Here is a 55,052-nt window from a genome sequence, read left to right on the forward strand (position 1 = left end):
TCTCTCGTTCTTCAATGGAGACCCCTGCGTGGTGATGGGACGACTAGGCATCGCCACCGTCACCACGCAGGGCCCCCACGGGCTGCTGCGACACGCGAAGAACGAGGGGCGGGGACTTCTATCTGGCCATCACCGGGGACCGGCATGGCCACCAGCGGGGACCGCTACCTGGCCACCAGTGGGGACTTTTTCATGGCCACGGACAGGCCCCACAGGGCGGATCACGGAGAACCCACGATCTAAAGCGCCCGAGGTCGCATCGCAAGGGTTTCGTGCCCCCGCAAGGGGGGAACTCAAGGGATAAGAGCGGGGCTCGCGCATCCAAGCGAACCGGATTGCGAAGGCCCGAGACCCTTCGAACGGTCGCTTCCCCGCAACATAGAACCGCCCCGGACCGACAGCCGGGGCGGTTCGTTGTGTCGCGCGAGAGGAGGCAAACGTCAGGTCGTAGCCGTTCGCCGCCGAGAGCTCAGTTGGGGGGTCGAGTATGGCTGGCATCTTGGATTTGTTCACGAGAGATAGCTCCTCGCGCGGGGAGCCTCCGTGACGCAGACCCCACTCCTGCGCTGCCAGGCCGAGATGGACCGTCGCGACAATTGACCGAGTGCGACGGCCCCGGGCGGCATCGATCCCCGGATCTGCTCTTGGGTCAATGCCACAAGCAGTCGCGAGTCGTTCGCTGCGAGGGCGCGTCTTTCCTTCCGGGTACGACCTGCTGCATGGCCCCGATGCCCGTGGAGCGGCATTGCGCGAGAGACGGTGCGTGTCGAGCAGTCTAGCTGACGGTGCGCGTCGAACAACCCTCATGGGGCGAACCACGTCCCCGTCCGGAGGAGGGAACCAGATGAAGCGCGTTGCTGTATCAGCCTGCATCGCCGCTCTTGGCACGCTCGCCCTGGCCGCACCAGCCAACGCTGAGCCGCGCGAAGCTGCTTGCTTCGGGCAGGTACACAAGTCGGTCAACTACGGAGGCCTTCCCTGGTTCAGCAATGTCGGCGAACTCGTCAAGGCGCTCGGCGGTCAGGGCAAGAACGCGGCCGCGAGGACTCTTTGCTAGTTCCGTAACGTCTAGCGGCGCGAGCGGCGCGGCTCGATCTCCCCCCTGAGCCGCCGACCGCTCTCGCCCGGTGCCGTGCGCGTCGCCGCGCCATCGACGGAGACTACCCGGCTGTCGACTTCCGGCTGTTGAAGATCGGCTGGTGCGCGTCGTGTCGGCACCGCCGTCGTGCGCGGAGCTGCCTGGCGCTGACCTGTCACCCATTGACCTAGCCGGTTAACGCGACGCCGGCGGCGGCGGATGAGTTCGTCAGGATGAGCTGCTCCTGATCCACCACCGCCGCCGGCTAGTCGATGTGGGCTGGGTGCTGTGCCACGGCTGTGCCACAGGGTGATCGGGTGGTCCGCCGCAGGTGGCGACCGGACCTGCTCACCGCGCTGGTATTCAGGTCCGGCACCGCAGGGCCCGCTCCCGGCTGGATACCGTGCCTTGGCGAAAGGTCGACGAGCGTTGTCGGCGTCATGCCAAGCGTGGGAAAATATGCAGCGCTACGCTCCGGCGCTCCGGCGCTCCGGCGCGGGCGGAGGGCGGAGGTGTGCGCTGATGGTGGAGGGTGCAGACGAGTCACGCCGCCTCCAGCGCGGTCTTCGCCTTGACGTTCGCCGCTACCCTGACGGTCTCGTCCTTGCCATTACCGGCGAGCTCGACATCGCCGAGGCGGGCGTGATGCGCGAGGTCTTCGAAGGCCTCAGCCAGGAACGACTTTCTCACCTCATTGTCGACCTCACCGACCTTACCTTCACCGATTCCACGGGACTTGGAGTACTCATCCGGGCACACAAGATGGTTGAACCGGCCGGTACCAAGCTCACCGTTGTCTGTCCACCCGGCCGCATCCGCAGGTTGTTCGCGCTTACCCACCTCATCAAGGTCCTCCACGTCGTCGACACGCTCGAGGAGGCACGGGCCGTCCAGGAGGAGCCCGCCACGAGCACGCCCGTCACAGCAGCTCCGACCTCCGAGGTCGCGACCTGAGCCTCACTTACTTCTTGCCTCCCCGTCGCACATCGCGGTGGCCTCACCGTCGACCCTGGGTGCCGCTGATCAGTACACCGGCTGCGGCGAGAGCGAGAGCCGCAAGGACCGAGAACCAGGAAAGGTCGAGTACGAGCGACCACGCCACGCAGGCGAGGCCGAGGATGGTGCCCTTCCCCGGCGTCGCGGCTCGATGATGCAGGTGCCCCGCAGCATCGCTCACTTGATTCGGCGAAAGTAAAGAAGATGCCCGCGGTGGGGCGCCGTGTCGCTACGCCTGAGGGGGTGGGATCTCACTCAAGTTCGAGGAGATGTTCGAGTCCTGCAAAGCGGAGCAGCCGCGCCGCAGGTGTGTCCCTGCCACATCGAACGGTGAGCGGGATCTCTCGCGCCGCGAGATGCTTGCGTACGCCGACCAGGCACGCCACACCAGAGGAGTCGAGGAAGGACAGTTGCTCGACATGGAGCACCAGCCGGGCCACTCCCCTCCTCGCCGCTTCGTCGACGGCGGCACGCAGCACTGCCGTTGTGGTCACATCCAGCTCGCCGCTGACCGCGACGACCGTCTGCGACCCCTCAATCGTCGTCACGACCGCCAGCCCCGGTGAGGTCGATGCGTTCACGCGCGCTCCTCGTCCTCCGCGGCCCTCCCGGTGCCGCCGGCAAGATCGCACCTCAGGCCGTTCTCTTACCCGCACCGGGGCGTTCGGTCGAGTATGTTACTCATGTTGGGCAAGAAAAACGGTGCTGCCAAACGCGGCCGGTGCAGAACGTGGGTGCAGGCGGTCCGCCGCGTCCAACGTCCCCCCATCCAGTTGGAACATGCAGACCGCCCGCCAAAGTAAAATCGCGTACTGGCAGCGGGGTGCGCATCACCCGTACGGACAATCCTGCGGAAGTCCGGTCACCGCGTAGCGCGGCGTGCGGGTGACGCTGGGTCTACCGGTCTACCGGTGCCAGTCCACGACGAGGTGCTCGACAAGGTCGCTGTATGGCGGTTCGATGTCAAGCGTCAGGATCGTGCACCGGCTGAACAATGACCCCTGCACCGCGGCCCGGATCGCTCGGTTCCGGCCGCGGCCCCCGGGAACGACGAGCCGCGGTCCGCGCATCAACTGCGCCTGCATCGCGGGGTCGGCGCCGGTGCGTGCCTGTGCCGGTCGTGCAGTGCCCTCCAGATGTGGTCAGGGCTCGTCGTTCGTCTCCGAGAAACTGAGAGAACCAGGCGCGGTCGAGTCTGCTTCACCACCGTCGATGTGAGGCGGTCGGGCTTCGATCAGGCTTCGATCGGCTTCGATGGCGTGTTTCTCGGTGCTGCCCTGCACGGCGTCTTGAGCGCTCCCGATCTCGATGCGATGGGCTTGGGCCTACTCGTCACGGGCACGACCAGCCGCGGCACCGCGGCGTCGCAGGAAGCCTCGATGTTGCTCGATGTCGAGGCTGGCACCCAACATCAGCTGCCGGCTGAACGCGCCGTACGGCCCGCTCACTGGCCAGCACCTTCCCGTCGCCGTGACCAGGGACGCGCCCGGCGCGGACGGTGAGCACGTTGCGCTCGACATCCAGGTCGATCGTCTCCTCGGCGACCCCAGGCAGATCGAACTCGATCTCGACCGATCCCCTTCGCGCCCGGCGTCCATCGGCATCACCGCGGGACCGCTCGTGGTACCGAGCACGTGCTGAGTCAGGCGGTCGAAGTAACGGAACGGATCTGCGGTGCGCAGCAACAACGCGTGCTCCTGATTCGGCTTCGGGTGGGCCGCTCGATCCACGATCTCTATCGTTCGCGACAAAGTTCTTGTAACGGGCAGGCCGATGAAGTCAAGCTCCGCCGCAAGGTTCCTCGACGGTCAAGCGTGCAGCCGTCCCGCCGCGCTCGAAGCCGGCGGGTTAAGTCGTCACCATGTCAACGGGGGCGCCCAAGAGGCACGCTCATTGAGGTTGTGTCGTCTGAGCCAAGGCGAGCACATCCCCGAGTCCGCCGTTCCCCAGGCACGCTGCCAGGTTGCGTCAGTTCGCCGCTAGGGGGCGCAGTCAACTTCCCCTGAGCCGAATAGCGAGCAGCCCTGCAACGGCCTTTCGGTCGACGGGTGACGTGGCCATTGAAGCGGGCGGGACTGTCGTCGCCCGACGACTGCGAGCCCACATACGGGTCTACGTGGCGACAGGCCCAGGCGACCGGTCACCCGGAAAGGGAGGTCTCAGCCCGGCATGTCACTCCGCGTCAGGGGCACCGGCGCGCATGACCAATCTGCGCGCTCTCGTCCTCGTGTGCACCCTCAAGCCGTCACCGGCGGAGTCGAGCTCGTCCTTGCTGGGCACGCAACTGCTGGGCGAACTTGAGCGCCACGGCGTCACGGGGGAGGTCGTCCGCGTCGTCGACCACCACATCAAGTTCGGCGTCAGCACCGACGAAGGCGAGGGGGATGAATGGCCGATGCTGCGCCAGAAGATGCTGAGCAGCGACATCCTCGTCCTGGCCAGCCCCATCTGGCTCGGCCAACCCTCGTCGGTCGCCAAGGTGGTGCTCGAGCGACTCGATGCCGAGCTCTCCGAGACCGACGAGGAGGGCCGCATGTCAACCTACGGCAAGGTGGCCGCTGTCGCCGTGGTCGGCAACGAGGACGGCGCCCACCACGTTGCGGCCGAGGTCCAGCAGGCCCTCAACGAGGTCGGGTTCACGCTGCCCGCCAGCGCCGTGACCTATTGGGTCGGTGAGGCGCTGGGCAGTGTCGACTACCAGGACGTGACGCCTGAGCCGGAGCAGACGGCCTCGATGACGAGGACGGCCGCTGCCAACACCGCCCACCTCGCCCGGCTGCTCAAGGACTCGGCCTATCCGCCGGCGTAAGGGCGAGCAGCCGTCAGGAGTGGCTGGCCTTGCCGCCCTTGCGGCCGGCCTTCTTCTTCTGCGCGGTGGTGCCGCCCTGGCTGCTGTCGCCGCCCTTCCCGGACTGCTGGCCACCGTGCTTGGAGGCGTCCGGTGAGTTCGCAATCTTGGCGGCGCGCTGCTTGGACATGCCCTTGTCCTTGAGCGCTTCGTACTGCTTCTCGTTCTTCACGTTCGATGACTTGCCCGGCATCGGAACCTCCTCGGATGGCGTATTCGTCGGTACCCCACGCTGCCGTCGTGATACCGGCGGCACCTGGATCAGACCGCGCCTGAATAGGGCCTCGCCCCGCGAGCGCGGGGCGTGCACGACGTCGACCGCCCGGGTCTGGTCGCCCCCTCCACTGAACGGACCCGTGCCCGCCCAAGCACCCGGCTCTGGAGAGACGTTCAGCACGACGACTGCGCGTAGCAGCGGTCCGGCCCGCGATTCGGCCGCCGTCGCCCCAGTCGCAGGGGGACCGCCGTGCCGTCGACCTGCCAGCGGCCGGAACTGCTCCTGTCGTAGCCGTCAGACTCGTGGCGCGCGAGCCAAAGTCCGGGAGCGTTCCCATTCCATCAAATGGAGTGATCACGCTTTCAACCATGGTTGTGATCGTCGTCACACTCCGATAGGAACATCCCGACGAGGCGTTCGGGGATCTGTCCCTTACGCAGCGGATCGTTCTCCGAACGCCTCGCCTCACCCGGTAAGCGACCTTCTCCCCGGCAGGCTGGCCGGCATGACTCGCCGGCCGGCAGACAGAGAGCCGGCACGACGTCCACAAAGCTGTGGAGGCAAAGTGAGCGAGAGAATGACAGCGACGGCGAATGTAGTTGCCCCGACCAACGGGGTCCTCGACGCGACGGAACGAACCGCAAGCACCACGACCGACGCTGGAAACCGGTGTAGCAGCCAGTGGCGATACGCCTCGGGGATCGAGGCAGCGCGGGCCCTCAACGCCCGTGTGAACAGCCACTAAAACCCGGCGGGATGCGCACTCGCCTCATCGCCGGTCTGCGTACGCGCCGTCAGCCGTCAGCCGTCAGCCGTCAGCCGTCAGCCGTCAGCCGTCAGCATGATCCAGGCCTCCGAGACCAGCGACGTCAGTGGGCGGTGGACCGCCGGCCCTTGGGAGATCCCGCTGGCGACACGGAGGCATAGGAGGATGAGAGCTGGCCGAAGTCGTTCGCCGTTTCCGGACCTCTTGAACGCCTTCTGGATCGGATGATCATTCGAGTTCGTGCCCGCCGGGGCCGACAGCCCCTGCCGTGAGACCGGCGGTCGGCCGTGTGCGTCACATCGCCGGGGATGTCCTGCTCGCCGCCCTGGGTGTGGGGTGCTCCGCCGACGGCGTGAGCAAGGATCGGCTACCTGCTCGCGGACGATTCGTTCGTCACGCAGGACGAGATCATGGAGGCCGCCGCCGAGTACGAGGCCCATGTGAACTCCTGACTGGAATCAGCCACTTCAACCGTCAGGCTCGGTCCACACTGGGGCGCGTGACTGATCCGGCCTGTCAGGCAGTCCCGAAGGACGAGGCTGCCACGACCTCGGACGGGGCGCAGCCCGCCCCGGTAGGCCCTGAGGGCATCCTCTTCATCCCCGGCGCTCAGTTCCAGATCCGCGATCTCACGTTCACCTTCGACAACAACGGCGACCTGGCATCCACATCGATGCGCCCGATGATCGCCTGGGACATCTGACGGCTGTGGCTCCGCGTCGGGATCGAGCACGAGGTGGCGGCGCGACGGTATTGGGCCGACCTGCTGGCCGCTGACGGCCCCGACAACGACGAGCTCGGCGGGGCGCTGCTCGAGGAGGACACCCGCGCGGGCATGGTCGCCATGGCTGCGGCGGCCTTCACGCTCGAGGCCTTCGCCCGGTCGGCGGCGACGAAGGCCGGGCTGCCGCACGGGATCGGGACTCGCTCGGGCGCGCGGCGCGGATCGCCGAGACACTCAAGCAGTGCTTCGCGATCCCCGAGGCCCAGTTTGGGCCGTGGCGCACGGGGCTCAAGCAGATCTTCTGGGCGCGGAACGAGGCGGTCGACTCCGACGCGGGATTCCAGGACCCGCTGCCGCACCCGGCCGTCCGGGCTGGGTGCCCCGGCCTGCGCACGTGTTTCGGTTCGAGAACGCGAGCTCGGCGGTCGAGGGTGCCCTCGGGACGGCGCTCGCACTGAGCCAGATCCCGCGCGAGCGGCACGGCAAGGCCTTCCGCGAAGCGATCGCGCAGTGGAGGCCGATGGCCGAGGAACTGCGCGACTTCCGGCAAGGGCTCGTCCCGAGCCCAGCTCCGAGTCCGCCGGCCCAGTCGAGCGGACCGATACTGACTGATTGACCGGACCACGACACGCTTGAGAGCATGACTCGCCCCGACGCGAGATAGGCCAGGCTCCCGGGTCCTACGCCGACCCGGCACCGTGCCGCGCAGGCTGCTCAACCTCGAGTCCGCGGGCGCCGAGGTCGCCGTCTCGCGGGTGACCGCTTGGACGTGGGCGCGGGACGGCCGACTCGGGGCGGTCTGCCAAGGGCGGCGGGTGTTCGTCACCGCGTCGAGCGTGGCCGGGGCAGCCGAGGTGACGGCGCTCATCTGAACTTCCCCAGTTCTGCTCACTGAAATTCCCCACCTCGTGGCTCCGCTGGAAGCGGCGGGGCTCCTTCGAAGATGGCGGTCTCTGACCACACGCCGTCTATCGAAGGAGCCCTCGCTTCCCATGTTGACACGGGAGGAAGACATCGACGCTCACGCGTTGCGCCGGCAGGGCTGGACGATCTCTGCGATCGCTCGGCACCTGGGCCGGGACAGGAAGACCATCCGCACCTACCTGGCCGGTGCGCGGGTCGCCGGCGTGCGCCAGCCTGCCGAGGACGATCCGTTCGAGCCGTTCCTCGACTACGTCCGCGAACGGCTCCGTGAGGACCCGCACCTGTGGGCGGTGACCTTGTTCGACGAGGTCACCGGACTCGGCTATGACCGGTCGTATCCGACGTTTACCCGCCAGATCCGCAGCCGGGGTCTGCGGCCGCACTGCGAGCCCTGCTCGGCGACCAAGGGCCGCGCAGCAGCGGTCATCGAGCACCCGGCCGGTGAGGAGACCCAGTGGGACTGGGTCGAGCTCCCCGACCCGCCCGCGCACTGGGGGTGGGGCAAGACCGCCCACCTGCTCGTCGGCGCGCTGGCGCACTCGGGCAGATGGCGCGGCACGCTCGCGGCGGCTGAGGACCAGGCCCAGTTGATCGACGCACTGGACAAGACGACCCGCAAACTCGGCGGGCTGACCAGGCAGTGGCGCTTCGACCGGATGACCACGGTGTGCCACCCCGAGTCGGGGAAGGTGACCGCGACGTTCGCCGGGGTCGCGAAGTACTACGGCGTGTCGGTGGCGATCTGTCCACCGCGACGCGGGAACCGCAAGGGCGTGGTGGAGAAGTCCAACCACACCGCCGCCCAACGCTGGTGGCGCACCCTGCCCAACGAGGTCACCATCGAGCAGGCCCAGGCGTCGCTGGACAAGTGGTGCGCCCCAGCGCGGGGACGCCCGACTCCGGGCCGCCGGGCCGGGCGGGAAGGCCAGCGTGCTGACCATCGCCGAACGAGAGCCCCTGGCGCCGGTCCCGGCAACGCCGTTCCCCGCGACCATCGCCGAGGAACGCCTCGTCTCGGCCCAAGCGCTGGTCGCCTGGCGGGGGAACTTCTACTCCGTGCCACCTGAGCTGGCCCGCGCCACGGTCACCGTGTCCCAACGACTCGGCACCCAGCATGTCGACATCGCCACCAGCAGCGGGATCGTGATCGCTCGACACCAGCTCGCTCCCGACGGGGCCGGGGTGATGGTCCGCGACCACGGCCACGTGATCGCCCTCGAGCACCTCGTCCTCGCCGGCCACGACACCTCCCGCCCACACCGACGCAAGGAACGCATCCCACCTGGCCCCGCGGCCCGCGCAGCCGCCGAGCAGCTGCGTGCGCGCCAGCAACCCGACGCCGTCACCGCCGTCACCGTCGTCAGCGACGACGTGGTCATCGACTTGTCCAAGTACGACCGAGCAGCAACCGGAAGGAACACCCTCACATGACCAACACCACGATCGCCGCGCTGATGGACACACCGATGACGGGGACCCAGGCCAGCCTCTACCAGCAGCTACGCGGCCACCTCGCCGCGCTAAAGCTCACCGCCGCGGCCGAGCACCTCCCCTCCGTGCTGGCCCAAGCAGAAGCCGAGCAGTGGTCGATGACCGCGACTCTGGAGCACCTCCTCGGACGGGAGGTCGAGGCCACCGAGGCCCGCAAGCTGGCCGGCCGACTGCGGTTCGCCTCTCTTCCGACACCAGCGACCCTGGCCGAGTTCGACTTCGACGCCGCCCCCGGCATCGACCGCAAGCTCCTCGACGAGCTGGCCACCTGCCGCTACCTCGAATCCGCGACCAACGTGCTCCTCATCGGTCCACCCGGGGTCGGCAAGACACACCTCGCGGTCGGGCTCGGCAGGGCTGCGGCCGAAGCCGGCTACCGCACCTACTTCACCACCGCCGCCGACCTCGCCGCCAAGTGCCACCGCGCCGCGATCGAAGGCCGGTGGGCCACCACCATGCGGTTCTTCGCCGGTCCCACGCTCCTCGTCATCGATGAGCTTGGCTACCTCCCGCTGCCCGGCGAGGCCGCCTCCGCGCTGTTCCAGGTCGTCTCCCAGCGCTACCTCAAGACCAGCATCGTGCTGACCACCAACCGCGCCGTCGCCTCCTGGGGCGAGGTCTTGGGCGACACCACCGTCGCCGCGGCCATGCTCGACCGGCTCCTGCACCGCTCCGTCGTACTCAACCTCGACGGCGACTCCTACCGCCTCCGCAATCACCACGCCAAGAACGACACGCTCCGACACGCCGCGACCGGCACCCGCCGACCGCTACAGTGACCACCGCCCAGGGTGAGGACTTTCGATGAGCATCACTGGGGAATTTCGACGAGCGCCATCAGAGGCTCTGGGCCGACCTACGCGGCCGACCTGCACGGTCTGGCGGCTAGTGCGGCGTCGAATGCGGCAACCGTCGCTATCGCAGAAACCCACTGGGTCTCGTCAAGTGTCTTGGCCCCACTGATCGGCACGAATGTCGGCCCCGGACGGGTGACCGCTGCTGGCCGGCGTTGTTGGCACGTGAGGTGTGCGGCGTGCTGGTGGGCGGCGTCGATCGGCGCCCCAACATCGGCGGATGCGATGCGGCTGCGCCTCCACCCATCTACCAAGGGTGCACTGGCGCGCTGGGTTTGTGCCTCCGAGGCCGACCAGCAGCCCAGGGTGGCTGTCGACTCGGGAGGCCAAGGGTCTGAGACCAGTATGTCCACAAGCTCTGCTGCCCCTGGTGCCAAGCGGCGCTCTCCTCGGCAGTGAACTCGCGCCTGGTGTCTGCACCCTCGGGCAAGAAGTCGGCGCGATGCAGCGGCGCTGCTTTGGCGACGATAAGCGTACTAGCACTCGGTGCGAGCGCGGTGATAACCCGTGCGTCTGCCCAGGCTCCGATACCTCTTCGGCGCGCTTGCGGATCGAGTTCGGTCTCGTCCATGACGAGGATCTCGTCCACGTATTCGTCTTCGATGACCTCGAGAACCTCCTCGATGAACATGTCGGGTGAATTGACGTCAAGCATGGGGCACACGGTAGATGCCAGCCCTTGGGAGATTGCGTCAGCGGCCTCGAAGAGGCCCCAACCGGTCTCGACCTTCTCGGCGCCAGGCGTCCGCGGCTGGTTGCCGAACCGGATGGCGTGCGCGGAGATGCGGCCCAGCGGAAGGATGAGTTCGTCCTCATCAAGCACCGCCTCGCTTCCGCGCCAGCCACGCGTGGTCGCGTCCGGCGCGCGCTCGATGAAGTGGTCATCGCCCTCAGCGATGCCGTCCTCGTCCCGTCGATACGCCAGATGCCGCTGATGAGGCCGTCCCAGCTCTGCCAGCCAAACTCCTCCATCTGGCTCCACACGCTGCTGTGCAACTTCGTTCGCAGCTCGACGCGCAGCCCGTCCGGCCGACGCCACGACGGCTGACTGACGCGCTGGCCGTCCCCATCAAACGGGGCGGTAGAGGTCATGTCTGGACGGTAGCGGCAACCTACGACTCACCGCCGCGACCGCGTCGGATTGCCGCCGTGGGCGGGCTGCGGACTGAGCGGTGGACTCGCCGACGACAATAACGGGGACCATCATCGTCATAACGGCTCTCTTCCTCTATCAGCACTAGTGCCAGATTGGCGCCTTCTCGTGGACTGGGCTCCGGGAACACCGCCAGCACCTTCTGGTGACGTCGCCCCGTTGCCCACACCTACCGACAACCACGGCAGTTATCCACAGGGCAGCGGCAGGACCCACCAAAGTTCGCCGTCTGTGGATAGATGGCCATCGGGCCACACCGACCAACACCGTCCGAGAACCAGCGAGCCGACCCAACCGCTCAACACACATCCCAGAGGACCGCGATGCCCAGCACCGCTCGCACCGACCTCACCTGGCGCCGTCTTGGCGAGACGGTGGCGCTTCTCCACCGCGCCGCGGAGCTTCGCGCCGCCTGCCGAGAGCTCACTCACACCGGCGACCACCTCGTCGCGACGGACGCGATCGCAGGCCGGATCGACCTGGGCACCACCACCCTGTCCGCCGGAGCGATGGAGACCGCCGTCGACATCGCCGAGTCAGCAAAGGTCCCCCTCGTTGACGGACAGACCCTGACCGGCCCGGCTCGCCGACTCGACGCCCGCCTCAAAGGCGAGGCGGATGAGCTCCGAGCCGCCGGCCACCTCCCCACCGATGACGAGGTTCATGTCGCGATCGGCGACAAGCTCCACAACCGCACCATCATCATCCCCGAACCGCTCCTGAGCGCCATCCGCTCATCCGCGACTACCGCCGCCCTGGCCGCCAGCACCGCCGCAGCAGCACTCGGACACGCCGAGCAACCCCGAGTCCATCCAACGCCCGACCCCAGCCCCGAGCAGAGCCGCCCAACCCCCGGCGCCCACCGACCGACCCCACCGATCCCCGGCATGGCGCCGAGCATCGACGCCGGCATGCAAGCAGGACGTGCGCAATGACGAGCACCAACGACACAGGCGCAACCGGCGCCACCCAGATGGGCACGAGCAGGCCGGGACTGCCGTCTGGTTTGCGACCACGTCCGTGACAACCGTCGCCAGCCGACGAGGAGGACCAGATGACCACGTACCCCCATGTTGAGCAGCCGATCATCCCGCCGCGGGCGACCCGCGCGCATTTGAGTGTCTCCGACTTGTGTGAGGAGCTCGGCATTGCTCGCTCGACGTTTTACGACTGGCGGGCGGCCCACAAGGCGCCTCGCTGCATCAAGCTGCCCAACGGGGCCCTCCGCATCCGCCGCCGAGACCTCGATGAGTGGCTTGAGGGCCGAGAGGAACCTGCATGACGTCCGACCTCGGGCAGACGGCCAGCGGCCACGGCCCGACCAGCTACGACGTCCGGATCTGGAACATCCTGTCCTACAGGGGTGTCAAGCGAACAACGTACGTAGTGCGCTGGACAGTGAGCGGCGAACAATTTCGCCGCACATTCGGAACCAGGAAGCTTGCCGACTCGTTCCGCACAGACCTGGCCACTGCTACCAAAGAGGGCAAGCCGTTCGAGCTCGCAAGTGGTCTCCCCCAACAACTAAAGCATGAGCGTCGCCCGGTCTCCTGGCTCGAGTTCGCGATGGCATTCGCGAAGTCGAAGTGGCCAGAGGCCTCACCGTCGCACCGCCGCGGCATCGCGGAAACGCTCACCGACGTAACGATCGAGCTGACCGGTCAGCTCACCTCGATGCCGCTGCCGACTGCGGACGACCTGACACTCGACCGGCAGCCGAAGAGCAGCCGAACCGAGCACCTTCGGCGCGCCCTCTATCGGCACGCCTTCACGATTCATCCGCTACCGCCCCAGTCCTATGAGCAGCGCCTCCTGACGTGGGCGATCAAGCACTCGATGCCGATCACCGGCCTGACCGAACCCTCCGTCCTCCGACGGATCAACGCGAGGTTCGGCACGCTCCTCGATGGCAAGCCCGCGTCACCGTCGACGTTCGCCCGCAAGCGGGCGATCTTCCACGGCGCCCTAGAATACGGTGTCGAGGAGCGAGTCCTCGACACCAACCCACTGGACGCCGTGAGGCTGTCACGACCCAAGACCAAGGAGGTCGTCGATCGGGGCGTCGTCGCCAACGCCGATCAGGCCGACGCGCTCCTCGCCCAGGTGAGGTCCATACGGCCCGAACTCGAGGCGTTCTTCGCCTGCATCTACTACGCCGGCCTCAGACCTGCGGAGGCGAAGAACCTCAGCGAGCATGACCTGACATTGCCCGCACGGGGCTGGGGCCAGATTCTGCTGTCGGGATCACAGCAGAGTTCCCACGTCCGGTGGACCGATGACGGCAATCCCCGTCAGCAGCGACAACTGAAGCACCGCGCAGTGCACGAAACGCGTCGAGTCCCGGCACATCCGAACCTCGTCGCGATCCTGCGGCACCACATCGCGACGTACCCTCCCGGTGCAGAGGGCCGCCTGTTCGTGGCCAGGACGGGGCGAGGGGGCGTCGTCCTCGCGCCCCCGCACCGGGACCTGATTGGCCACAACACGATCTACCGGGCCTGGGACGCGGCGCGTCGGGCCGCACTGCCCCTGGCCCAGTACCAGAGCCCGCTGGCACGACGGCCCTACGATTTGCGTCACGCCTGTCTCTCGACCTGGCTCAACGGCGGCGTGCCGCCAACCCAGGTCGCCGAATGGGCCGGACACTCGGTCCAGGTGCTCCTGCGCATCTACGCCAAGTGCATCGACGGGCAAGAGGTGATCGCCATGGAGATCATCGAACGGGCTGTCCCGCCGAAGCCGCAACCACCGCGGCACGAGTAGGACCCATGCTCACCCTCGCCGCCGCAGACCGGGCTGGACTGCGTGACAGGAATACTGCTGTGCTCCCCGAGGCGTTCAGCGCACCGCCTCGGCGAGGATCGGTGTCGACGTGGCGTGGACGCTAGCAGCGCAAATTTCGACGCGTATTCGACGCAGACACCCGTACCAAGCCGGATCCAGCCGGACGAAACCAACAACACAAGAAGGGCCTGTGACTTGCGTTTCCGCAGGTCACAGGCCCTTTCGCCGTTCCGTGGCGGGTGAAGGATTCGAACCTTCGAAGCTTTCGCGACGGATTTACAGTCCGCTCCCATTGGCCGCTCGGGCAACCCGCCTGGGACGTCACCCCGGGGTTGGACCCGGCGCAACAGGACGGAACAATAGCGCAGGCAGCACGACTCGAGAAAAACGCGGAAGAGGGACGTCCCATGGCCGACAGCTCGTTCGACATCGTCAGCAAGATCGACCGTCAGGAGGTCGACAACGCGCTCAGCCAGACGGCGCGTGAGGTGAGCCAGCGCTTCGACTTCAAGGGCACCGGTGCCACGATCGAGTGGAAGGGCGAGGCCGCCATCGAGATCTCGGCCTCCGCCGACGACCGCGCGAACGCCGTGCTCAGCGTGTTCCAGGACAAGCTGATCAAGCGCCAGCAGTCGCTCAAGATCCTCGACGCCTCCGAGCCGCGCCAGTCCGGCCAGACCTCGAAGATCTCGATCACGCTGAAGGAGGGCATCACCTCCGAGAACGCGAAGAAGATCACCAAGCTGCTCCGCGACGAGGGCCCCAAGAGCGTGAAGGCCCAGATCCAGGGCGACGAGCTGCGGGTCTCCTCCAAGAGCCGCGACGACCTGCAGGCCGTCCAGCAGCTGGTCAAGGAGCAGGACTACGACTTCGCGGTGCAGTTCGTGAACTACCGCTGAGGGCCGTTGGGTCAGCGCAGCGGAAGTCGACGAACCCAGATCCGGTCGTCCGCAAAGACCACGACCGCTCCGGCCTCGAGGTCCGCTGCGACCTCGCCCAGGTTGGCAAGGAGCATGGCCGCTCGATGCTCGGGACTTCGGTTTCCCTGCCGGAACAGGACGAAGCTCGGCACGCTCGCTCCCGATCGAGCCAGGATCTCGCCGAAGTCGGTGCCTGCTGAGACCAGGATCCGACCTTCATCGCGCGCCAACGCCAGGACCTCGCTGTCGACGTGGCCCTGCAGTCCTCGATCTTCAACGTGGATAGCGTCGTGGCCGTCGGTCGCCAACTGCGGCATGATCCTGGCACTGATGCATTCGTCGATCAGGAACCTCAAGCCGGAGTCCGAAGTGGGAGCTGACGCTCTGAAACGGCTGCGGCCGCGAAGGCGAGGGAAGCGCGAACGTCCTCGGTCGCCAGTTGGGGATAGTCTGCGAGGACCTCCTCAACGGAGTACCCCTCCGCGATCAGCCCGACGATCGTGGCGACCGGAATCCTGGTGCCGCGGATGCACGGCACGCCGCCCATGATGCGGTGATCAGCGAAAATGCGATCCTCGGTCATGGAGCCAGTGTAGGACCCGCGACCGACACCCCGTGCCGATCGACGGTGCGCTTCGAATGCCCAACAGTGAGGTCACCCCAGCCCCACAAGGTCGTCGGTCATCAAGAGTCGCAATGGCGTCACAGTCGGGTGAGTCGACCATTTCACTCGACTCGTCTGAGACACTATGTCGCGTGCGAGTCTCTGCGAAGTCCGACTACGCCCTCCGGGCGCTCATCGAGATGGCCGCGCGCGAGGATGGCCGCGCCGTCAGCGCCGAGGAGCTGGGCCGCCTCCAGGACATCCCCCACGGCTTCCTCCAGGCGATCCTCGCGGACCTGCGCAAGGCGGGCATCGTCATCTCCCAGCGCGGGCAGTCGGGTGGGTGGCGGCTGGCACGTACGCCGGACGCCGTCTCTGTGGCTGACGTGATCCGTGCCGTCGACGGACCGCTGGTGTCGGTCTACGGTCTCCGGCCCGAGGCGGTCACCTACAACGACCGTGCCGACGTCCTCCAGCACGTCTGGATCGCGGCCCGCGACTCGCTGCGCGAGGTGTTCGAGTTCGTCTCGATCGCCTCGCTGGCCTCGCGAGAGCTCCCCGAGACCGTCACGAAGCGGACCGCCTCCGAGGACGCCTGGCAGCCCCACTGAGCGGTGAACGGTCGCAGATGACCGCGGGCGTGTCCGCGAGTTGTCACATCTCGCCGACCCGCCCGCGGTCATCTGCGACCGTTCACCATCCCGGAGGTCAGACCGTCGTCGCTCCCGGAGCGGCGTTCAGCCAGACGGTGAGACCTTCGGACAGACCCAGCGACCGAGCATGCGTGCGCGTCATCTCGACCGCGACCTCCTCGCCGGCGTCGGTCAGGATGGTGAGCCGCACCTCGAAGCCGACGCGCAGCATCCGCGAGATCGTCCCCTCCACCGACTCGTGCGACACCGGAGAGGTCCGCACCTCCACGTCGTGCGGCCGCAGCAGGACACCCCCGAGCCGGGTCACCTCGCCCAGGAAGCCCATGACGAAGTCGTTGGCGGGGGCGTCGTACAACGTGTCGGGCGCCCCGACCTGCTCCACCCGGCCCTGGTTGATGACGACGATCTCGTCGGCGACCTCGAGGGCCTCCTCCTGGTCGTGGGTGACGAAGACGGTCGTCACGTGGACCTCGTCGTGCAGCCGGCGCAGCCAGTCGCGCAGCTCCTTGCGCACCTTGGCGTCCAGGGCGCCGAACGGCTCGTCGAGCAGCAACACGGACGGCTCGACGGCCAGAGCACGCGCCAGCGCCATGCGCTGGCGCTGTCCGCCCGAGAGCTGCGACGGCATCCGGTGGGCGAACTGCGAGAGGTGCACGAGCTCGAGCAGCTCGCCGACGCGCTTCTTCACCTCCGCCTTCGGGCGGTGCCGGATCTCGAGGCCGAAGGCGACGTTCTTCGCCACCGACATGTGCTTGAAGACGGCGTAGTGCTGGAAGACGAAGCCGACGTTGCGCTTCTGCGGCGGGAGCTTCGTGGCGTCCGTGCCCTCGATCGACACGGCGCCGGAGTCGGCGGAGTCCAGACCGGCGATGACCCGCAGCAGGGTCGACTTGCCGCCACCCGAGGGCCCCAGCAGGGCGGTCAGCTGACCGGTGGGGATGTTGACGGAGACGTTGTCGAGGGCGACGAAGTCGCCGTACGTCTTCGTGACGTTCGAGACGGAGATGCTCATGAGCTCACTTCGCTGACGTGGGTCGGAGGAAGGCCACGACGACCAGGCACGCGATCGACACGAGGACCAGCAGGAACGCGATGGCGTACGCGGTCGGCTGGTCGAACCCCTGATACTTGGCCTCGACGGCGAGGGTGGCGGTCTGGGTCTTGCCGGACAGGTTGCCCGAGACGACCTTGACGGCGCCGAACTCGCCCACCGAGCGGGCGAGGGAGAGGACGACGCCGTAGACGACCGCCCACTTGATGCTCGGCAGGGTGATCCGCCAGAAGGTCTGCGGCCCGCTGGCACCGAGGGACCGGGCGGCCTGCTCCTGGTCGCTGCCGACCTCCTGAAGCGTCGGGACGACCTCGCGGACGACCAGCGGCAGCGCGACGAAGCAGGTCGCCATCACCAGCGCGGGCGTCGCGAACATGACCTGGAAGCCGGCGGACTCCAGCGACGGGCCGAACCAGCCGGTGCGGCCGTTGTAGACCAGCAGCAGAGCGAAGCCGACCACGACCGGCGACACGGCGAGCGGCAGGTCGATGAGCGCCGAGAGCATCCGCTTGCCCGGGAACTCGTAGCGCACCAGGAGGAGCGAGATCGTCACACCGAAGACGAGGTTGATGACGACCGCGACGAGGGCCACGCGCAACGTGAGCAGGAGCGCGTTCTGCACGCCGGGGTCCGACAGGGCGTCAGTGAGCGTGCTGACGCCGTTCTCGAAGGTCCGCTGGACGAGCATGCCGAGCGGCCAGGCGACGAGGAAGAAGACGTAGCCGACCGCGACCACGCGCAGCAGCCACTTGACGGGGGTGGGCAGCTCAACCAACGCGGGCCACCACCCTCTGCACGAGATCGATGGCGACGATGACGACGAGCGCGACCGCGAGCATCAGCGACGCGACGGTCGCCGCCGACGCGGTCGACCCGTTCTCAATGAAGGTCAGCACGCGCACGGCGACGACCTCGGTCTGATACGGCTTGTTGCCCGAGAGCAGCACCAAAGAGCCGTACTCCGAGATCGCTCGTGCGAACGACAGCGCCGCACCGGCGGCGACGGCGGGGACGAGGGAGGGCAGGAGGATCCGGCGCAGGATCGTCGTACGCCCCGCGCCCAGCGAGGCGGCCGCCTCCTCGACGTCGGCGTCGAGCTCCTCGAGGACGGGCTGGACGGTGCGGACGACGAACGGCAGGGTGACGAACGCGAAGGCCAGCAGCACCGCGTTGGGCGTGAACGCCCAGTGCACGCCCATCGGGCTCTGCGGCCCGTAGAGCGAGAGCAGCACGAGGCCGGCAACGATCGTCGGCAGGGCGAACGGGACGTCGATGATCACGTCGAGCAGCTGCTTGCCGGGGAACCGGTCCCGCACCAGCACCCACGCGATGATCGTGCCGATGACGACGTTGACGACGGTGATGATCGCGGCGTCGAGGACGGTCAGCGAGACGGCGGCCCAGGTCTGGCCGTCGCGCACGACGTGCCAGTAGTTGGCCCAGCCCCCCTCGGCCGCCTTCGCCACGATCGCAGCGAGAGGCAGGAGGACGAGCAGGCTGAACCAGATCATGGCGAGGCCGAGGCTGATGCCGGCCCCGCGGGTCAAGGTCGAGCGCGGCTTCCGACGAACGCGCCGAGGCCGGCGCCCCCGCAAGGGCACCGGCTCGGTGATCACGTCGTCCGCCGTCTCCAGGTGGGACGGGGCCTGTGTCATGACCCGTTGGCGCCCTTGCCGGTCGCCTGCTGGATCGCGGTGATGAGACCGAGCGGCTTGCCCTGGGTGCCGTCACCGAAAAACTTGTCGGCCGCCTGGCCCCAGCCGCCGAAGGTGTCCTCGATCGTGAACAGCTTCGCGGGAGCAGGGAACGGGTTGGACGGGTCGTTCGCGCCCTTCACCTCGCCGACGTCGACGCCGTCGATGACCGGCCGGAAGCCGGACTGCGCGTAGGCGGCCTGACCCTCCTTGCTGATCTGGAACGCGAGGAGGTCCTTCGCGGCCTGCGGCGCGCCCTTGGTGACGGCTGCGGGGTTCTCGATCTTGAGGGTGTCGGCGGGGACGACGTAGTCGAGGTCCGCGCCGCTCTGCCGGGCGAGGATGGCCTCGTCCTCATAGGACAGGAGCACGTCGCCGGAGCCAGCGGTGAAGGTCGTGGTCGCCTCACGACCGGAGCCGGGCAGCGCGATGGTGTTCTTCAGGAGCTTCGTCACGTACTCCTTGGCCTGCTCCTCGCTGCCGCCGTTGCCCGTGATGTGAGCCCACGCGGCGAGGATGTTCCAGCGGGCGGAGCCCGACGAGCCGGGGTTGGGAGTGATGATCTGCACGCCCGGCTTGACCAGGTCGTCCCAGGTCTGGATGTGCTTCGGGTTGCCCTTGCGCACGACGAAGACGACGAGGCTCGAGGTCGCGATGCCCTTGGTGGGTCCGCTGTTCCAGCTCGAGTCGACGATGCCGTCCTTGACGAGCCGCGTCACGTCGGTCTCGAGCGAGTAGTGGACCAGGTCGGCCTTGTTGCCAGACTCGACGCCGCGGGACTGGTCACCGGAGGCGCCGTACGACGTCTGGAACTGCACGCCCTTGCCGGCGTCGGTCTTGTTGAAGGCGTCGAAGACGATCTTGTTCGGCTGCTCCAGCGTGGAGAAGCCGTTCACCCGGACGGTGGCGGCGCTGGAATCAGCGCCGTTGGACGAGCTGCACGCGGTCAGCGCGAGAGCACCCGCAACCAGGACCGACGCGATCTTGATGAGCTTCATGACATGCACCCTTTGTTCTGCTTCCCGAGCCACCAGATCGGGCTCGTTATGTTGAGCAGATTACTGCAATTACCCGAGACGAGTGAAAATGTCCGCATGGCGGGCGCGTCGGGTCTCGATACGCTCGCTGGCGCTCGCTACTCGACCAGCGACGGGAGCTGGCGCTCGCTACTCGACCAGCGGCGCAGCGAAAGATCGGTGTCCGATGTGTGGACGACGGCGGTTTTGACACGCGGGCCACTAGGCTGGCGAAGCACGGAACACGAGCTTTGTCGAGGAGTGCCACGGTGCCGGAACAGGTCACGCGTCTCGATCGCGTCGTCATTCGCTTCGCGGGGGACTCGGGCGACGGCATGCAGCTCACCGGTGACCGCTTCACGCAGGAGTCCGCGGTCTTCGGCAACGACCTGATGACGCTGCCCAACTTCCCCGCCGAGATCCGCGCCCCGCAGGGCACCATCCCCGGGGTCTCGTCGTTCCAGGTCCACTTCGCCGACCACGACATCCTCACCGCCGGCGACGCGCCCGACGTGCTGGTCGCGATGAACCCGGCCGCCCTCAAGGCCAACCTGCCGGACCTCCCCAAGGGCGCGACGATCATCGTCGACACCCACGACTTCACCGCGCGCAACCTCGCCAAGGCGGGGTACGACGCCGACCCGCTGACCTCCGGGGCACTCGAGGACTACCTCGTCCAGCAGGTCGACCTGACCGGGCTGACCGTCGAGGCGGTCAAGGAGTTCGGTCTGTCCCGGAAGGACGCCGCACGCGCGAAGAACATGTTCGCGCTCGGGCTGCTCTCCTGGCTCTACGGGCGACCGACCGAGTCGACGATCGGGTTCCTCGAGCGGCGCTTCGCGCGGGCTCCCGAGATCCGCGACGCCAACATCACCGCGTTCACCACCGGCTGGAACTTCGGCGAGACGACCGAGGCGTTCGCCGTGCGCTACGAGGTGCTGCCAGCCCCGCAGTCCCCCGGCACCTACCGCAACATCACCGGCAACCTCGCGCTCGCGCACGGCCTCATCGCCGCCGCGGTGCGCTCGGACCTCCCGCTCTTCCTCGGCTCCTACCCGATCACGCCGGCCTCCGACATCCTTCACGAGCTCTCCAAGCACAAGGGCTTGGGCGTCACCACGTTCCAGGCTGAGGACGAGATCGCCGGCATCGGGGCGGCGCTCGGGGCGGCGTACGCCGGCGCGCTCGGCGTCACCACCACCTCCGGTCCCGGCATCGCCCTGAAGTCCGAGACCATCGGGTTGGCCGTCGCCCTCGAGCTCCCGCTCGTCGTCGTCAACGTCCAGCGCGGCGGCCCGTCGACCGGTCTGCCCACCAAGACCGAGCAGGCCGACCTGCTGCAGGCGATGTTCGGGCGCAACGGCGAGGCGCCCGTGCCGATCATCGCCCCCTCGACGCCGTCCGACTGCTTCGCGGCCGCGCTGGAGGCGGCGCGGATCGCCATCACCTACCGCACACCGGTCATGCTGCTCTCCGACGGCTACCTTGCCAACGGCTCCGAGCCCTGGCGCATCCCCGACGTCGAGGACCTGCCGCTCATCGAGCCCGCCTTCGCGACGCAGCCGAACCACGTCTCGACGAGCGGCGCGGCCGACACGTTTTGGCCCTACCTGCGCGACGAGGCGACGCTGGCCCGGCCCTGGGCGGTGCCCGGCACGCCCGGCCTCGAGCATCGCATCGGCGGGCTGGAGAAGGGCGACGGTCACGGCAACATCTCCTACGACCCGGACAACCACGAGCTGATGGTCCGCACCCGGGCGGCCAAGGTGGCCCGCATCGCCGACAGCCTGGCGCCGCTGGAGGTCGACGACCCGACCGGTGCGGCCCGTGTGCTGGTCGTCGGCTGGGGGTCGACGTACGGGCCGATCGGAGCCGGCGTACGCCGTGCCCGCCAGGCTGGCCGCGAGGTCGCGCAGCTCCACCTGCGCCACCTGAACCCGCTCCCCGCGGACCTGGGCGACATCCTCCGGCGCTACGACCGGGTGCTCGTCCCGGAGATGAACCTCGGCCAGCTCTCGCTGCTGCTGCGGGCCCACTACCTCGTCGATGCGGTGGGACTCAACGTCGTGCGAGGGCTGCCGCTGACCGCGGCCGACGTGGCCGACGCGATCGAGGAGCTGATGAAGTGACCATGCGCTTCGGGTCCGGCCTCGAGCTCGTGCCCCTCTCGGACGAGCCGCAGACCGGCAAGGACTACACCAGCGACCAGGAGGTGCGCTGGTGCCCCGGCTGTGGTGACTACGCCGTGCTGAAGGCCGTGCAGGGGTTCCTGCCCGACCTGGGGCTGCGGCGGGAGAACATCGTCTTCGTCTCCGGCATCGGCTGCTCCTCGCGGTTCCCCTACTACCTCGACACCTATGGGATGCACTCCATCCACGGACGCGCCCCTGCGATCGCCACCGGCATCGCCACCTCGCGGCCCGACCTGTCGGTGTGGGTGGTCACCGGTGACGGCGATGCTCTCTCGATCGGCGGCAACCACCTCATCCACGCGCTGCGCCGCAACGTGAACATGACGATCCTGCTGTTCAACAACCGGATCTACGGGCTGACCAAGGGGCAGTACTCCCCCACCTCCGAGACCGGCAAGGTCACCAAGTCCACGCCGATGGGGTCGGTCGACCACCCGTTCAACCCGGTCTCCCTCGCCCTGGGCGCCGAGGCGACCTTCGTGGCGCGGACGGTCGACTCTGACCGCAAGCACCTCACCTCGGTGCTCTCTGCGGCCGCCGCGCACCGCGGCACCGCGCTGGTCGAGATCTACCAGAACTGCCCGATCTTCAACGACGGTGCCTTCGACGAGCTGAAGGGCACGGGGGCCGGCGACCACCTGCTGCGGCTCGAGCCGGGGGTCGAGGTCAGCGCGGGCGACCGCACGTGGCAGCACGACCCGACTGCCGAGGACCCCTCGGACCAGTTCGCGCTCTCGCGGATCGAGGGCCCGGTGCCGGTCGGGATCTTCCGCCAGGTCGCACGGCCGACCTACGACGACCTCGCCCGCGAGCAGGTCGGCACGGCCGTGGCCTCGTCGAACGCCTCGCGGACCGACCGGCTGACGTCTCTCCTCCACGGCGGTGACACCTGGACGGTCGTCTGAGGTCGCGCCGAGCCCCGGGTTGTGGTCCGCCGAGCCCCGGGTTGTGGTCCGCCGAGCCCCGGGTTGTGGTCGGGGCGATCAGCGCATGCGGTCGGGCCGGGCAACAACCCGCAGTTCGGTGGACGACAACCCGCGGTTCGATGCCGCCTCGGAGGTGAAGACCGCAAGCGCGATCCACACCAGCCCGAAGCCGATCCAGCGTCCGGGAGGCATCGCCTCGTGGAAGTAGAGGACCCCGAGAGCGAACTGGAGGACCGGGGTGAGGTACTGCAGCAGCCCCAGCACGACCAGCGGCACCCGGATGGCGGCCGCCCCGAAGCAGATGAGCGGGACCGCGGTCACGAATCCTGCTGAGATGAAGAGGGCGGTGTGCCCGATCCCCTCGGAGGTGAAGTGGCCGGCGCCGGTCACACCGAGCCAGGCGACGTACACGACGGCGATCGGTGCGACGACCGCCGTCTCGAGGGCAAGGCTCTCGATCGCGCCGGCGTTCGCCTTCTTCTTCAGCAGCCCATAGGTGCCGAACGAGAACGCCAGCAGCAGGGCGATCCACGGCGGCCGCCCGTAGTCGACCGCGAGGACGAGCACCGCGACGGACCCGATGCCGACCGCGACCCACTGAACGGGCCGCATCCGCTCGCGCAGGATCAGCACGCCCATCAGCACCGTGACGAGCGGGTTGATGAAGTAGCCGAGGCTGCTCTCGACGACGTACCCGTGGTTGACGCCCCAGATGTAGCCCGTCCAGTTGATGCTCACCGTCACGCCCGCGGCCGCCAGCAGGGCCAGGGTCCGAGGCGTCTGCACGAGCCGCCAGAACTGCCTGGTGCGCCGCATCGCGACGACGAGGGCGGCCATCACGACCATCGACCAGATCAGTCGGTGCGCGAGGATCTCGAAGGCGCCCGCCGGCTCCAGCAGCGGCCAGAACAGCGGGAAGGCGCCCCACATGACGTACGCCGCCACGCCGTACAGGACACCCGTGCGCTGCTCGGACCGCTCACTCAACCGTGATCACCACTCGAGGCTAACCGCGAGGCGGCGAACCGAACGCATCGAGAGGTCGCCCGCTGGCGAAAGGACGAACGAGCACACCGAGCAGGCATCCGATCGAGCTAGCCGAGATCCAGGGCGGACGCGATCGGCACACCTGGTCGGTAGGCGAGGTGCAGGTGGCTCGGCGCGTCGAGGATCGCCCACCCCTCGCAGGGCAGTTGAAGAGACGCTGCCGCTTCGTGAACTGATTCACGAAGCGGCAGCGTCCACCCTCTCCCACCGCCGCAGCGACGTCACCCCGCCTCGGCGGCCCGGCGGTGCCAAGACGCACCAGCTCGGGGGCCTACCGATGCGCAGACACGCCGACTTCGGGCTCATCAGGCCGACAAGAAGTGCCGACTCAGCGGCCTGACGGCGCAACGACACGCCGACTCGGCGGGCAGGCGATCAGGCCGTCCGCGTCGCCACGATGTCCGCGAACGCCTCCAGCGCGTCCCGCACGGGGCCGGCGGGCACGGGACCGAGACACGCCTTCGCCCGGCGGGCCTCCTCGAGGACGTAGGCACGGGCCTCATCCATTGCGGGGTGCGCACGGAGCAGAGCAAGCGTCTCGGCCAGGTCGTCGTCAGACGCGGACAGATCCGAGTCGAGCAACGCGACGAGCCGGGCGTCGGAGGGGCCCGCCGAGCGCCGCGCCATGAGCACCGGCAGCGTCGGGACGCCCTCGCGCAGGTCGGTGCCGGGCGTCTTGCCGGACACGTCGCCGTCCGAGGCGATGTCGAGGATGTCGTCGGAGATCTGGAAGGCGGCGCCGACGATGTCGCCGTACGCCGTCAGCGCCTCCTCGACCTCCTTCGGGGCGCCGCCGAAGAGCGCGCCGTATCGTGCGGAGGTCGCGATGAGGATGCCGGTCTTGCCGGCGATGACGTCGAGGTGATGGTCGACCGCGTCGTCTCCGGGCAGCGGCGCCTGCGTCTCCATGATCTGGCCCTCGACGAGGCGGGCGAAGGTCTGCGCCTGGATGTGCACGGCCTCGGGACCGAGCTCGGCGGTCAGCTCGGAGGACCGCGCGAAGAGGAAGTCGCCGGTCAGGATCGCGACGTGGTTGTCCCATCGGGCGTTGGCTGAGTCGGCGCCGCGGCGCAGCAGAGCCTCGTCCATGACGTCGTCGTGGTAGAGCGAGGCCAAGTGGGTCAGCTCCACCACGCAGGCGGCGGTGAGCACGTCGTCGCTGTCGGGGCGGTCCCCGCACTCCGCCGCGAGCAACACGAGGAGCGGGCGGAACCGCTTGCCGCCGGCCTCGAGGAGGTGGGCGGCGGCCTCGGAGACGAAGGGCGCACGGGAGCGCACGTGGTCGGCCAGGGCCTTCTCCACGAGCGCGAGCCGGCTCTTCAGCCGCTGCGCGAGCTCAGGGTCGGCGACCGGGAGGGCGAGGCCGGGTGCGGAGTCGGGTGTGCTCACCTGATGAATGATCCCGCATGCTGCGCGAGATCCAGAACCGGACCCGGGACGATGCCCAGCACGAGGGTGGCCACCGCGGTCACGCCGATGACGCCGGTGGTCAGCGGAGAGGCGATCGTGACGGCCGCCCCGCCCTCGCTGTCGGTGAAGAACATCAGCAGGATGAACCGGACATAGAAGAAGACCGCCACGATGCTCGACGCGATGGCGACCACGACCACGGGCCAGGCGCCCGCCGACAGAGCGACCGAGAAGACCGCCCACTTCCCGATGAACCCGGCGGTCAGCGGGATGCCCGCCATGGAGAGCAGGAACAGGGAGAAGGTGGCGGCCGTCAGGGGCGCACGACGCCCGAGTCCGGCCCAGGCGTCGAAACGGCTGTTCTCGCCACTGGCGTCCCGCACGACGCTGACAAGGGCGAAGGAGCCGACGATCGCAAGGCCGTACGTCGTCAGGTAGAATAGGACCGCCTCGAGGCTGCTGATCTCGTTCTTGCCGAGGTCGCCGGCCGCCTGCACGCCGAGCAGCCCGGTGAGGAGGAAGCCGGTGTGGGCGATGGAGGAGTAGGCCAGCATCCGCTTGACGTCGGTCTGGACGACGGCGAGCACGGCGCCGACGACCATCGTGAGGATGGCAACGACCCACATCATCGGCAGCCAGCTCCACCGGTCGGCACCGAAGGCGACGTAGAACAGCCGCATCATCGCTCCGAAGGCGGCGATCTTCGTGGCGGCCGACATGAAGGCCGTGACCGCGGTCGGTGCACCCTGATAGACGTCGGGCGTCCAGGAGTGGAACGGCACCGCGCCGACCTTGAACATCAGCCCGACGGCCATCAGGCCCATGCCGAGCAGCAACAGGGTGTGGTTGGCCGTAGTGCCTTGGACGGCCGCGGCGATCCCGGCGAACTCCATCGTGCCCGAGTAGCCGTAGACCAGCGCCAGGCCGTAGAGGAAGAAGCCAGAGGAGAAGGCGCCGAGGAGGAAGTACTTCAGCGCCGCCTCCTGGGACAGCAGACGCCGGCGACGGGCCAGGCCGCAGAGCAGGTAGAGCGGCAGCGACAGGACCTCGAGCGCGACGAACAGCATGATCAGGTCGTTCGCGGCTGGGAAGAGCATCATCCCGCCGACCGCGAAGAGCAGGAGCGGGTAGACCTCGGTGTGCTCGAGGCCGCGGGTGGACGCCTCCCGCTCGGCGGTGGTGCCCGGGACTGCGGCAGCCTGCCCGGCGAACACGGTGACACCGCCCTCGAGGCGGCGCTCGGCGAAGAGCAGGACGCCGCCGATCGCGCTGATCAGGACGAGGCCCCACAGGTAGACGCTCGGGCCGTCGATCGAGAGCGCCCCCTCGCCGGCGACGAGGCCACGCGCGCCCGAGAGCTCGTCGAGGCCGACACCGACGCCGATGGTGCCGCCGAGCGCGACCAGCAGGCCGACGACCGTGAGGCCGACCTGGGTGAGGTAGCGGCTCCGGCGCGGCACGAACGCCTCAACGAGGATCCCGACGCAGGCGACGCCGAAGACGACGAGCAGGGGCCAGAGCTGGCCGTACTCCAGATGCGGGTTGGTGAACGGCATCAGTGGGCCCCTTCCGCCACGACGGGGGCGTTGTCCTTCACGCCCGCATGCTCCATCAGCGCGCTCACCGTCGGGTTGGCCAGGTCGAGCAGCGGACCGGGGACGAACCCGAAGAGGACCAGCCCGAGCACGAGGGGCGCGAGCACGCCGACCTCACGCCGGTCGAGGTCGCGGGTCTCCATACGGGTCTCGATACGCTCGCTGGCGCTCGCTACTCGAGGTCCGAGATCGCTGGCGCTCGCTCCTCGACCTCCGAGATCGCTGGCGCTCGCTCCTCGACCAGCGTCAGCGTCGTTCGTCGAGTAGCCCGAGCCGCTAGGCGAGGGCGTATCGAGACGCGGCCCCGTGAAGACCCGCTGATAGGCCCACAGCACGTACACGGCGGCCAGCACGATCCCGGTGACGGCGACGGCACCGACCCACCAGTGGTAGTCGAAGGCACTGATGAGCACGAGGATCTCGGAGACGAACTGCGAGAGCCCCGGCAGACCGAGCGTGGCGAGACCCGCGACGAGGAAGAGCCCCGCCAGGACAGGCGTCGCGAGCTCCTGCCCGCGCAGCTCGCGGATGCTCACCGTGCCATGGCGACGCAGCAGGAACCCGACGGTGAGGAACATCCCGGCGGTGGCCACGCCGTGGTTGACCATGTAGAGGATCGCGCCGGAGCCGCCCTGAGTGGTGAACGCGAAGATCCCCAGGGTGATGAACCCGAAGTGGGACAGCGACGTCAGTCCGACGAGGCGCAGCAGGTCGTCCTGTCCGATGGCCAGGAACGCGCCGTACACGATCGAGATCAGGGCGAGCGTGATCACCACCGGCGTCGCCCACTTGGAGGCGTCGGGGAACAGCCCGAGGCAGAAGCGCAGCATCCCGAAGGTGCCGATCTTGTCGAGGATGCAGACCAGCAGCACGCTCGTCGCCGGCGTCGCCTTCTCGGTCGTGTCCGCCAGCCACGTGTGCAGCGGGAAGAGAGGCGCCTTCACCATGAACGCGACGAAGAACGAGATGAAGATCCAGCGCTCCACGTCCGTGGACAGGTCGAGGTTGCGCAGGTCGGTGATGAGGTACGACGGCCCGTTCTTGCTCCCCGCCGACTCGACGTACAGCGCGATGACGCCGGCGAGCAGCACCAGACCGCCGCCGAGCTGATACATGAGGAACTTCAGCGCCGCCCAGGAACGCCCCTCGCGGCCGCCGTGTACATTTCCATGGGCTCCAATCAAGAAGTAAGCCGGGATCAGCGTCGCCTCGAACACGACGTAGAAGAGGAATACGTCGGTGGCCGTGAACACGACCAGCGAGAAGCCCTCCAACGCCAGGACCCACGCGAAGAAGGACACCCGGGTCGTGTCTCGCCACGCTGCAACGAGCACGATCGGCACGAGCACGACCGTCAGCAGCACCATCAGCAGCCCGAGGCCGTCGACGCCCACGGAGTAGTTCACGCCGAACGCCTTGATCCACGTGACGTTCTCGGTGAACTGGAAGCCGTGGTCGCCCGTGTTGAAGCGGGCGGCGACGATGATGCCCTCCACGAGCGCGAGGAGCGAGAAGGCGAGCGCGATCTGCTTCGGCCGCCCACCCCCGGCCGGAGTCATGGCAGTGACGAGCGCGCCGACCAACGGCAGTGCCCACAGGATCGTCAGAGTCACGAGAGTCCTCCAGCAAGGATCACGAGGCGGCGGGCACGCGCCAAAGCGAAGCGGAGGCGCAAGTCAAACAAGATTCACCGCCAGGAGTGCCAGGACGACGACGAGGACGCCGCCGAGGACGGAGAGGGCATAGGACCGGACGTAGCCGGTCTGGGCCCGCCGGAGTATGCCGCCGGCCGCACCGACGGCGACCGGGCCGCCGGTGAGGAGCCCGTCGACGACGTAGTGGTCGATGTCGACCAGCGTCCGGGTGACGTGCTCGCTGGGGTGGACGACGAGGGTGTCGTTGATGGTGTCGCCGTACAGGTCGTGCCGGGCGGCCTGCACGGGCCAGGCGACCTTGACCGGCGCGACGGCGGGGACGGGCCGGCGCCCGACGAGGAGCCAGGCGATCCCGACGCCGACCGCCACGACCAGCACGACGATGACGGAGACCGCCCAGCCGGGCAGGCCGCCGGCCGCCTCCTCGCTCTGGCCGACGACCGGTGCCAGGTAGTCGACGATCCAGTTGCCGATCAGCATCACGCCGCCCAGCACCGAGAGCGCCGCCAGCACGATCAGCGGCACGGTCATGACCCGGGGCGACTCGTGCGGGTGGACGCCGCCGAGCCAGCGCTTGTCGGTGAAGAAGGTCATCAGCATGAGGCGGGTCATGTAGAAGCCGGTGATGCCGGCGCCGAGGATGGCGAGGACGCCGACCAGCCAGTTCTCGTGGAGCGCCGCCTCGATGATCTTGTCCTTGCTCCAGAAGCCGGAGAACCCGGGGAAGCCGATGATCGCGAGGTAGCCCATCGTGAAGGTCAGGAAGGTGACGGGCATGGCCTTCCTCAGCACGCCGTAGTGGCGCATGTCGACGTCGTCCTCCATCCCGTGCATGACCGACCCGGCACCGAGGAACATGTCGGCCTTGAAGAAGCCGTGCGTGAGCAGGTGGAAGATCGCGAAGGCGTAGCCCGCGGGGCCCAGACCCGCGCCGAGCATCATGTAGCCGATCTGGCTCATCGTCGAGCCGGCTAGGACCTTCTTGATGTCGTCCTTCGCCGTTCCGATGATCGCGCCCCACAGGAGCGTGACGACCGCGACGACGACCACCACGGTCCGTGCGGTGGGCGCGTAGTCGAAGACGAAGTTGGACCGCACGATGAGGTAGACGCCGGCGGTGACCATCGTCGCGGCGTGGATCAGCGCGGACACGGGGGTCGGGCCCTCCATCGCGTCGAGGAGCCACGCCTGCAGCGGCACCTGGGCCGACTTGCCGCAGGCGCCGAGCAGCAGGAGCAGGCCGAGGATGTTCATCGTCGTCTGGCTCGCGGCGGGCGTCGCGTGGCTGATGACGACGAAGCTCGTGGAGCCGAACGTGACGAACACCAGCATGATCGCCAGGCTCATGCCCATGTCGCCGACGCGGTTCATGACGAACGCCTTCTTGGCGGCAGCGGCCGCGGACGGCTTGTGCTGCCAGAATCCGATGAGCAGGTACGACGCCAGGCCGACGCCCTCCCAGCCGAGGAACAGCACGAGGTAGTTCTCCGCCATCACCAGAGTGAGCATCGCGGCGACGAAGAGGTTCAGATACGCGAAGAACCGCCGCTTGCGTATGTCGTGCTCCATGTAGCCGAGCGAGTAGACGTGGATGAGGCTGCCGACCCCTGTGATGAGCAGCAGGAAGAGGCTGGTCAGCTGGTCGTAGAGCAGGTCCATGCCGACGTTGAGGTGGCCGGTGTGGATCCAGGTGTAGAGGTGCTGCTTGACCTGCCGGTCGGAGTCGCTGCGGCCGAGCAGGGTGAGGAACATGACGAGGCTGAGCACGAAGCTGCCGATCGGCAGCGCGGTCGCCAGCAGCGGCCCCCACCGGTCGGTGCGCCGACCGCCCAGCAGGAGGATGGCGGCGCCGAGAGCCGGCAGCGCGATGACCAGCCAGAGCAGGCTGAAGACGCCGTCGGCGGGCCCGGGCGCGACGACCGGCGCGTGCGCGGATGTGGCGAGTGCGTGCATGCGTCCCTCAGAACTTCAGCAGGCTGGCGTCGTCGACGGAGGCCGAGCGACGGGTCCGGAAGATGGTCATGATGATCGCGAGGCCGACGACCACCTCGGCGGCGGCGACGACCATCACGAAGAACGCTGCGATCTGGCCGTCGAGGTTGCCGTGCTGGTAGGCGAACGCCACCAGCGCGAGGTTGGCGGCATTGAGCATGAGCTCGACGGACATGAACGCCACGATCGCGTTGCGCCGGGTCAGCACGCCGACGGAGCCGATGGTGAAAAGGATGGAGCTCAGCACGATGTACGGCGTCACGCTGTCCATCAGGCCTCCCCCTCGGTCCCGTTCGAGCCGCTGCTGGTCGAGTAGCCGGAGCCGCTAGGCGGAGGCGTATCGAGACCACCCGTCAGCCCCTGCTCCCGCGGGACCGGCCGCTCGAACCCGCGGGCGGCGAGCACACGGTTGACCGACTCCTCCGACGTGGACCCGTCGGGCAGCAGAGCCGGCGTATCCACCGCGTTGTGGCGCGCGTAGGTGCCCGGGGGGGGCAGCGGACCGAGGTGCACCCCCTTCGTGGCGAAGTCGCGCACCCGCTGGGCGGCGAGGTCGGCCTGCGTGGGCTTGGCGTCGAGGCGCTCACGGTGGGCGAGCACCATCGCGCCGATCGCGGCGGTGATGAGCAGGGCGCTCGTGACCTCGAAGGCCAGCACGTAGCGGGAGAAGATCAGGTTCGCCAGCGCCTGGATGTTGCCGCCCGCGTTGGCCGACGTCAGGCCCTGCATCGTGCCGAGGGTGACCTGCGCGAGCGCGATCACGAGGACCAGCCCGAGGAGCAGGCCGCCGATGACCGCGAGGACCCGCTGCCCGCGGATCGTCTCCACGACCGAGTCCGAGGCGTCGACGCCGATCAGCATGACGACGAACAGGAACAGCATGAGGATCGCGCCGGTGTAGACGATGATCTGCACCGCGAAGAGGAACGTCGCGTCGAGAGCGGCGTACTGCACCGACAGACACATCATGACGACGGCCAGCAGCATGGCGGCGTGCACCGCCTTGCGCACGAAGAGGATCCCGAGGGCGGCGATCACCATGACCGGCGCCAGCGACCAGAACGCGGCGCTCATTCGGCCGCCTCCACGGTCTCGGCACGGCGGGCGGCCGTCTGGCGCTCACGGAAGTTCGCCGCGATCGCCGGGTTGGCGTAGGTGCCGCGGTAGTAGTCGCCCTCGTCGTCGGAGAGGCGCATCGGGTGCGGCGGCTGCTCCATGCCCGGCAGCAGCGGGGCGAGCAGGTCCTGCTTCTCGTAGATGAGGTCGGCGCGGTTGTCGTCGGCCAGCTCGTACTCGTTGGTCATCGTCAGCGCGCGCGTCGGGCACGCCTCGATGCACAGCCCGCACAGGATGCAGCGCAGGTAGTTGATCTGGTAGACGCGGCCGTAGCGCTCACCGGGGCTGAAGCGCTCGTCCTCGGTGTTGGACGCACCCTCGACGTAGATCGCGTCGGCGGGGCAGGCCCAGGCGCACAGCTCGCACCCGACGCACTTCTCCAGGCCGTCGGGCCACCGGTTGAGCTGGTGCCGGCCGTGGAAGCGGGGGGCGGTCGGCAGCTTCTCGAACGGATACTGCTCGGTGACGACCTTCTTGAACATCGTCCGGAAGGTCACGCCGAACCCGGCGACCGGGTCCCACAGGCTCTCCTTGAGCGTCATGTCAGGCCTCCTCTCGGACGACGGTGCCGTTGGTGCCGGACATGCGGGACGTGAACGCCAGTGGCTGCGCAGCGCCGCGCACCGCCCCACCCGCCGGCATCGGCGGGGTCGGGAAGCCGCGGGAACCGGTCTCGATACGCTCGCTGGCGCTCTCTACTCGACCACCGGCTGCCCCGCTGGTGCTCGCTGCTCGACCACCCGCACCGCTGGTCGAGTAGCCGGAGCCGCTAGGCGAAGGCGTATCGAGACCATCCGCCGGCTTCCGCGACGGCCAGAAGGTGACCACCAGGAGCACGGCGAGCACCACGCCCAGCACGATGAGAAGCGTCGGCCGGTGCATCCCGCCGTCGAGCTGGATCGCCTTGACCGCGGCCACGGCGAGCAGCCACACCAGGCTGACGGGGATGAGGATCTTCCAGCCCAGCGCCATGAACTGGTCGTAGCGCAGCCGGGGCAACGATCCGCGCAGCCAGATGAAGATGAAGATGAAGAAGAGCATCTTGCCGAAGAACCACAGCAGCGGCCAGTAGCCCTGGTTGGCGCCGGGCCAGAAGTGGTCGATCCAGAACGGCGCGTGCCAGCCGCCGAGGAAGAGCGTCGTCGCCAGGGCGGAGACGGTGGCCATGTTGATGTACTCGGCGAGGAAGAACAGGGCGAACTTCAGGCTGGAGTACTCCGTGTGGAAGCCGCCCACCAGCTCGCCCTCGGCCTCGGGCAGGTCGAAGGGCGCGCGGTTGGTCTCGCCGACCATCGCGATGCAGTAGATGAGGAAGCTCGGCAGCAGCGTCAGCCCGAACCACAGGTTGTCCTGGGCGGCGACGATCTGGCTGGTCGAGAGGCTGCCGGCGTAGAGGAAGACCGCGACGAGCGAGAGGCCCATGGCGACCTCGTAGGAGATCATCTGGGCGCTGGAGCGCAGACCGCCGAGGAGGGAGTACGTCGACCCCGACGCCCAGCCGCCGAGCACGATGCCGTAGATGCCGATGCTCGCGATCGCCATGACGAAGAGGACCGCGACGGGCAGGTCCGTGAGCTGCAGCGGCGTCTTGTGCCCGAAGAAGTTCACCACCGGCCCGAACGGGATGACGCTGAACGTCACGAACGCCGGCACCACGACGATGATCGGCGCCAGGATGTAGACGGCCTTGTCCGCCGCCTTCGGGACGATGTCCTCCTTCAGCGCGAGCTTCACGCCGTCGGCCAGCGACTGCAGCAGCCCGAAGGGGCCGTGCACGTTGGGGCCGATCCGGTGCTGCATCCGGGCGACGACCCGACGCTCCCACCAGATGTTGAAGAGCGTCAGCAGCACCAGGACGAGGAAGACCAGCACGGCCTTGATGATGATGATCCACCACGTGTCACGGCCGAACTCGCTCAGCGCTTCACTGGGCACCGGTGACCTCCACTCGTGAGCCGGGGCTCGCCACGTCGGCGAGCAGGCCTCGACCGGTCGAGTTGGCCGGCAGCCACACGACGTCGTCGGCGATGTCGGCGACCTCGGCCGGCACCGTCACGGACCCCCGGTCGCCGGTCACCGTGACGGTCGCCCCGAAGCGCTCCAGGTTGCCTGCGCTCAGCCGCGCCACCGGTGGCCGAGCCGTCGCCGCGAGCGCCTTGTCGCCCTGCTGCAGCACGCCGTTGTCGAGCAGCAGCTTCCAGGTGGCGAGCCGGAAGGAGCCAGTCTCGATACGCTCGCTGGCGCTCGCTACTCGACCCCCGAGATCGGCCATGCTTTCGCCGGTCGAGTAGCCGGAGCCGCTAGGCGAAGGCGTATCGAGACCCGCCCCCCGCTCGCCGAGCTCGTCCGCGATCCCCTTCAGCACCCGGGCATCGGTGAGCGCCGCGGGGTTGTGGAAGACCTGCCCGAACGGCCGCTCGCGGCCCTCCCAGCTGACGAACGTGCCGGCCTTGTCGGTGATCGCGGCCACCGGCAGGACCACGTCGGCGGCGCGCGTCACGTCGGTGTCCCGGACCTCGAGGCTGACCACGAAACGGGCCGCGTCGAGCGCGGCACGGAAGGCAACAGGGTCGCTGGTGTCGTCGGGGTCGACGCCGCCGACCAGGAGCCCGCCGAGCTCGCCGGAGAGGACCGCGTCGACGATCGCGTCGGCGTCGCGTCCGCCCGGCCCCGGCAGCAGGCCGGCTTCGACCGCACCGCGGTCGCCGGCGCGGCGCGGGACCCAGGCCAGCCGGGCGCCGGACTTCGCGGCGAGCTCGACCGCGGCGCCGAGCGCTCCGGGCGACGTCGCCAGCCGCTCGCCGACGAGGATCACCGCCCGGGAGTCGAGGCCGAAGTCGGCGTGGCCCAGCAGCGACGACAGCGCGTCGGCCTCGTCGCCGGGCGCGGTCGGCACGACGGTCGCCGACAGCTTCTCGAGACCGCGTGTCGTGAACGGCGAGAGCGAGACGACGCGTGTCCGCCCGGCTCGCACGGACTTGCGCAGGCGAAGGAAGATCGTGCCGGCCTCGTCCTCGGGCTCGAGGCCGGCGAGCACGACGACGGAGGCCGACTCGAGGTCGGCGTACGTGACGCCGAGGCCCGTGCCTCGGACGTGCTCGGTGAGGAACGCCGTCTCCTCGGACGAGAGTGGCCGGGCGCGGAAGTCGACGTCCGGAGTGTGGAGGGCGTCGCGCGCGAAGGCGGCGTACGCCCGCGCGTCCTCGAGCGTCAGCCGTCCTCCGGGGAGCACGCCGACGCCGCCCGCCGAGGCGAGTCCCCGGGCCGCGACCGCGAAGGCCTCCAGCCAGGAGGCCGGGCGCAGCGCGCTGGACCGATCTCCTGGCACGTCCCGCACCTGCGGGTAGGTGATCCGGTCGGCCGCATAGAGGTAGGCGAAGCCGAAGCGGTCCTTGTCGGTGATCCACTCCTCGTTGACGTCCGGGTCGTCGCCGGCGAGCCGGCGGACCACCTTGCCGCGACGGTGGTCGACGCGGATCGCCGCGCCGGACGAGTCGTGCTCGGTGACCCCCGGCGTGGAGACGAGGTCGAAGGGACGGGCGCGGAAGCGGTACTCCTCGCTGGTCAGCGCCCCCACCGGGCAGATCTGGATGGTGTTGCCGGAGAAGTACGACGAGAAGGGCGCGTTCTCCGCGATGCCGATCTGCTGCTGTGCGCCACGCTCGACCAGCGCGATGAAGGGATCGCCGGCGATCTCCGCGGCGAACCGGGTGCAGCGCTGGCAGACGATGCAGCGCTCCCGGTCGAGCAGGACGTTCGGGGAGAGGTGGATCGGCTTCGGGAACGTCCGCTTGATGCCGCCCGACGCCGCGAACCGGGACTCGCCGCGACCGTTGGACATCGCCTGGTTCTGCAGCGGGCACTCCCCGCCCTTGTCGCAGACAGGGCAGTCCAGCGGGTGGTTGACCAGCAGGAACTCCATGATCCCGTTCTGGGCCTTGGTCGCCGTCTCGTTCGCCGTCGAGACGACCATGCCCTCGGCGACCGGGATCGTGCAGGAGGCCTGCGGCTTGGGGAAGCCGCGGCCGTTGCCGGCGTCGGGGATGTCGACGAGGCACTGGCGGCACGCGCCCACGGGCGCGAGGAGCGGGTGGTCGCAGAAGCGCGGGATCTGCACGCCGGCCTGCTCGGCCGCTCGGATCACCAGGGTGCCGGCCGGCACGCTGACCTCGATGCCGTCGATGGTGAGCGTGACGAGGTCGCTCTTGACCACCTCGCTGGTCATCGGGGTCCCCGATCGATCGTCTGCGGGCGAGTGAAGCGGAGCAGCGGAGAATCGGGCGGGGTGATCATGCCATGACCTCCTGGAAGAGGGTGGACTTCGCGGGGTCGAACGGGCAGCCGCCCTGGTCGAGGTGAGCGAGGAACTCGTCGCGGAAGTACTTGATGGAGCTGGTGATCGGGCTCGTCGCGCCGTCGCCGAGGGCGCAGAACGAGCGACCGAGGATGTTGTCGCACTGGTCGAGCAGCAGGTCGAGGTCCTCCGGCGTGCCCTGGCCCCTCTCGAGCCGGCTCAGGACCTGGACCAGCCACCACGTGCCCTCGCGGCACGGGGTGCACTTGCCGCAGGACTCGTGCTTGTAGAACTCGGTCCAGCGCAGCACGGCGCGGACGACGCAGACCGTTTCGTCGAAGATCTGCAGCGCACGGGTGCCGAGCATGGACCCGGCGGCACCGACCGACTCGAAGTCGAGCGGGACGTCGAGGTGCTCGGCGGTGAACAGGGGCGTCGAAGACCCGCCGGGCGTCCAGAACTTCAGCTCCCTGGGCTGACCGTTGGGGGCTTCTCGTACGCCGCCCGCCAGCTCGAGCAGCTGGCGCAGGGTGATGCCGAGGGGCGCCTCGTACTGTCCGGGCCGTGTGACGTGACCCGAGAGCGAGAAGATGCCGAAGCCGTTCGACTTCTCCGTGCCCATCGCCGCGAACCACTGCGCCCCGTTGGCGATGATGCTCGGCACCGAGGCGATCGACTCGGCGTTGTTGATGACCGTCGGGCTCGCGTAGAGACCCGCGACGGCCGGGAACGGCGGACGCAGCCGCGGCTGGCCGCGCCGGCCCTCGAGCGAGTCGAGCAGCGCGGTCTCCTCGCCGCAGATGTAGGCGCCCGCGCCGGCGTGGATGACGAGGTCGAGGTCGTAGCCGGAGCCGTGGATGTTCGAGCCGAGGTGGCCCGCGGCGTACGCCTCGGCGACGGCGGCTTGAAGGCGACGGATCACGTGCAGCACCTCGCCGCGCACGTAGATGAAGGCGCGGTTGGCCCGGATGGCGTAGGAGCTGATGATCACGCCCTCGACCAGCGTGTGCGGGCTGGCCATCATGAGCGGGATGTCCTTGCAGGTGCCCGGCTCGGACTCGTCGGCGTTGACGACGAGGTACTTCGGGTTCGGGTTGTCCTGCGGGATGAACGACCACTTCATGCCGGTCGGGAAGCCCGCGCCACCGCGGCCGCGCAGACCGGAGTCCTTCACGGCGGCGATCACGTCGTCGGGCGACATGCCGAGCGCCTTGTCGAGCGCCTGGTAGCCGCCACCGGCGGCGTACGACCCCAGGGTCCAGCTGCGGTCGTCGGCCCAGTTGGCGGTGAGGACCGGGGTCAGGGGTCCTTCGTTGGTTGAGCTTGTCGAAACCACCGTCACTCGCCTTCCCCGGTCTCGATACGCTCGTTGGCGCTCGCCACTCGACCAGCGGCGGAGGGCGCCTTCCAGTCGTTCTCCTGCGCGAGCCTCAACCCGACGAGAGATGCGGGACCTGCGGAGGGCCCTTCGTCGGCGCGACCGTCGTTGAAGCCGGCGAGCACGCGCTCGGCCTCGCGCCAGGTGCACAGTCGCGGGCCGCGCGTGGAGTGCCGCTCGACGCCGTTGCGCAGATCGTCGACGAGCTCGACCGCGCTCGCAGGGGTCTGGTTGTCGACGAACTCCCAGTTCACCATCACCACCGGCGCGTAGTCGCAGGCGGCGTTGCACTCGACGTGCTCGAGGGTGATCTTGCCGTCCTCGGTCGTCTCGTCGTTGGCGACGTCCAGGTGCTCCTTGAGCCGCTCGAAGATCGCGTCGCCGCCCATCACCGCGCACAGCGTGTTGGTGCAGACGCCGACGAGGTAGTCGCCGACGGGGCGCCGCTTGTACATGGTGTAGAACGTGGCGACGCCGCTGACCTCGGCCTCGGTGATGCCGAGGATCTCGGCACACGCCGCGATGCCCTCGGGCGTCACCCGGCCCTCGACGGACTGCACCAGGTGCAGCATCGGCAGCAGGCCGCTGCGGGCCTGCGGATAGCGGGCGGCGATCTCACGCAGCTCGGCGTACGTCGTCTCGTCGATCATCGCCTCGTCCCCTTCCGCAACTGTTCCCAACGGGCAGATCTCGGGACGCCGAATCTGCCGCTTGAGAACAGTTCCGCCGGGGCGGCGCCGCCATGGTGGCAACTCATCGGTCGACGCCTCCCATCACCGGGTCGATCGACGCGATCGCGACGATGACGTCGGCGACCATGCCGCCCTCGCTCATCACGCTCGTCGCCTGCAGGTTGGTGAACGACGGGTCGCGGAAGTGCACCCGGAACGGCCGTGTGCCTCCGTCGGAGACGACGTGCGCGCCGAGCTCGCCCCGCGGCCCCTCGATCGGGACGTAGGCCTGACCCGGCGGCACCCGGAAGCCCTCCGTCACCAGCTTGAAGTGGTGGATGAGCGCCTCCATCGACTCGCCCATGATGTGGCGGATGTGGTCGAGGGAGTTGCCCATGCCGTCGGACCCGATCGCCAGCTGCGAGGGCCAGGCGATCTTCCGGTCCGCGACCATGATGGGCGCGCCCTCGAGCTTCGCGAGCCGGTCGGCCGCCTGCTCGACGATGCGCAGGGACTCCCACATCTCGCCCAGCCGCACGCGGAAGCGCCCGTAGGAGTCGGCGGTGTCCCACGTCTGCACGTCGAACTCGTAGTCCTCGTAGCCGCAGTAGGGCTGCGTCTTGCGCAGGTCCCACGGGTAGCCGGTGCTGCGCAGGACCGGCCCGGTGATGCCGAGCGCCAGGCACCCCTCGAGGTCGAGCACGCCGACGTCCTGGAGTCGGGCCTTGAAGATCGGGTTCGCGTTGCAGAGATCGGCGTACTCCGGCAGGCGCTTCTTCATCAGGTCGATGAAGCCGCGGATCTCCTCGAGGGCGCCAGGCGGCAGGTCCTGCGCGACGCCGCCCGGCCTGATGAAGGCGTGGTTCATCCGCAGGCCGGTGATGAGCTCGAACAGGTCGAGCACAAGCTCGCGCTCGCGGAAGCCGATCGTCATGACGGTCAGCGCGCCGATCTCCATGCCGCCGGTCGCGATCGCGACCAGGTGGGAGGAGATGCGGTTGAGCTCCATGAGGAGCACCCGCATGACCTGGGCCTTCTCCGGCACGTCGTCCTCGATGCCGAGGAGCCGCTCGGTGGACAGCACGTACGCCGTCTCGTTGAACAACGGCGCGAGGTAGTCCATCCGCGTGCAGAACGTGACGCCCTGCACCCAGGTGCGGAACTCCATGTTCTTCTCGATGCCGGTGTGCAGGTAGCCGATGCCGCAGCGGGCCTCGGTCACCGTTTCGCCCTCGAGCTCGAGGATGAGCCGCAGCACGCCGTGCGTCGACGGGTGCTGAGGGCCCATGTTGACGACGATGCGCTCGTCGGCGACCTCCCCCAGCTGGTCGGTGAGGGCGTCCCAGTCCTGCCCCGAGACGGTGTAGACGCGCCCCTCGGACGTGCCGAACCCCTCGTTGGTCGAGCTTGTCGAGACCATCAGCTGTAGCTCCTCCGCGTGTCCGGCGGCGGGATCGTCGCGCCCTTGTACTCCACACCGATGCCGCCCAGCGGGTAGTCCTTGCGCTGCGGGTGGCCCGGCCAGTCGTCGGGCATGAGGATGCGGGTGAGGGCGGGATGGCCCTCGAAGACGAGGCCGAACATGTCGTAGGTCTCGCGCTCGTGCCAGTCCAGCGTGGGGTAGATCGACACCAGGCTCGGCAGCCGAGGGTCCGCGTCGGGAGCACTGGTCTCCACGCGGATCCGCCGGTTGTGGGTCATCGAGAGCAGGTGGTAGACCGCGTGCAGCTCCTTGCCGGCGTCGTCGGGATAGTGCACGCCGCTGACGCCGGAGCACAGCTCGAAGCGCAGGTCGTCGCGGAGGATCCGCGCCACCGTCACGAGGTCCTCACGCCGCACGTGGAAGGTGATCTCACCGCGGTCGATCACGACGCTCGGCTCGGCCACGGCCAGCGCGCCGGCGACCTCGTCGTACCACCCGCCGTATGGCGGGCTGGCCGGCGGCGGGAACAGGACCGGACGGACGAGCCCCCCGAAGCCGGAGGTGTCGCCGCTGTCGCGGGCGCCGAACATGCCCGTCCGCACGCCGATCTGCTCGGCGCCACCTTCGGTGGTCGAGTAGCCCGAGCCGCTAGGCGAGGGCGTATCGAGACCCGAGCCGCTCTCGGGGACGTTGTCGGGGACGTTGGGCTCGGTCATCGGAGCAGGCCCTTCATGCTCGAGGTCGGGAGCGCCTGGAGGGCGTCGTTCTCCTGCTGCTCGATCTCACGCGCCCGGTTGGAGCCGAGCTTGGCGTGCTGGACCTGGTCGTGCAGCTTGAGGATCGCGTCGATCAGCATCTCGGGGCGGGGCGGGCAACCGGGGAGATACATGTCCACCGGGACGACGTGGTCCACGCCCTGGACGATCGCGTAGTTGTTGAACATGCCGCCCGAGCTCGCACACACGCCCATCGCGAGCACCCACTTGGGCTCCGGCATCTGGTCGTAGATCTGCCGCAGCACAGGGGCCATCTTCTGGCTCACCCGGCCGGCGACGATCATCAGGTCCGCCTGCCGCGGCGAGGCGCGGAAGACCTCCATGCCGAAGCGAGCGAGGTCGTACTTCGGGCCGCCGCTGGTCATCATCTCGATGGCACAGCACGCCAGCCCGAAGGTGGCCGGCCAGAAGCTGGCCTTGCGCATGTAGCCGGCGACGCCCTCGACGGTGGTGAGGAGTACGCCGGACGGCAGCTTCTCTTCGATTCCCATGTCAGTTGCCTCCCGCTGAGGGTCGTGAGGTGCGTGCCATGCCAAGGCGGAGGAGGGAAGGCGGCCTTGGCGCGGAGCGCAGCGGAGCGGCCGTCGACCGACGACAACGCTGGCAGGGTGCGTACATCACGAGCCTCAGTCCCAGTCGAGTCCGCCGCGACGCCATACATACGCATAGGCCATGAACACCGTCGCGATGAAGATCGTCATCTCGACGAGCCCGAAGACGCGCAGCGAGTCGAAGTACACCGCGAACGGATAGAGGAAGATGATCTCGATGTCGAAGACGATGAAGAGCATCGCGGTGATGTAGTACTTCACCGGGAATCGGCCACCGCCGACGGGGTGCGGCGTCGGCTCGATGCCGCACTCGTAGGAGTCGACCTTCGCGCGGTTGTAGCGCTTCGGCCCGACCAGGGCCGACATCACGACCGAGCCGACCGCGAAGAGCGTCGCCAGCGCCATGAGCACCAGGATCGGTATGTAGAGATGCACCGGCACGTCCTTCCACGCCCTCGAGATCGACCGGCCTTTGTGATCTTGTGAACTGGATCACAAAGGTCCTCAGACATTCCTATCACTCGGCGGGGACGGCGTCACGCATCTGGTCGGACTCGGCCGTTCTGCGTCCACAAGTCGCTCCATCGCTGCCGTCGGAAGGCGCGGGAGGACGGCCCTGTGGAGGGCGGACCCCAGCTGTCGGACGCTCGTGTCAAGGTCGTCGGCATGACCGAACTCGAGGAGCTCCCCCGCACACCGTGGTGGGACGTGATCGTGGTGCTCGACGATGACGGGCGCTTCAGGTTCGCCTACACCGTCGGGCTCGCGACAGACGACCTGCCGGAGCTGCATCTGTGGTCCCAGCCGTCGCTGGGCGAGGACCCCGGCGCGGACTGGCGGTTCAGCTCATCGGACATGACCCAGCTGCTCAACGACATGGGGTGGAGGCTGGCCGAGGGGCGCCTGCCGACCGGCACCGCGTGGGAGGAGAAGTACGACGCCGGTCAGGTGACGGTGCGCTTCCGCGTCGGCGAGGCCACCGACGCGAGGGAGCTGGAGGCCTACCACGCCGGCGACGCCCCGGTCCTCCCGATTCGTTGGTCGCTGCACCGTGAGCCTGACGGACCACCGACTCCACTCGGCGCCGACGAGCTCGCGGCTGCCACCGCTGAGCTGGGGGCGGTCCTCGACGACCTGTCCGACGACGTGCCCCGCACGCCGGTGATCGTTCCCGGCTGGGAGGTGCCCAGCCCCGTCGCCCGGACCGCCGCGCGCCCAGTCGGCCGCGCCGGGGCGCTCGACCGACTCGTCGACGACGTCGCCGATCTGGTGGCCGGCGTTGGACGCACCTGGGCGCACGACGCCTGGGAGGAGGCCCTCACCTGGTTCAACGATGATGGTGGGGAGCCGAGCGACGAGGACTGGGTCAAGCACATCCTCGCGCAGGTCATCAGGCCGTATCTGGTCAGCGTCGCCGCCGCGGACCTGCTGCCTCCCCACGTGGCCATACACGGCGCCGGACCGCTGCTGTGCGCGATGACCCCGATGGGACTGCCTCCGTCGGAGGCGTGGCATGCAGCTCCCCACGTGATCGAGGCGACCCGCGCGCTCGTGCTGCGGGCGGGGCCGCGCCGGCTCGCCGCGGCGGCGGTCGCCTGGGGTCAGCGGGACGACGACGAGACCGCGGACGCGCGGGGCGATCTCGCTGCCGTCCAGGTCACCACGCCGTCGATGTTCCCGCCCTGCCGGTCCGTGCTGCCCGCGCGCTTCGCAGAGGACGTGGAGCGCGCCGGCCGAGGCGAGCTCGGACCCGGCGACGTGCAGGGCTGGCTCTCGGTGATGACAGCTGTGCTCTCGCACCGCACCAGGCTCGACCCCGCGACCGTCACGATGGTGGCCGATTGCGGCGAGCCACACCTGCCCGGCCTCAGGCGACTCCTCGACGAGCCGCTCGGAGCGGCATGAGAAGGGTCAGGCCGTTGCCCGGTGGAGAGCGACGATGCCACCGGACAGGTTCCGCCACTGCGGTCGTGCCCAGCCCGCCTCGCGGATCATCCTCGCGAGGCCCTCCTGGTCGGGCCACGCGCGGATCGACTCAGCGAGGTAGACGTAGGCGTCCGGCGAGGACGAGACCGCGCGGGCGACGCGCGGCAGGGTCTTCATCAGGTACTCCATGTAGACCGTGCGGAACGCCCTGTTGGCCGGGTGGCTGAACTCGCACACGACCAGGCGCCCACCGGGCTTCGTGACGCGGCGCATCTCGGCCAGGCCGGCCGCCGGGTCGACGATGTTGCGCAGCCCGAAGGAGATCGTCACCGCGTCGAACGTCCCGTCGGCGAACGGAAGACGGGTGCCGTCGCCGGCGGTGAAGGGCAGCGTCGGCCTCGCCAGCTTGCCGACCTCGAGCATGCCGAGCGAGAAGTCACAGGGCACCACCACCGCGCCCGCGTCAGCGAACGGCTGCGACGACGTGCCCGTGCCGGCGGCGAGGTCGAGCACCAGCTCGTCGGGCTTCGGGTCGATGGCGTCGTACACCTCGCGCCGCCAACGACGGTCCTGACCCAGCGACAGCACGTCGTTGGTCACGTCGTAGCGGCGGGCGACCGCGTCGAACATGCGACGGACGTCGCCCGGCTGCTTGTCGAGCTCGGCCCGTGCCATCGGGCTAGGCCACCTCGTTGAAGACGTCGTCGACGAGGGCGACCGCCTTGGCCAGCTCGAGCGGGCTGGTCACCTGGACGGTGGTGTTGCCCTCGGACTTCTGGCACTGGACGTACGACGCCTGCACGCCGCCCTGCCCGTCAGCGGAGCCGTTCTCGATGCAGACGACGTCGCCCTTGCGCACCAGGCGCTGCACCTGCTGGTTGGACTGCGCCGATGCGGGGTCGGAGAACTCGAACGGGGAGAACGCACCGCCCGACGCCTTGAACACCTGGACGAAGAGCGGCGTCGACAGCTTCTTGTCGATGTAGGTGCGGGTGGCGGCCGTCACGCCGGAGTCCTTGAGCGCCTTGTCGCCGTAGCTGCGGGCGGTCCGCGCGGCGGCCGACGCCTGCTGGACCTGGGTGTCAGTGGCGTTGGGGGCGTGCTTGTAGGCCTCGACCAGGTCGGTGGCGGTGTAGCCACCCGGGAGGGTGTCGGGCAGCGAGACATCGCCGGAGTCACCGTGCGCCTTCGGCAGCACGACCGCGAACACGATCGCGAGCGCGAGGAGAAGGACGCCGATGATGACTCCCGGCAGGACGATGCGTCGGTTGCTCACGGGCCACGACGGTACCGCGTGCGCAAGGACCGGCCGGCATCGGCGCCCGATCCGGCTCGTCTCGCCGGCGAGGGGATGTTTCCCGCCAACCTCTACAGTGATCGGGTGCAGTCCGCTCTCGTCGCCCGCACCGTCACCGTGCCGGCCGAGGCCGCGGCCGACCTGATCGCGCTGCTGCCGCCCGATGCCCCGCTGTCATGGGTGCGTCGCGGCGAGGGCCTCGTCGGCTGGGGCCAGGCGGCCTCCGTGCGGACGACCGGGCCGACCCGCTTCGCCGACGCGAGCAAGTGGTGGTCGGAGCTGGTCGCCCGCTCCTCGGTCACCGACGAGGTCAACGAGCCGGGCAGCGGGCTCGTCGCCTTCGGGTCGTTCGCCTTCTCCGACGACGACTCGGTCGCGTCGGTGCTGACGGTGCCCGCCGTCGTGGTCGGCCGCCGAGGCGGCGTGGCCTGGGTGACGACAGTCGGCACCGAGGACACCCCGCCGCCCGCATGGCTCCCGCAGCGAGCCGAGCCCGCAGCAGCCCCGCGGGGGGTGACGTATGCCGATGGCGCCCTCGACGGTGAGCAGTGGATGAGCGCGGTCGCTGAGGCGGTCGCCCGGATCGACGCGGGCGCCCTCGAGAAGGTGGTGCTCGCCCGCGACCTCATCGCCACCACGGCGAGCGCGATCGACGTCCGCTGGCCGCTCGCACAGCTGTCGGCGTCGTACCCGATGTGCTGGACCTTCCACGTCGACGGCCTCTTCGGTGCGACGCCCGAGCTGCTCGTCCGGCGCGAGCGCGGCCTCGTCACCTCCCGCGTCCTGGCGGGCACCATCCGCCGCACTGGCGACGAGACGCGCGACGACGAGCTCGCCGGCGCGCTCTCGCGGTCGTCGAAGGATCTGGAGGAGCACGAGTACGCCGTCCGGTCCGTCGCCGACGCGCTCGAGCCGCACTGCTCCTCGATGAACGTGCCCGAGGCGCCGTTCGTCCTGCACCTGCCGAACGTCATGCACCTGGCGACCGACGTGACCGGCGTCGTGCGCGACGGCATCACCTCGCTCGAGCTCGCCGCCGCGCTCCATCCCTCAGCAGCCGTGGGCGGGACGCCACGCGACCGAGCCGTCGCGCTGATCGCCGAGCTGGAGCAGATGTCGCGCGACCGCTATGCCGCGCCGGTCGGCTGGATGGACGCCGCCGGCGACGGCGAGTGGGGCATCGCTCTGCGCTCAGCGCTCGTCAGCGGCGACACCATCCGCCTCTTTGCCGGCTGCGGCGTCGTCGGCTCCTCCGACCCCGCCTCCGAGCTGGCCGAGTCCCAGGCCAAGCTCGTCCCGGTCAGAGACGCATTAGGCGGATAGGCATCGGTCGAGTCAGACCGGTTGCGCTCGTCCCGCACGGTCGCGCTCGGTCCCGCTCGGTCCCGCTCGATCTCGCTCGGTCCCGCTCGATCTCGCTCGGGCGGACTGGTGCGCCCGGGTGCGCCGCTCCGCAACTGGTCTCAATCGACCGATCTCAAGGCGGCGGATCCGCCCATTCAGACCGGTTGCGAGTCGGGCACGCAGACCTTGCGCGCAAGGGCGCGTCGGCGCATCCCCGCATGCCTGTCCTTCCTTCCCGCCCGATCGCCTCTCGGGCTTTGATGGACGACGGACCGGCGAGCGAGTCCCTGCCCGGCTTGCACCTGCGGCCCAGCGGCCGGCCGGTCCAGCGGACCACCACGGTTGAAGAGGCGCTGCCACTTCGTGAACGAATTCACTAAGCGGCAGCGCGTCTTCAGCACATCGTGATCCGACGTGGGCGCAGTACCCGGTCAGATGTCCAGCGTCTCCCGCCAGGGACCGAGCACGGGGTTCCAGCCGACGACGGAGCGCTCGGTGATGAGACCGGCGGTCCAGAACGGGTCGTCGTCGAGGATCTCCTCGATGTCGGACGCCGACTTCCCCTCCCACAGCAGGAGCGCACCGTTGTCCTCCGTGGGCCCGGAGATCAGCAGGCCGTCCTGGTCGGCGAGGAAGCCGCGGTGCTCGGGGCGGAGCCGGTCGAGCGCCTCGGTGTCGGGGGTGTAGACGTAGGTCACGGCGAAGTAGGGCATCAGAGGTCCTGTCCGTCCTTGAGGCGGAAGTACTCCTGCCCGGCCTTGGGCAGGAACATGTTGATCTGACTGTCGAAGATCGCCGACCCGGCCTCGGAGTAGATCCGGTCGTGGATGGCGACGTTGCGGGGCGCCTTGACGGCGCGGGCGAAGTCGATGAGGTGCCGGCTCGCTGCCCAGGGCGCGGACACCGGCACGAACAGGACGTCGACGTCCTGCTCGGTCTCAGAGATGGCGTCGCCCGGGTGGAAGAGTCGCTGCCCGCCCATCTCGATGCGGTAGCCGCTGTTGTGGAAGCGCGGCAGCTCGTCGTGGATGACCGCGTGGAGCTCGCCGACGGCCGTCACCGGCACGCCGGCCGGCTGGAAAGACTCCCCCGGCGCGACGACGGTGACGCGCTCGGCCACGTCCGGGGCCTCGTCGCGGATCTTGGTCGCGACCGCGTCGATCGTGAAGACGGGAGCAACGCAGGCCCGGAGGAGATCGGGCGTGTAGTGATCGGGGTGCTCGTGCGTGATGAGGACGGCATCGGCGCCGGCGAGGGCCTCGGCGTCGGTGAACATGCCGGGGTCGAGCACCAGCGTGGTGCCGTCGTGCTCGAGCCGGATGCAGGCGTGGCCGAACTTCGTGATCCGCATGAGCGCAGCCTAGTGGGACGTTTCCTCAACCCAATGGTTGACTACGAGGACGAGTCGGACTAGCGTCGTACTCAACCCAGAAGTTGAGGATGGCATGGACGACGACAGGCTCTCCCAGGTGTTCGCAGCGCTGGCCGATCCGATCCGGCGCGACATGGTGGCCCGGCTGACCGACGGGGACGCCGGGGTGAGCGAGCTGGCGGCGTCGTACGACGTGAGCCTGCAGGCCGTCTCGAAGCACCTCAAGGTGCTCGAGGAGGCCGGTCTCGTCTCGCGGCGACGTGAGGCGCAGCGGCGTCCGGTCCACCTCGAGGCGGAGGTGTTCGACCTGATGACGAAGTGGATCGAGCGCTACCGCCAACGCGCCGAGGAGCGGTTCGGGCGACTGGACGCCGTCCTCGAGCGATTACAGGAGCAGGAACACCCGACCGAGCAGGAGGACGCGTCATGACCACGACCGCACAGCACGAGACCGAGATCGCGGCGTCCAAGGAGGTCCCGACGATCACGATCACCCGCGACTTCGACGCTCCTCGCGAGCTCGTCTTCCGCGCCTGGACCGACCCGGAGCTGCTCGTGCAGTGGCTCGGGCCGAAGGCCTCACAGATGCGCATCACCCAGTGGGACTGTCGCACGGGCGGCTCGTGGGCCTACGTCGACGGACGCGAAGGCAACCCGGACTACGCCGCGTTCTACGGCAGCTTCCACGAGATCCGCGAGCCCTCCCGGCTGGTGCAGACCTTCACCTGGGCCGGCGCGCCCGACGGCGTCTCACTGGAGACGCTCACGCTGACCGAGCTGCCGGGCGGCCGCACCCGGTCGGTCATCACCAGCCTCGTGGAGTCCTTCGAGATCCGCGACATGATGCTGTCCAGCGGCATGGACGTCGGGATCATCGAGGGCTATGCCAAGCTCGACGCTCTCTTGGGTACGGAGACCGCATGAACCCCGCAGAACAGCACGCGTACGACGCCCAGCGCTTCGCCGCGATCGCCGAGAGCGCGTCCGCCGAGGACTGGACCCGCCCCTCCCCCGTCGACGGCTGGACGGCGCGCGACGTCGTCGGCCACCTCATCGAGTGGCTGCCTGGCTTCATCTCCCGGGCGGGCGTCACGCTGACGCCCGTGTCGGTGGACGAGGACCCGGCGGCCGCCTGGCGGCAGCGGGCCGAGGAGGTCCAGCAGGTCCTGGAGCAACAGGGCGACGTCACCTACTCGAGCCCGATGTTCGGCGACATGCCGCTGGCCTCGGCGATCAACCAGTTCTACACGAACGACATCTGGATGCACTCCTGGGACCTGGCTCGGGCGCTGGACACGCAGATCGACCTCGACGATGCGCGGTGCGCCGAGGCGCTCGCCGCGATGCAGTCGCTGGACGAGGTGCTGCGCAGCAGCGGCCAGTTCGGCCCCAAGGTGCCGGTGCCCGACGACGTGCCCGTCCAGGACCGGTTCGTCGCCTTCATCGGCCGCGACCCCGCCTGGAAGCCGCGCGCCTGAGGGTCGTCGCCTCTGTCGGCAGGAGAGCGGACCGGGGACCGTCAGTTTCGGGGCCGTTCGCCGTCCTGGGGATGTGACTGCAGCGTCGTGGACCGAACGGGCCGCCTGTGCCCACACCGACCCCGAGATCTTCTTCAGCCTCGACGCAGGCTCGATGGCCCTGGCACGCTCGGTGTGCCGATCCTGCCCGGTGCAGCCCGACTGCCTCGCCGCCAGCCTGACGAGCCCGGCGACCCAGGGCATCTGGGCTGGGTTCAGCGACTACCAGCGTCGCCAGATCCGGCGCGAGATCGCCAAGGGCAGCGGGTCGACCGGGGACCGGATCCGCGCGTGGCTCGTCGACGCCGACGGGCGCCGGATCCGCGACCTGCCCCCTCGACGAGCACAACGGGCGCGCCGGCCCCGCACCGCCTCATCCTGAGCGCCGCTCGAGCGCTGACGATGAGCGGCGATGCAGACCGAACCGTTCCTATCCCTGCACCAGGCCTCGGATCCGCCCCTCCAGCGCCCTGCGGTCGGCGCGCCCGACGACGGCCTCGACGACCTCGATGCCGCCGTTCGGCATCGCCAGGGCCTGCTCCAGCGCCGGCAGGGAGTCCACCCGGGTGTACGGCGTCCTCGTCGCCGCGCACAGCGACTCCAGCGACACCCCGTGCGGCGTGCCGAAAAGGCGCTCGAAGCGGTCGGTGTAGGCCGCCGCGCCCTGCTCGAGCGTGGCGAAGATCGACCCGCCGTCATCGTTGACCACCACGATGGTCAGGTCCGGCCGGGGCTCGTCCGGCCCGAGGACCAGACCGTTGGCATCGTGGAGGAAGGTGACGTCGCCGACCAGGGCGATGTCGCGCGTCGACTCTCGACCGAGCGCGGCACCGATCGCGGTGGAGACGACCCCGTCGATGCCCGCGAGCCCTCGGTTCGACAGCACCTTGCGCCGGGCGCCGACGCGCCAGGAGTCCCGCCCGGGCCGCGGCATCATCAGGTCGAGGTCTCGGATGGGGTTCGAGGGGCCGACGACCAGCTGCCCTCCGGGCGGCAGGGCGCGGGCGACGGCACCGGCGACGGCGTACGGCGTCAGAGGCGCCTGCTCCGCCACCAACTGGTCGAGCCGGCGACTGACGGCGGCGTCGGCGTCTTGCCACGCGGCCAGCCAGGCGGGGTCGTCCGAGCCCTCGACGTTCAGCCGGGAGATGACGTGCCGGTCGACCGGGAACGGCCGCTCCGGCCACACACCGCGCACCGGTCCGGCGACGACCTCGACATCGGGCCGCGCGAGCAGCCGGCTGACCGGCCGCGAGAGCGTCGGATGTCCGAAGACGACCACGCGCTCGATCTGGTCGGCCAGCGGGCCACCGAGGAGCAGCCGATACGTGCGGATCGGATTGTCCCCCGTCCGCGAGCCGCTGGAGGGCTCGGCCAGCAGCGGCCAGCCGGCCGCCTCCGCCAGGGTCCTCGCTGGCGGACCGGCGTCGTCGCCGGCCACGACAACCGTGCGGGGACCGAGCTCGATCGACTCATAGATCAGCGGCTCGGGCCGCTCCAGGCGCGAACGGACCGCGATGGCCGGCACCACCCAGGGAGCGTCGGGGAGCAGGGGCTCGTCGAGATGGACGTTCCAGTGCAGGGGGCCGGGGGCCGACCACAGCTCGTCGACGTCGACGTCGGCGGCCGTCGAGAGCGCGCGCCACGGGACGAGCGGACCGAAGATCCCGCGCTGGTCCGTCGTCTGGTTGGCACCGGTCCCGTAGAGACGCTCGGGTCGGTCAGCACTCACGACGACCAGAGGCACGCCTGCGTGGGCGGCCTCGAGCATCGCGGGATGGAGGTTGGCGACCGCGGTGCCGCTGGTGCACACGACGGCAGCTCGGGATCCGGTCTTGGTGAGGCCGAGTGCGAGGAAGGCCGCGCTGCGCTCGTCGACGCGGGTGTGGAGCCGGAGCAGGCCGGCCGCGGCGGCGTCGTACGCAGCGAAGGACAGCGGGGCGTTGCGACTGCCTGGCGCGATGACAACCTCGCCGACGCCGGCCTCGATCAGCGCGGCGACCACGGCGCGAGCGAGGTCGGTGCTGACCGACTCCCGCTCGGTCGACGCGATGTTCGACGCTGTGCTCACGAACCGAACTCTCTCACCGCCGCGAGCCGGTCCTCCCAGTGGGCGCGCCGGTCCTGACTCGCGGCAAGCGCTGCGAGCTTGGCCTCATCGACGGTCGGTGTCACCACCGGCAGCTCGCCTGCGACCGGCAGCAGGGGCTCGGTCACGACGTCGTCGGTGAGCAGCCGCACCGTGGCGAGGCCGCAGGCGTAGGGCAGCTCGGGCAAGGCCGCCGCGAGTGCCACGCCGGCGGCGATCCCGACGCTGGTCTCCAGCGCGCTCGAGACGACCACCGGAAGCCCGATCTCCTCGGCGATGCGAAGGCAGGCTCGTACGCCGCCCAGCGGCTGCACCTTGAGCACCGCGATGTCGGCCGCCTCGAGGTCACGGACCCGGTAGGGGTCGGCCGCTCGCCGGATCGACTCGTCGGCGGCGACCGGCACGTCGACGCGCCGGCGCACGAGGGCGAGGTCCTCGACTCCTGCGACCGGCTGCTCGACGTACTCCAACCCGACGGCCCGGTCGAGCAGGCCGATGTTCGTCACAGCATCCTCGACGTCCCACAGGCCGTTGACGTCGACCCGGATGCGCCCGTCCCGCCCGAGCGCGTCGCGGACCGCCTCGACGCGGGCCAGGTCGTCGGCCACGCCCTGACCAGGCTCCCCCACCTTCACCTTCGCGGTGCGGCAGCCGCTGCTCGTGACGATCTCGTGGGCCTGCTCGGGGCCGACCGCCGGCACGGTCACATTGACGGGCACGGTGTCGCGGACCGCCGCCGGCCAGTCGCCTGCCGCTGCCTCCATCGCGGCCCTGAGCCACGGCTCGACCACCGCTGGATCGGTGTAGTCCAGGAACGGACTCCACTCCCCCCACCCCGACTCGGTGCGGATCAGCATCCCCTCGCGCACCGTGATGCCCCGGAAGCGGGTGCGCATCGGGATGGACCACACGTGGGTCTCGATCATGCGAGCTCCCGCAGCCGCAGCCGGTCCGGCTTCCCGTTGGGCAGCATCGGGATCTCGTCGAGGATGACGACCTGGCGCGGCGCCCACGATCTCGGGCGCTCCGCGGCGACCCAGTCGCGAAGCTCCCCGAGGAGGGTCTGGGTGCGGGTCTCGATACGCTCGCTGGCGCTCGCTACTCGACCAACGGACTCGCCGGTCGAGTAGCCGGAGCCGCTAGGCGAAGGCGTATCGAGACCACCGGACTCGCCGGTCGAGTAGCCGGAGCCGCTAGGCGAAGGCGTATCGAGACCACCGGACCGCAGCACGACGAACGCCACCAGCCGGTTGCCCCACTCCTCGTCCGGCACCCCGAGGACCTCGGCGGCCGCGACCGCGGGATGCGCCCGCAGTCGAGCGGCGACGACCGGAGCGGACACGTTGACGCCGCCGGTGACCACCATGTCGTCGAGGCGACCAAGGAGCTGGAGCCTGCCGTCGGCGTCGAGCCGGCCGGCGTCGGAGGTCAGGAACCACCCGTCGACCAGCACCTCCTTGGTCAGCTCGGGATCACCGCGATAGCCGTCGAACAGGACCGGCCCACTGATCCGGACGCGGCCGTCGGCCCCGAGGGCGAGAGCGACGCCGTCGAGCGGCAGGCCGTCGTACACGCACCCACCGCACGTCTCCGCTGAGCCGTAGGTCGCCACCACCCGCACCCCGGCATCGGCGGCGCGGGCGCGCAGCGTCGGGTCGATGGGGCCGCCGCCGAGCAGCACCGTGTGGAAGCCCGCCAGTGCCGCCGTGCTCTCGGGGTCGGTCTCGAGGATCCGGTGCAGCTGCGTGGGGACGAGCGACACGAACCCACCGGGCCCGACCTCCGCGGCGGCGTCGGCGAACGAGTCGCCGAGCACGACCGGCTCGTGCCCGGCGACGAGCGAGCGGACGATGACGTTGAGCCCGGCGACGTACGACGCCGGCAACGCCAACAGCCACCGGCCGGACGCCCCGAGGCGCGCTGCCGACGCCTGCGCTGAGGCGAGCATCGCCCGGCGGGAGAGGACCACCTGCTTGGGCCGGCCGGTGGACCCGGAGGTCTCGACGACCCACGGCTCGGGCTCGGCCGGCGCCGCCAACCACCGGTCGACGGCCGTGACGACCTCGGTCGCCGAGCGGCCGCTGTTAACCATGTGACGAACGCTAGTCGGCCGTGTTCAGATGAATATCATGCCCTCCCCACTCCCGGTGCCGGGTTTCTTGGCGCGCCTGGTCCCACCGACGCCGCTGTCGCGACGGCTCGCGACGCAGTCGCTGGTGTTCGCGCTCGGCGAGGGCACGTTCAACACGGCAGCGCTGTCTTCTTGACCTTGGTGGTCGGCATGTCGGCCGCACAGGCCGGCCTCGCGATCACCATCACGATGGTCGCCTCGTTCCTCTTCGCCTACCCGCTGGGCCGGCTCGTCGACCGGCTGGGACCGAGGCGGATGTGGTCGTTGGCGGCCTTCGGGCGGGGCGGGGCGTTCCTGGCGCTCCCCTTCGTCGGGTCGTTCGGGCAGTACGTCGTCGTCGGCGTCGTGTTCGCCGCCTTCGAGGCGCTCGGCGACGCGGCTCGCGAGGCCTACATCCTCGATGTGATGTCCCGCGAGGAGCGGCTGCGCACCCAGGCGTACCTCTACTCCTGGCTGAACGCGGGCTTCACTCTCGGCGCGATCCTCGGCGGCGCCGCACTGGCGCTGGACAACCTCGACGTCATCCGGTTCACGCCGTGGTTCGCCGCGGCCCTGATGATCTTCAACGCGGCGGCGATCAGCCGCCTGCCGAAGGCGCCACACGACCTGCGGGTCGCCGCCGGGGAGGCGCGACAGCGCTTCACCGGACCGGGACCGTTGCGCAACGTCGGGTGGATGCTCACCGAGCTGTTCACGGGCACGCTCTGGACCAACCAGGTGCTGCTCAACATCGTCATCCCGCTGTGGCTGGTCCAGCGGACCGACGCCCCGCACGTCCTGCTGGCGTGGCTGTTCGGCACCAACACGGTGCTGTGCATCATCCTGCCGACGTACATGTCGAACATGGTCACCGACCTCCGCAGCGCCCTGCGCAACATCGCCATCGCGACCGGCTTCTTCGTGGTCAGCTGCCTCATCACCCTCGTGACGCACTCGACGGTCGGCTTCGTCACCGTTGCGCTGGTCTGGCTCGGGCATGTGACCGTGACGGGCGCCGAGCTGTTCCTCTCTGCGGCGAACTGGACCTTCCAGGCGGACCTGATGGATCCGCGGCGGCGCGGTGAGTACCAGGGCGTCGGCGAGATCTTCTCCAAGGGCGGCTTCCTCTGGGCGCCGGCCGTCTACACCTTCCTGGCGATGGAGTGGGGTGCCGTCGGCTGGCTGGTCATCGCCGCGATCGTGTCGGTGGCCGCGATCGGGCTCCGCTGGTCGGTGGCGGCTGCGGGCCGGTTCGCACGCCAGCACTTCCCCGTGGCCGACGCGGCCTCTGCCCCCGCGCCATCGTGATGTCAAGGTAAGAAGGGATCCTCTTGCTGCTCCGCCTCCTGCGCGGCCTGATCCCCAGCGACCCCCTCACCCGGCGGTTGGCGATCCAGTCCATCGTCTCGGCCTTCGGCGAAGGCGCGTTCCTCACCGGCTCGGCGTTCTACTTCACCCAGCTCGTCGGGCTGTCCGCGCAGCATGTCGGCCTGGGGCTCTCGCTGGCCGCAGCCGTCCAGTTCGTCGCCTCCGTCCCGACCGGCCGCTGGGTCGACCGGACCGGGGCCAAGCGGGCCTGGCTGTCGATGGCGGCGATCGAGGCGGTGCTCTACTTCCTGTGGCCGGCGATCAGCGGGTTCGCCACCTTCCTGGCCATCATGGCGGCGATGAGCGTGGTCGAGTCGGCGATGCGGGCCGGCCGCAACGCCTACACGATCGCCGTCTTCCCCCGGGAGCAGCGTGTGGCGTCGCAGGCGTACATGCGCGCCGCGCGCAACGTCGGCTACACCCTCGGCGCCCTCCTCGCCGGACTCGCGCTGGCGCTTCAGTCCGACATGGCCATGCAGCTGGTGCCGCTCATCACCGGCGCCCTCCTCGTCGCCAACACTGTCTGGGTCTGGCGGCTCCCCGCGCTGCCGAACACGGCGACACCACAGCGCGTGATGGTGCCGCCCGAGCCGCCGATGTCACCCGAGCCGCTTGCCCCCGTCGCACCGACACAGTCGCCCACCGATCCGCCCGCCGCCGCCCTCGCCTGGACTGACCAGAGCGAGGGAGGAACGACCGAGCGTCGGGAGGGAAGGCGAGGGTTACAAGGCGGCGGGCACGCGCCAAAGCGGAGCGGAGGCGCAAATCAACAGAGCGCCATCCAAAATCGCGGCTACCTGCTCATGTCCATCTTCAACGGAGTCCTGGGCACTCACGGCGTCCTGCTCAACACGGTCATCCCGCTCTGGCTGGTCGAGGAGACGGACGCGCCTCGCGTCCTGCTGGCGTGGCTCTTCGGCACCAACACCGTGATGGCGGTCTTCCTCCAGGTGGCCGCCGCCCGCGGCGTCACGACGGTCCAGGAGTCGCTGCGCGCGCAGTACCGCGGTGCCGCCTGCTTCATCCTCTCCTGCGGCATCGTGCTGGTCACGCACGACACGACCGGCTGGATCACGATCGTCCTCGTCTGGGTGGGCCACGTGACCGTGACGGGCTCGGAGCTGTTCCAGTCCGCGGGGATGTGGGGCTTGGTCGCGGAGCTGTCCGATCCCGAGCGTCCGGGCGACTACCAGGGCGTCTCCTCGTTGGGCTACACGCTGAGCGAGATCT

58 protein-coding genes, 1 tRNA gene and 1 pseudogene (1 of these 60 running past the window's edge) are annotated in these 55,052 nt (G+C 69.3%); 25 read left to right on the forward strand and 35 right to left on the reverse strand.

Annotated features, from left to right (window positions below):
* Window positions 1–844: 844 nt before the first annotated feature.
* Window positions 845–1,057 carry a hypothetical protein gene (locus ACYQ1K_RS16590; protein ID WP_459984227.1) on the forward strand — a complete coding sequence of 71 codons (213 nt, stop codon included), beginning with the start codon at window positions 845–847 and terminating at the stop codon, window positions 1,055–1,057.
* 543 nt (window positions 1,058–1,600) lie between these two features.
* Window positions 1,601–2,032: an STAS domain-containing protein gene (locus ACYQ1K_RS16595; RefSeq protein ID WP_459984228.1), complete on the forward strand. Its 432-nt coding sequence runs from the start codon at window positions 1,601–1,603 to the stop codon at window positions 2,030–2,032.
* Window positions 2,033–2,325: 293 nt separating this feature from the next.
* Here ACYQ1K_RS16595 and ACYQ1K_RS16600 read toward each other — a convergent pair whose 3' ends face one another.
* From ACYQ1K_RS16600 to ACYQ1K_RS16610, 3 genes and pseudogenes are all read right to left on the reverse strand, one after another.
* Window positions 2,326–2,655, reverse strand: coding sequence for an STAS domain-containing protein (locus tag ACYQ1K_RS16600; protein WP_459984229.1), 330 nt, complete (start codon window positions 2,653–2,655; stop codon window positions 2,326–2,328).
* Window positions 2,656–3,399: 744 nt separating this feature from the next.
* Window positions 3,400–3,522: a hypothetical protein gene (locus ACYQ1K_RS16605; protein WP_459984230.1), complete on the reverse strand. Its 123-nt coding sequence runs from the start codon at window positions 3,520–3,522 to the stop codon at window positions 3,400–3,402.
* A 43-nt stretch (window positions 3,523–3,565) separates the two neighbouring features.
* Window positions 3,566–3,640: pseudogene (locus tag ACYQ1K_RS16610) on the reverse strand (hypothetical protein); the annotation flags it as partial.
* A gap of 634 nt (window positions 3,641–4,274) precedes the next feature.
* Here ACYQ1K_RS16610 and ACYQ1K_RS16615 point away from each other — a divergent pair.
* Window positions 4,275–4,883 carry a flavodoxin family protein gene (locus ACYQ1K_RS16615; protein WP_459984231.1) on the forward strand — a complete coding sequence of 203 codons (609 nt, stop codon included), beginning with the start codon at window positions 4,275–4,277 and terminating at the stop codon, window positions 4,881–4,883.
* A 13-nt stretch (window positions 4,884–4,896) separates the two neighbouring features.
* Here ACYQ1K_RS16615 and ACYQ1K_RS16620 read toward each other — a convergent pair whose 3' ends face one another.
* Window positions 4,897–5,115, reverse strand: a complete 219-nt coding sequence (locus ACYQ1K_RS16620) for a DUF7218 family protein (RefSeq protein WP_459984232.1) — start codon at window positions 5,113–5,115, stop codon at window positions 4,897–4,899.
* 1,289 nt (window positions 5,116–6,404) lie between these two features.
* On the opposite strand from ACYQ1K_RS16620, the gene ACYQ1K_RS16625 reads away from it, so the two are divergent.
* The 6 genes from ACYQ1K_RS16625 to istB all read left to right on the forward strand — a co-directional run bounded on the left by ACYQ1K_RS16625 (window position 6,405) and on the right by istB (window position 9,823).
* On the forward strand, window positions 6,405–6,608 hold the full coding sequence (locus ACYQ1K_RS16625; protein ID WP_459984233.1) for a hypothetical protein: 204 nt from the start codon (window positions 6,405–6,407) through the stop codon (window positions 6,606–6,608).
* A 415-nt stretch (window positions 6,609–7,023) separates the two neighbouring features.
* Window positions 7,024–7,245, forward strand: coding sequence for a hypothetical protein (locus ACYQ1K_RS16630; protein ID WP_459984234.1), 222 nt, complete (start codon window positions 7,024–7,026; stop codon window positions 7,243–7,245).
* Window positions 7,246–7,327: 82 nt separating this feature from the next.
* A complete protein-coding gene (locus ACYQ1K_RS16635; protein WP_459984235.1) occupies window positions 7,328–7,501 on the forward strand; it encodes a hypothetical protein in 174 nt (57 codons plus the stop codon).
* 120 nt (window positions 7,502–7,621) lie between these two features.
* A complete protein-coding gene (locus tag ACYQ1K_RS16640; RefSeq protein WP_459984236.1) occupies window positions 7,622–8,620 on the forward strand; it encodes a transposase in 999 nt (332 codons plus the stop codon).
* Window positions 8,580–8,984 carry a Mu transposase domain-containing protein gene (locus ACYQ1K_RS16645; RefSeq protein WP_459984349.1) on the forward strand — a complete coding sequence of 135 codons (405 nt, stop codon included), beginning with the start codon at window positions 8,580–8,582 and terminating at the stop codon, window positions 8,982–8,984. Before ACYQ1K_RS16640 ends, ACYQ1K_RS16645 begins: the two co-directional genes overlap by 41 nt.
* Window positions 8,981–9,823: an IS21-like element helper ATPase IstB gene (gene istB, locus ACYQ1K_RS16650; RefSeq protein ID WP_459984237.1), complete on the forward strand. Its 843-nt coding sequence runs from the start codon at window positions 8,981–8,983 to the stop codon at window positions 9,821–9,823. Before ACYQ1K_RS16645 ends, istB begins: the two co-directional genes overlap by 4 nt.
* 322 nt (window positions 9,824–10,145) lie before the next feature.
* Here the strand turns inward: istB and ACYQ1K_RS16655 are convergent, their stop codons facing one another.
* Window positions 10,146–10,937: a hypothetical protein gene (locus ACYQ1K_RS16655; protein WP_459984238.1), complete on the reverse strand. Its 792-nt coding sequence runs from the start codon at window positions 10,935–10,937 to the stop codon at window positions 10,146–10,148.
* 437 nt (window positions 10,938–11,374) lie between these two features.
* Between ACYQ1K_RS16655 and ACYQ1K_RS16660 the strand changes: the two genes are divergently transcribed.
* The 3 genes from ACYQ1K_RS16660 to ACYQ1K_RS16670 all read left to right on the forward strand — a co-directional run bounded on the left by ACYQ1K_RS16660 (window position 11,375) and on the right by ACYQ1K_RS16670 (window position 13,814).
* Window positions 11,375–11,986: a hypothetical protein gene (locus ACYQ1K_RS16660; protein WP_459984239.1), complete on the forward strand. Its 612-nt coding sequence runs from the start codon at window positions 11,375–11,377 to the stop codon at window positions 11,984–11,986.
* 119 nt (window positions 11,987–12,105) lie between these two features.
* Complete coding sequence (locus ACYQ1K_RS16665; RefSeq protein WP_459984240.1) at window positions 12,106–12,333, forward strand: helix-turn-helix transcriptional regulator; 228 nt, start codon at window positions 12,106–12,108, stop codon at window positions 12,331–12,333.
* Window positions 12,330–13,814 carry a tyrosine-type recombinase/integrase gene (locus tag ACYQ1K_RS16670; protein WP_459984241.1) on the forward strand — a complete coding sequence of 495 codons (1,485 nt, stop codon included), beginning with the start codon at window positions 12,330–12,332 and terminating at the stop codon, window positions 13,812–13,814. The genes ACYQ1K_RS16665 and ACYQ1K_RS16670 overlap by 4 nt, the downstream gene beginning before the upstream one ends.
* A 254-nt stretch (window positions 13,815–14,068) precedes the next feature.
* On the opposite strand, the gene ACYQ1K_RS16675 is transcribed toward ACYQ1K_RS16670, so the two are convergent.
* A tRNA-Tyr gene (locus tag ACYQ1K_RS16675) sits at window positions 14,069–14,149 on the reverse strand.
* A gap of 93 nt (window positions 14,150–14,242) precedes the next feature.
* Here ACYQ1K_RS16675 and ACYQ1K_RS16680 point away from each other — a divergent pair.
* Window positions 14,243–14,734 carry a YajQ family cyclic di-GMP-binding protein gene (locus ACYQ1K_RS16680; protein ID WP_459984242.1) on the forward strand — a complete coding sequence of 164 codons (492 nt, stop codon included), beginning with the start codon at window positions 14,243–14,245 and terminating at the stop codon, window positions 14,732–14,734.
* 11 nt (window positions 14,735–14,745) lie between these two features.
* On the opposite strand, the gene ACYQ1K_RS16685 is transcribed toward ACYQ1K_RS16680, so the two are convergent.
* Both ACYQ1K_RS16685 and ACYQ1K_RS16690 read right to left on the reverse strand, forming a co-directional pair.
* Window positions 14,746–15,111, reverse strand: a complete 366-nt coding sequence (locus ACYQ1K_RS16685) for a DUF5615 family PIN-like protein (RefSeq protein ID WP_459984243.1) — start codon at window positions 15,109–15,111, stop codon at window positions 14,746–14,748.
* Complete coding sequence (locus ACYQ1K_RS16690; protein WP_459984244.1) at window positions 15,108–15,338, reverse strand: DUF433 domain-containing protein; 231 nt, start codon at window positions 15,336–15,338, stop codon at window positions 15,108–15,110. The genes ACYQ1K_RS16685 and ACYQ1K_RS16690 overlap by 4 nt, the downstream gene beginning before the upstream one ends.
* Before the next feature lie 173 nt (window positions 15,339–15,511).
* Between ACYQ1K_RS16690 and ACYQ1K_RS16695 the strand changes: the two genes are divergently transcribed.
* Complete coding sequence (locus tag ACYQ1K_RS16695) at window positions 15,512–15,970, forward strand: RrF2 family transcriptional regulator (RefSeq protein WP_459984245.1); 459 nt, start codon at window positions 15,512–15,514, stop codon at window positions 15,968–15,970.
* Between the two features lie 97 nt (window positions 15,971–16,067).
* On the opposite strand, the gene ACYQ1K_RS16700 is transcribed toward ACYQ1K_RS16695, so the two are convergent.
* The 4 genes from ACYQ1K_RS16700 to ACYQ1K_RS16715 are packed head-to-tail and all read right to left on the reverse strand — an operon-like array spanning window position 16,068 to window position 19,755.
* Window positions 16,068–17,024, reverse strand: coding sequence for a sulfate/molybdate ABC transporter ATP-binding protein (locus ACYQ1K_RS16700; protein WP_459984246.1), 957 nt, complete (start codon window positions 17,022–17,024; stop codon window positions 16,068–16,070).
* 4 nt (window positions 17,025–17,028) lie between these two features.
* The gene (locus ACYQ1K_RS16705) at window positions 17,029–17,838 is read right to left on the reverse strand and encodes a sulfate ABC transporter permease (protein ID WP_459984247.1); all 810 of its coding nucleotides are present in this window, start codon (window positions 17,836–17,838) and stop codon (window positions 17,029–17,031) included.
* On the reverse strand, window positions 17,831–18,718 hold the full coding sequence (gene cysT, locus ACYQ1K_RS16710; protein ID WP_459984248.1) for a sulfate ABC transporter permease subunit CysT: 888 nt from the start codon (window positions 18,716–18,718) through the stop codon (window positions 17,831–17,833). Before cysT ends, ACYQ1K_RS16705 begins: the two co-directional genes overlap by 8 nt.
* Window positions 18,715–19,755, reverse strand: a complete 1,041-nt coding sequence (locus ACYQ1K_RS16715; protein ID WP_459984249.1) for a sulfate ABC transporter substrate-binding protein — start codon at window positions 19,753–19,755, stop codon at window positions 18,715–18,717. Before ACYQ1K_RS16715 ends, cysT begins: the two co-directional genes overlap by 4 nt.
* Before the next feature lie 287 nt (window positions 19,756–20,042).
* Between ACYQ1K_RS16715 and ACYQ1K_RS16720 the strand changes: the two genes are divergently transcribed.
* Complete coding sequence (locus ACYQ1K_RS16720; RefSeq protein ID WP_459984250.1) at window positions 20,043–21,902, forward strand: 2-oxoacid:acceptor oxidoreductase subunit alpha; 1,860 nt, start codon at window positions 20,043–20,045, stop codon at window positions 21,900–21,902.
* A 2-nt stretch (window positions 21,903–21,904) separates the two neighbouring features.
* A complete protein-coding gene (locus ACYQ1K_RS16725; RefSeq protein ID WP_459984350.1) occupies window positions 21,905–22,870 on the forward strand; it encodes a 2-oxoacid:ferredoxin oxidoreductase subunit beta in 966 nt (321 codons plus the stop codon).
* A gap of 78 nt (window positions 22,871–22,948) precedes the next feature.
* On the opposite strand, the gene rarD is transcribed toward ACYQ1K_RS16725, so the two are convergent.
* From rarD to ACYQ1K_RS16805, 16 genes are all read right to left on the reverse strand, one after another.
* Complete coding sequence (gene rarD, locus ACYQ1K_RS16730; protein WP_459984251.1) at window positions 22,949–23,878, reverse strand: EamA family transporter RarD; 930 nt, start codon at window positions 23,876–23,878, stop codon at window positions 22,949–22,951.
* A gap of 435 nt (window positions 23,879–24,313) precedes the next feature.
* Window positions 24,314–25,327, reverse strand: a complete 1,014-nt coding sequence (locus ACYQ1K_RS16735) for a polyprenyl synthetase family protein (RefSeq protein ID WP_459984252.1) — start codon at window positions 25,325–25,327, stop codon at window positions 24,314–24,316.
* Entirely contained in the window at window positions 25,324–26,904 is a 1,581-nt protein-coding gene (gene nuoN, locus ACYQ1K_RS16740) for an NADH-quinone oxidoreductase subunit NuoN (protein ID WP_459984253.1), read from the reverse strand. The genes ACYQ1K_RS16735 and nuoN overlap by 4 nt, the downstream gene beginning before the upstream one ends.
* Complete coding sequence (locus ACYQ1K_RS16745) at window positions 26,904–28,556, reverse strand: NADH-quinone oxidoreductase subunit M (RefSeq protein WP_459984254.1); 1,653 nt, start codon at window positions 28,554–28,556, stop codon at window positions 26,904–26,906. Before ACYQ1K_RS16745 ends, nuoN begins: the two co-directional genes overlap by 1 nt.
* A 63-nt stretch (window positions 28,557–28,619) precedes the next feature.
* Complete coding sequence (nuoL, locus tag ACYQ1K_RS16750; protein WP_459984255.1) at window positions 28,620–30,551, reverse strand: NADH-quinone oxidoreductase subunit L; 1,932 nt, start codon at window positions 30,549–30,551, stop codon at window positions 28,620–28,622.
* A gap of 7 nt (window positions 30,552–30,558) precedes the next feature.
* A complete protein-coding gene (nuoK, locus tag ACYQ1K_RS16755; RefSeq protein WP_459984256.1) occupies window positions 30,559–30,861 on the reverse strand; it encodes an NADH-quinone oxidoreductase subunit NuoK in 303 nt (100 codons plus the stop codon).
* On the reverse strand, window positions 30,861–31,664 hold the full coding sequence (locus ACYQ1K_RS16760; RefSeq protein WP_459984257.1) for an NADH-quinone oxidoreductase subunit J: 804 nt from the start codon (window positions 31,662–31,664) through the stop codon (window positions 30,861–30,863). The genes nuoK and ACYQ1K_RS16760 overlap by 1 nt, the downstream gene beginning before the upstream one ends.
* Window positions 31,661–32,248 carry an NADH-quinone oxidoreductase subunit NuoI gene (gene nuoI, locus ACYQ1K_RS16765; protein WP_459984258.1) on the reverse strand — a complete coding sequence of 196 codons (588 nt, stop codon included), beginning with the start codon at window positions 32,246–32,248 and terminating at the stop codon, window positions 31,661–31,663. The genes ACYQ1K_RS16760 and nuoI overlap by 4 nt, the downstream gene beginning before the upstream one ends.
* Window position 32,249: 1 nt before the next feature.
* The gene (gene nuoH, locus ACYQ1K_RS16770; RefSeq protein ID WP_459984259.1) at window positions 32,250–33,641 is read right to left on the reverse strand and encodes an NADH-quinone oxidoreductase subunit NuoH; all 1,392 of its coding nucleotides are present in this window, start codon (window positions 33,639–33,641) and stop codon (window positions 32,250–32,252) included.
* The gene (locus ACYQ1K_RS16775) at window positions 33,631–35,931 is read right to left on the reverse strand and encodes an NADH-quinone oxidoreductase subunit G (RefSeq protein WP_459984260.1); all 2,301 of its coding nucleotides are present in this window, start codon (window positions 35,929–35,931) and stop codon (window positions 33,631–33,633) included. Before ACYQ1K_RS16775 ends, nuoH begins: the two co-directional genes overlap by 11 nt.
* A 64-nt stretch (window positions 35,932–35,995) precedes the next feature.
* Window positions 35,996–37,336 (reverse strand): NADH-quinone oxidoreductase subunit NuoF, encoded by a 1,341-nt coding sequence (gene nuoF, locus ACYQ1K_RS16780; protein ID WP_459984261.1) that lies wholly within the window; start codon window positions 37,334–37,336, stop codon window positions 35,996–35,998.
* 2 nt (window positions 37,337–37,338) lie between these two features.
* Window positions 37,339–38,028 (reverse strand): NADH-quinone oxidoreductase subunit NuoE, encoded by a 690-nt coding sequence (gene nuoE, locus ACYQ1K_RS16785; RefSeq protein WP_459984262.1) that lies wholly within the window; start codon window positions 38,026–38,028, stop codon window positions 37,339–37,341.
* 103 nt (window positions 38,029–38,131) lie between these two features.
* Window positions 38,132–39,469, reverse strand: coding sequence for an NADH-quinone oxidoreductase subunit D (locus ACYQ1K_RS16790; protein ID WP_459984263.1), 1,338 nt, complete (start codon window positions 39,467–39,469; stop codon window positions 38,132–38,134).
* Entirely contained in the window at window positions 39,469–40,188 is a 720-nt protein-coding gene (locus ACYQ1K_RS16795; RefSeq protein WP_459984264.1) for an NADH-quinone oxidoreductase subunit C, read from the reverse strand. Before ACYQ1K_RS16795 ends, ACYQ1K_RS16790 begins: the two co-directional genes overlap by 1 nt.
* Window positions 40,185–40,739, reverse strand: coding sequence for a NuoB/complex I 20 kDa subunit family protein (locus ACYQ1K_RS16800; RefSeq protein ID WP_459984265.1), 555 nt, complete (start codon window positions 40,737–40,739; stop codon window positions 40,185–40,187). Before ACYQ1K_RS16800 ends, ACYQ1K_RS16795 begins: the two co-directional genes overlap by 4 nt.
* A 135-nt stretch (window positions 40,740–40,874) precedes the next feature.
* Window positions 40,875–41,234 (reverse strand): NADH-quinone oxidoreductase subunit A, encoded by a 360-nt coding sequence (locus ACYQ1K_RS16805; RefSeq protein ID WP_459984266.1) that lies wholly within the window; start codon window positions 41,232–41,234, stop codon window positions 40,875–40,877.
* Window positions 41,235–41,465: 231 nt separating this feature from the next.
* On the opposite strand from ACYQ1K_RS16805, the gene ACYQ1K_RS16810 reads away from it, so the two are divergent.
* A complete protein-coding gene (locus ACYQ1K_RS16810) occupies window positions 41,466–42,704 on the forward strand; it encodes a hypothetical protein (protein WP_459984267.1) in 1,239 nt (412 codons plus the stop codon).
* A gap of 6 nt (window positions 42,705–42,710) precedes the next feature.
* Here the strand turns inward: ACYQ1K_RS16810 and ACYQ1K_RS16815 are convergent, their stop codons facing one another.
* Both ACYQ1K_RS16815 and ACYQ1K_RS16820 read right to left on the reverse strand, forming a co-directional pair.
* Window positions 42,711–43,400, reverse strand: coding sequence for a demethylmenaquinone methyltransferase (locus tag ACYQ1K_RS16815; protein WP_459984268.1), 690 nt, complete (start codon window positions 43,398–43,400; stop codon window positions 42,711–42,713).
* Between the two features lie 4 nt (window positions 43,401–43,404).
* On the reverse strand, window positions 43,405–44,001 hold the full coding sequence (locus tag ACYQ1K_RS16820; RefSeq protein ID WP_459984269.1) for a hypothetical protein: 597 nt from the start codon (window positions 43,999–44,001) through the stop codon (window positions 43,405–43,407).
* Window positions 44,002–44,076: 75 nt separating this feature from the next.
* Between ACYQ1K_RS16820 and ACYQ1K_RS16825 the strand changes: the two genes are divergently transcribed.
* Window positions 44,077–45,345, forward strand: a complete 1,269-nt coding sequence (locus ACYQ1K_RS16825) for an isochorismate synthase (RefSeq protein WP_459984351.1) — start codon at window positions 44,077–44,079, stop codon at window positions 45,343–45,345.
* Between the two features lie 452 nt (window positions 45,346–45,797).
* Here the strand turns inward: ACYQ1K_RS16825 and ACYQ1K_RS16830 are convergent, their stop codons facing one another.
* A complete protein-coding gene (locus ACYQ1K_RS16830) occupies window positions 45,798–46,079 on the reverse strand; it encodes a YciI family protein (RefSeq protein WP_459984270.1) in 282 nt (93 codons plus the stop codon).
* A complete protein-coding gene (locus tag ACYQ1K_RS16835) occupies window positions 46,079–46,717 on the reverse strand; it encodes an MBL fold metallo-hydrolase (protein WP_459984271.1) in 639 nt (212 codons plus the stop codon). Before ACYQ1K_RS16835 ends, ACYQ1K_RS16830 begins: the two co-directional genes overlap by 1 nt.
* 94 nt (window positions 46,718–46,811) lie before the next feature.
* Here ACYQ1K_RS16835 and ACYQ1K_RS16840 point away from each other — a divergent pair, with 94 nt between their 5' ends.
* From ACYQ1K_RS16840 to ACYQ1K_RS16855, 4 genes are all read left to right on the forward strand, one after another.
* The gene (locus ACYQ1K_RS16840) at window positions 46,812–47,168 is read left to right on the forward strand and encodes an ArsR/SmtB family transcription factor (RefSeq protein WP_459984272.1); all 357 of its coding nucleotides are present in this window, start codon (window positions 46,812–46,814) and stop codon (window positions 47,166–47,168) included.
* Entirely contained in the window at window positions 47,165–47,662 is a 498-nt protein-coding gene (locus tag ACYQ1K_RS16845) for an SRPBCC family protein (RefSeq protein WP_459984273.1), read from the forward strand. Before ACYQ1K_RS16840 ends, ACYQ1K_RS16845 begins: the two co-directional genes overlap by 4 nt.
* Window positions 47,659–48,216, forward strand: a complete 558-nt coding sequence (locus ACYQ1K_RS16850; RefSeq protein ID WP_459984274.1) for a TIGR03086 family metal-binding protein — start codon at window positions 47,659–47,661, stop codon at window positions 48,214–48,216. Before ACYQ1K_RS16845 ends, ACYQ1K_RS16850 begins: the two co-directional genes overlap by 4 nt.
* A 73-nt stretch (window positions 48,217–48,289) precedes the next feature.
* Window positions 48,290–48,637, forward strand: a complete 348-nt coding sequence (locus tag ACYQ1K_RS16855) for a WhiB family transcriptional regulator (RefSeq protein ID WP_459984275.1) — start codon at window positions 48,290–48,292, stop codon at window positions 48,635–48,637.
* Window positions 48,638–48,685: 48 nt separating this feature from the next.
* Here ACYQ1K_RS16855 and menD read toward each other — a convergent pair whose 3' ends face one another.
* Genes menD through ACYQ1K_RS16870 form a run of 3 tightly spaced genes read right to left on the reverse strand, consistent with a single transcriptional unit; the run spans window position 48,686 to window position 52,436 of the window.
* On the reverse strand, window positions 48,686–50,326 hold the full coding sequence (gene menD / locus ACYQ1K_RS16860; RefSeq protein WP_459984276.1) for a 2-succinyl-5-enolpyruvyl-6-hydroxy-3-cyclohexene-1-carboxylic-acid synthase: 1,641 nt from the start codon (window positions 50,324–50,326) through the stop codon (window positions 48,686–48,688).
* Complete coding sequence (locus ACYQ1K_RS16865) at window positions 50,323–51,270, reverse strand: o-succinylbenzoate synthase (protein WP_459984277.1); 948 nt, start codon at window positions 51,268–51,270, stop codon at window positions 50,323–50,325. The genes menD and ACYQ1K_RS16865 overlap by 4 nt, the downstream gene beginning before the upstream one ends.
* Window positions 51,267–52,436, reverse strand: coding sequence for an AMP-binding protein (locus ACYQ1K_RS16870; protein ID WP_459984278.1), 1,170 nt, complete (start codon window positions 52,434–52,436; stop codon window positions 51,267–51,269). The genes ACYQ1K_RS16865 and ACYQ1K_RS16870 overlap by 4 nt, the downstream gene beginning before the upstream one ends.
* Before the next feature lie 37 nt (window positions 52,437–52,473).
* Here ACYQ1K_RS16870 and ACYQ1K_RS16875 point away from each other — a divergent pair, with 37 nt between their 5' ends.
* The 3 genes in view from ACYQ1K_RS16875 to ACYQ1K_RS16885 are tightly spaced (at most 23 nt apart) and all read left to right on the forward strand, a layout consistent with a single transcriptional unit that may run on beyond the window.
* Complete coding sequence (locus ACYQ1K_RS16875; protein ID WP_459984279.1) at window positions 52,474–52,611, forward strand: hypothetical protein; 138 nt, start codon at window positions 52,474–52,476, stop codon at window positions 52,609–52,611.
* Window positions 52,612–52,625: 14 nt separating this feature from the next.
* Complete coding sequence (locus ACYQ1K_RS16880) at window positions 52,626–53,762, forward strand: MFS transporter (RefSeq protein ID WP_459984280.1); 1,137 nt, start codon at window positions 52,626–52,628, stop codon at window positions 53,760–53,762.
* A 23-nt stretch (window positions 53,763–53,785) separates the two neighbouring features.
* A protein-coding gene (locus tag ACYQ1K_RS16885) for an MFS transporter (RefSeq protein ID WP_459984281.1) crosses the window boundary here: on the forward strand, window positions 53,786–55,052 show its 5' portion. Its footprint extends 194 nt past the window's final position; 1,267 of the gene's 1,461 nt are visible here — the first part of the coding sequence; it begins with the start codon at window positions 53,786–53,788; its stop codon lies beyond the right edge, outside the window.

The sequence above is a fragment of the Nocardioides sp. AN3 genome (genome assembly GCF_054653495.1).

Coding starts and splice junctions, on each gene's coding strand:
- ACYQ1K_RS16715 (WP_459984249.1), bottom strand. CDS start 19,755: ATGAAGCTCATCAAGATCGCGTCGGTCCTGGTTGCGGGTGCTCTCGCG.
- ACYQ1K_RS16845 (WP_459984273.1), top strand. CDS start 47,165: ATGACCACGACCGCACAGCACGAGACCGAGATCGCGGCGTCCAAGGAG.
- nuoN (WP_459984253.1), bottom strand. CDS start 26,904: ATGCCGTTCACCAACCCGCATCTGGAGTACGGCCAGCTCTGGCCCCTG.
- ACYQ1K_RS16840 (WP_459984272.1), top strand. CDS start 46,812: ATGGACGACGACAGGCTCTCCCAGGTGTTCGCAGCGCTGGCCGATCCG.
- ACYQ1K_RS16680 (WP_459984242.1), top strand. CDS start 14,243: ATGGCCGACAGCTCGTTCGACATCGTCAGCAAGATCGACCGTCAGGAG.
- nuoI (WP_459984258.1), bottom strand. CDS start 32,248: ATGACGCTCAAGGAGAGCCTGTGGGACCCGGTCGCCGGGTTCGGCGTG.
- ACYQ1K_RS16615 (WP_459984231.1), top strand. CDS start 4,275: ATGACCAATCTGCGCGCTCTCGTCCTCGTGTGCACCCTCAAGCCGTCA.
- ACYQ1K_RS16690 (WP_459984244.1), bottom strand. CDS start 15,338: ATGACCGAGGATCGCATTTTCGCTGATCACCGCATCATGGGCGGCGTG.
- ACYQ1K_RS16835 (WP_459984271.1), bottom strand. CDS start 46,717: ATGCGGATCACGAAGTTCGGCCACGCCTGCATCCGGCTCGAGCACGAC.
- ACYQ1K_RS16760 (WP_459984257.1), bottom strand. CDS start 31,664: ATGAGCGCCGCGTTCTGGTCGCTGGCGCCGGTCATGGTGATCGCCGCC.
- ACYQ1K_RS16670 (WP_459984241.1), top strand. CDS start 12,330: ATGACGTCCGACCTCGGGCAGACGGCCAGCGGCCACGGCCCGACCAGC.
- ACYQ1K_RS16880 (WP_459984280.1), top strand. CDS start 52,626: ATGTCGGCCGCACAGGCCGGCCTCGCGATCACCATCACGATGGTCGCC.
- nuoE (WP_459984262.1), bottom strand. CDS start 38,028: ATGATCGACGAGACGACGTACGCCGAGCTGCGTGAGATCGCCGCCCGC.
- ACYQ1K_RS16665 (WP_459984240.1), top strand. CDS start 12,106: ATGACCACGTACCCCCATGTTGAGCAGCCGATCATCCCGCCGCGGGCG.
- cysT (WP_459984248.1), bottom strand. CDS start 18,718: ATGACACAGGCCCCGTCCCACCTGGAGACGGCGGACGACGTGATCACC.
- ACYQ1K_RS16700 (WP_459984246.1), bottom strand. CDS start 17,024: ATGAGCATCTCCGTCTCGAACGTCACGAAGACGTACGGCGACTTCGTC.
- ACYQ1K_RS16830 (WP_459984270.1), bottom strand. CDS start 46,079: ATGCCCTACTTCGCCGTGACCTACGTCTACACCCCCGACACCGAGGCG.
- ACYQ1K_RS16790 (WP_459984263.1), bottom strand. CDS start 39,469: ATGGTCTCGACAAGCTCGACCAACGAGGGGTTCGGCACGTCCGAGGGG.
- ACYQ1K_RS16875 (WP_459984279.1), top strand. CDS start 52,474: ATGCCCTCCCCACTCCCGGTGCCGGGTTTCTTGGCGCGCCTGGTCCCA.
- ACYQ1K_RS16640 (WP_459984236.1), top strand. CDS start 7,622: ATGTTGACACGGGAGGAAGACATCGACGCTCACGCGTTGCGCCGGCAG.
- ACYQ1K_RS16810 (WP_459984267.1), top strand. CDS start 41,466: ATGACCGAACTCGAGGAGCTCCCCCGCACACCGTGGTGGGACGTGATC.
- ACYQ1K_RS16850 (WP_459984274.1), top strand. CDS start 47,659: ATGAACCCCGCAGAACAGCACGCGTACGACGCCCAGCGCTTCGCCGCG.
- ACYQ1K_RS16725 (WP_459984350.1), top strand. CDS start 21,905: ATGCGCTTCGGGTCCGGCCTCGAGCTCGTGCCCCTCTCGGACGAGCCG.
- ACYQ1K_RS16660 (WP_459984239.1), top strand. CDS start 11,375: ATGCCCAGCACCGCTCGCACCGACCTCACCTGGCGCCGTCTTGGCGAG.
- ACYQ1K_RS16825 (WP_459984351.1), top strand. CDS start 44,077: ATGTTTCCCGCCAACCTCTACAGTGATCGGGTGCAGTCCGCTCTCGTC.
- ACYQ1K_RS16870 (WP_459984278.1), bottom strand. CDS start 52,436: ATGGTTAACAGCGGCCGCTCGGCGACCGAGGTCGTCACGGCCGTCGAC.
- ACYQ1K_RS16590 (WP_459984227.1), top strand. CDS start 845: ATGAAGCGCGTTGCTGTATCAGCCTGCATCGCCGCTCTTGGCACGCTC.
- istB (WP_459984237.1), top strand. CDS start 8,981: ATGACCAACACCACGATCGCCGCGCTGATGGACACACCGATGACGGGG.
- ACYQ1K_RS16815 (WP_459984268.1), bottom strand. CDS start 43,400: ATGGCACGGGCCGAGCTCGACAAGCAGCCGGGCGACGTCCGTCGCATG.
- nuoK (WP_459984256.1), bottom strand. CDS start 30,861: ATGGACAGCGTGACGCCGTACATCGTGCTGAGCTCCATCCTTTTCACC.
- ACYQ1K_RS16795 (WP_459984264.1), bottom strand. CDS start 40,188: ATGACCGAGCCCAACGTCCCCGACAACGTCCCCGAGAGCGGCTCGGGT.
- ACYQ1K_RS16595 (WP_459984228.1), top strand. CDS start 1,601: ATGGTGGAGGGTGCAGACGAGTCACGCCGCCTCCAGCGCGGTCTTCGC.
- nuoL (WP_459984255.1), bottom strand. CDS start 30,551: ATGCACGCACTCGCCACATCCGCGCACGCGCCGGTCGTCGCGCCCGGG.
- ACYQ1K_RS16775 (WP_459984260.1), bottom strand. CDS start 35,931: ATGACCAGCGAGGTGGTCAAGAGCGACCTCGTCACGCTCACCATCGAC.
- ACYQ1K_RS16800 (WP_459984265.1), bottom strand. CDS start 40,739: ATGGGAATCGAAGAGAAGCTGCCGTCCGGCGTACTCCTCACCACCGTC.
- ACYQ1K_RS16620 (WP_459984232.1), bottom strand. CDS start 5,115: ATGCCGGGCAAGTCATCGAACGTGAAGAACGAGAAGCAGTACGAAGCG.
- ACYQ1K_RS16865 (WP_459984277.1), bottom strand. CDS start 51,270: ATGATCGAGACCCACGTGTGGTCCATCCCGATGCGCACCCGCTTCCGG.